Below are 40,785 nucleotides of genomic sequence, written 5' to 3'. Positions count from 1 at the left end.
CTGGCATTGACTACCCGATGGCGCGGCGCAGGTCTTGGCCAATAACGCCACCCAGCCCTGCCCGCGGACAGGCCGTAGCCCGCCGACAGGCTGTCGCCGAACACTAGGATGGTGGCGGCGCCGGCTGGCAGCTGCCACAGCAGCAATAAGGGGAACAGTATCTTGCAGACGATAGAGCGCATGAGCAATCCAGAGAAAAAGGCGGTACTGGCCGCCAAAGAGTTGGCCAAGCAGGTTCATTTCCGCGGCGACGTGCTGCACATCCTGCGCAGCGCCTCGCTCACGCTGTATCCCGGCGAAAGCGTGGCCATCGTCGGCACTTCTGGCTCGGGCAAATCCACGCTGTTGTCGCTGCTGGCCGGGTTGGACCACCCCAGCGATGGTGAGGTGGCGCTGTTCGGCAAGCCGCTGTCGCGCTTGAGCGAAGACGCGCGCGCGCTGCTGCGGCGCGACAAGGTGGGCTTCGTGTTCCAGAACTTCCAGTTGCTGCCGCAGCTGACCGCGCTGGAAAACGTCATGCTGCCACTGGAGCTGGCCGGACGCAACGACGCGCGCGAGGCGGCGCGGCAGATGCTGGAACGGGTGGGGCTGGCCGCGCGGCTGAGCCACTACCCGCGCCACCTGTCCGGCGGCGAGCAGCAGCGGGTGGCTTTGGCGCGCGCCTTCGTCATCCATCCCGGCCTCTTGTTCGCCGACGAGCCCACCGGCAACCTCGATCCGCATACCGGCCGCCAGATCATAGACCTGTTGTTCCAGCTCAACGCCGAACAGGGCACCGCGCTGGTGCTTGTCACTCACGACAATGAGCTGGCCAGCCGTTGCGACGCCATCTACCGGCTGGTGGACGGCAAGCTCAACGGAGCGCGCGCCGGATGACAGTGCGAGGACGGCTTACCCTGGTGCTGCGCTTCATCCGCCGCGAACTGGTGTCCGGCGAGTTGACCATCCTGGCGCTGGCGCTGTTGGTGGCGGTGGCGGCGATGAGCAGCGTCGCTTTCTTCTCCGACCGGGTGGAGAAGGCGCTGACCACCCAGGCAACCCAGCTGCTGGCGGCGGACTTGGTGCTGAGCGGCAATGCGCCGGCGCCCGACGCCATCCGCGCCGAAGCGCGCAAACGCGGTCTGGGGATGGCCGACAACATCGTGTTTCCATCGATGGTGTTCGCCGGCGGCCAGGCCGCGCTGGCGCAGTACAAGGCCGTCAGCGGCAACTATCCGTTGCGCGGCGAAACCACGGTGCAACTGGCCGACGGCAGCGAACAGAGCGGCCGTCTGCAACCGGCGCCGGGCAGCGCCTGGATGGACGCCAGGCTGATGAGCCGGCTCAAGCTGAAGCTGGGCGACGAGATCGGCGTCGGCAACCGCCAGTTGAAGCTGACCGGCCTGATCGTGCGCGAGCCGGACGGCAGCATGGACGTGTACAACTTCATCCCGCGGCTGATGTTCAACAGCGCCGATCTGACCGCCACCGGCCTGGTGCAGGAGGGCAGCCGCATCCGCTGGCGGCTGTTGTTTGCCGGCGAAGACCGCAAGGTGGCGGACTTCCGCAGTTGGCTGCGCGGACACAAGCCGGCGGGCTCGCGGCTGGAGGACGTGGAGGAGATGCGGCCGGAAATCCGCACCGGATTGGAGCGGGCGCGGCGTTTCCTCGGCCTGACCGCGATGCTGACGGTGGCGCTGGCGGCATCGGCGGTGGCGCTGGTGGTGCGCCGCTACCTGCAGCGCCACTGGCAGCAGGTGGCGGTGCTGCGCTGCCTGGGCCTGGGCTCGGGCGAGGTGTGGGGTCTGTTCGTCAGCCTGTTCCTGCTGCTGGGTCTGCTGGCCGGCGCCTTGGGCACCTTGGCGGGTTTCCTGATCCAGCTGGGCCTGATGCAGCTGTTCAGCGGCTACGTCGGCGAGATGTTGCCGGACCCCGGCTGGCTGCCTTGGCTGATCGGTCCGCTGGCGGCCTTGCTGCTGCTCTCCGGCCTGGCTTTGCCGCCGTTGATGGGAATACAGGACATATCGCCGGCGGCGGTGCTGCGCAATGAACTGCCGCCGACGCGGCAGGGAGTGATCGCCCCGGTGCTGGCCTTGGCCACGCTGCTGGCTTTGGCCTCGTGGCAGGTAGGAGAGTTCGCGCTGGCCGGTTGGTTGCTGGCGGCGATGCTGGGTTTCCTTGGCGTATCCGGCCTGCTTGCGCTGGGCATGGTGATGCTGCTGCGGCGGCTGCCGCGTGGCGGCAAGGTGGGCTGGCGTTTCGGCATCGCCAATCTGGCGCGCCGGCGCTGGCTGGCGGTGCTGCAGGTGGCTTCGCTGTCGGTGGGGCTGATGGCGCTGCTGACGCTGACCGTGGTGCGCGACGATCTGATAGGCGCTTGGCAGCGCAGCGTGCCGGCGGACGCGCCCAACAAGTTCGTGATCAATATCCAGCCCGGCCAGTTGGACGCCATGCGCGACGCCTTCGCCGCGGCGGGGCGGCCGCAGCCGGAGCTGTCGCCGATGGCGCGGGCGCGGCTGATCGCCATCAACGAGCAGCCGGTGCGGCCCGCCGCCTACGACAGCGAACAGGCGCGGCGGCTGGCGGAGCGCGAGTTCAACCTGTCCTGGCGCCAGGATCTGCCGCCCGGCAATCAGGTGGTGTCCGGCAAATGGTGGCCGGATGAGAAGCGGGTGAAGCCGCAGTTCTCGGTGGAGCGCGGCCTGGCCGATAAGCTGGGCATCCGTCTGGGCGACACGCTGGCGTTCGACCTGGCCGGCACCACTTACCGCGCCAGAGTGAGCAGCCTGCGCGAGGTGCCGTGGGACAGCTTCCGGGTGAACTTCTTCGTCATCGGCACGCCGGGGCAGTTCCGCCAGCAGCCGGCCAGCTGGATCACCAGCTTCCGGCTGGAGGCGGCTGACGAAGGCTTCGCCAGCCAGTTGGTGGAGCGTTTCCCCAATATCACGGTGATAGACGTAGGCAGCATACTGGCCGAGGTGAGGGCGATGGTGGACAAACTGACGCGCGGCATCGAGGCGATGTTCCTGTTGGCGCTGGCCGCCGGCGTGCTGGTGCTGTGGGCGTCGCTGACCGCCACCCGCGACGAGCGTTTATCGGATATCGGCCTGATGCGGGCGCTGGGGGCTTCGCGCCGCCAGTTGCGCAGCGTGGTGCTGGCCGAATTGGTGTGGCTGGGCGCGGTGTCCGGGCTGCTGGCGGCGCTGGGGGCGATGGGAATAGGCGTGCTGGCGGCGGTGAAGCTGTTTTCGCTGCCGGTGCTGCTCAACTGGTGGCTGCTGCCGCTGGGCATGGGCGGCGGCGTGTTGGTGGTGACGCTGGCAGGCTGGCCGCTGGTGGGCAAGGTGACGCGCACTCCGCCGTCGACTGTGTTGCGCACAGTGGCTTGAGCGGCTGAAAAAAACGAAATGAGCGGGCTTGGCCCGCGGGAGACGCAGGATGGACGCAATGGTATTGGCCGCAATGGCCAAATGGCCGAATGTGCCGGCGGTATTCGGCTGGCTGCGGCTGGACGCGCGCGGCCAATGGTGGATCAAGGACGAGCGCCTGCAGCACGAGGCGATGGTGGACTTCTTCAACCGCAACTATGGCCGCGACGGGCAGGGCCGCTGTTATGTACAGAACGGGCCGCAGAAAGTCTACGTGATGCTCGACGCGGCGCCGCTGGTGGCCAGGCGCACGCCCATGGGCTGGAGCACGCTGCCGTACGACGACGACGTGGCCCCGCGCACCGCCTGGCTGACGCCGGATGGCATGCTGCTGTTGGAGATCGGCGGCGAGCTGGCGGTGGTGGACGACCGCGACCTGCCGGCGCTGCTGGACGAGGCGTTGCCGGCCTGGGACGGAACGATGGACGGCCTGCCCGCTGGCTTGCGCCTGGGCGGGACCGAGGTGCCGCTGGCGCGCGAGGAGCTGGCCGCACTGTGGCGGCGTTACGGCATCGTGGCCAAACCCAGATAGCCAGGCCCGGCCTGAAATGGGAAAAGCCCGCTGGCAAGCGGGCTTTTCCCATTCAGATGGGGGGAGTTAGATGGCTACCGCCTTCACCGCCACCAGCCGCTTGCGGCCGGCCAGCATGCCAACCGTGAACGCGGCGGCGGAGATCAGGCAGAACAGCACGGCCAGCGGCCAGGCCGCATGGCTATGGCCGCGGATCAGGCCCACGGCGAAGGGGCCGAGCGAGGCCAGCATATAGCCTATGCCCTGCGCCATGCCGGACAGGTGCGCGGCCACGTGCTGGTCAGGCGAGCGGTGCGCCAGCAGGCTCAACGCGGTGCTGAACAGCCCGCCCTGGCCGAATCCCAGCAGCATCGCCCACAGCAGCAGGCTGTCGGTCGGCGCGTACAGCATGCCCAGCAGGCCGGCGATCACCGCGAACAGCGTGATGGCGATCGGCGGCTGCTGGTTGCGACAGCGGTGCGCCAGCATCGGCACCAGCAAAGATGCCGGTACCTGTACCATGGTGGACAGCGACAGCATCAGTCCGCCCTGCATGGCGGTGAGGCCGCGGTCTATCAGGATGGACGGCAGCCAGCCGAACACGATGTAGGCCAGCGACGATTGCAAGCCCATGAACAGCGTCACCTGCCAGGCCAGCGGATCACGCAGCAGGCCGCGCACCTGCCAATGGCCGGCGGCGGCGGCGTGGCGGGTTTTCAGCTGCGGCCACCACACGGCGATGGCCAGCAGCGCCGGCAATGCCCACAGCGCCAGCGCCGGGCGCCAGTCGTGCTGGAAGTATTCCGCCACCGGCACGGTGAAACCGGCCGCCAGCGCCGCGCCCAGGCACAGCGCCATGGTGTAGACGCCGGTCATCAGGCCGGCGCGGCTGGCGAAGTCGCGCTTGACGATGCCGGGCAGCAGCACGCCGATCACGCCGATGCCGGCGCCGGCCAGCGCCGAGCCGGCGAACAGGCCGAACAGGCCCAGCTGAGTGCGCAGCAGGATGCCGGCGGCCAGCGCCACCAGCACTACGGCGATGGTCTTCTCGCTGCCCAGGCGGCGCGCCAGGTGCGGCGCCAGCGGGCCGAAGATGCCGAGGCAGGCCACCGGCAAGGTGGTGAGCAGGCCGGCCAGCGCCGGGGTGAGTCCGGTGTCCTGGCTGACCATGCCCAGCACTGGAGCCAGGCTGGACAGCGCCGGACGCAGGTTGAGGCCCACCAGCACCAGTCCCAGCAACAACAGCAGGGTGCGGCCGCGGCTGGCGGGCGGATGGGTCGCCGGCGGGGCGTCGTCGTCGATCAATAGCTCATCGGCGATCAGTTGATTTTGAGTATCGCGGTCGAACATGGTGCTTCCTTTTATTTTTGCGCCGCCAGCAGTTGGTCCAGGGTGGCCAAGAGCGGGCGGGTGATGGCGGCGGCGGCATTTCCGGCAGCGTCGGGCTGTTGCCGGCGGATGGCGTCGAAGATGGCGGCGTGGGCGGCGAAGTCGGGGTCGGGCAGCGCTTCGTCGCGGATGGAGTCCTGCACGCTTTGTCGCACGGCGCGGGAAAAATAGCGGTACAGGCCGGCCAGAGCCTGGTTGCCGCTGGCGTCGGCGATCGCCAGATGGAAGGCGATGTCGCGCTCGGCGTAGCTCTCCGGGGTGTCATCGTCCTGGCGGGCCAGCGTGTCCAGCGTCGCCGCGATGCGGAGCAGGTCGTCCGCGCCGGCGCGCTGGGCGGCCAGACGCGCCGCGCTTTCCTCCAGCAGGCAGCGCACTTCCAGGTGTTCGCGCAGGCTGGCGCGGCTGATGGCGCGCATCGCCTCGCCGGGATTGACGATGGCGCGCACATAGGTGCCATCGCCCTGGCGCACTTCCAGCAGGCCGGCGTAGAGCAGCACGCGGATGGCTTCGCGCACGGTGTTGCGGCTGATGCCCAGTTGCTCGGCCAGTTCGGGCTCGGTGGGAATGCGGCTGCCCACCGGCCAGCGGCCGTCGGCCAGTTGCCGGCCCAGGCTGTCCAGCGCGATGTCCACCAGCGAGCGTTTGGCGGCGCGATTCATGCGGAGACTCCTAAACATCCAATCATCCGATGAATTTTACCCACAAAGCGCAAGCTGGGTCAAAGACGGGGGTCAGGCGGTGGCGGAGAAGGTGCCGGAGGAGGACAGGCCGAGGCCTTGGCCGACCAGCAGCGAGTCCAGCGCATAGGGCGCGCCCAGCGAGTACACCAGCGCGTACATCGCCAGGCCGCTGATCTGCTGCGCGGACAAGGCGGAGTTGCCGGACGGGTAGCTGAGCAGGTTCTGCAGGTTGTAGGGGAAGGTGTCGTTGAAAGGCACCGATTGCGAACTCAATTGGCTGGAAAACTCCTGGTTCTGCAAGGCGGTCATTTCCTGGGCGATGGTGCCGTTGCCATAGGAGGCGTAGCTGTCGGCCAGCGAGTTCAGCGACTGCTCCACCGTGTACAACAGGTTGGCGGTGCCGTTGGAGTCGCTGTTGTAGGCGGTCTGCAGCGAGCTGGTATTCAAGCTCAGCGTGCCGCCCAGGCCGTACTGGCTGGGGCTCTGGTAGCTCAGTCCGATCTGGCTGAGGCTGGTAAGCAGCGAGCTGCCGTTGCTGAAGCTGTTTTGCACTTCCTTGTTCAGCAACTGCGGCAACTGGTTGGCGATGGGATCGTTCTGCAGCGCGGCGCCGTTGCCCAGCAGGGTGTTGATGCTGTTTTGCACAGTGTTGAAGGCGTTGGCCAACGATTGCGCGTTGCTGTTGAGCTGGCCGAAGTCCACGTTGACCGCCACGGTACTGCTGCCGGTGGCCAGCAGATTGGCCGACACGCCGTTACCCAGCTGGATGCCCAGATTGCTGCTGCTGGCGCCGGAGGCACCGTTGATGGTGTAGCTGGCGTTGAGCGCGCTCTGGGTTTGCGCCAGGTTCTGGCCGCTGCCCGTCGCCAGGGTCTGGTCGAAAGCCAGACGCGACAGGCCGTTCTGATCGGTATTGTTGCCGTCGCTGTCGCTCACCGCGATGCGGAAGTTGTTGCTGCTGCCGGTGCTGGCGGCGCTGACCTGCAGCTGGTAGCTGCCTGACGCGTTCTGGATCACGTTGGCCACTACGCCTGCATTGGCTCCATTGATGGCGCTGGCGATGCCGGACAAGGTGCCGTTGGTGATGCTGACCGTCACCGGAGTGTCGTTGGCGGTGAAGCTGCTGGCCGAGGTGGAACTGGTGTAGGCGTAGCTGCCGGTGGTGATGGTCAGGCTGCCGGTGCCCACCGAGGTGGAGCTGGTGTCCGCCAGCGAAAAGCTGCTGGTGGCGCTTTGCGCCTGCGCCAGTTGCGATACCGTGAGCAGGTAGTTGGCATTCTGCGCGCCGTAGGAGGAGCTGACGCTGGCCACCGCCGGATTGCTGCTGCTGGCGCTGGCGTTGTTGAACTGAACGGACGGCGCATACAGCTGCTGCAGACTGCTTTGGAAGGTGTTGAGGTTGGACAGCAATTGGCCCAGGCCGGACAGCTCCACCTGCAGAGGATCGGTGGCGGCGGATGCGCTGGCGCTGCCGGCGCTGCCGCTTGAGCCCAGCAGCAGGCCGCTGGACAACAAACTGCTCAAGTTCGGCAGCAAACTGTCGAAAGACGAGAGAACCGAACTGTATCCAGACAAGGAGTTCATCACCAACACTCACAAGCCATACCTTGTTAAAGTGTAGACTATTGCGTCCAAGTCATTGTTGATTGGACGTTTTTCGGCGTCTGGATTGTTTATTTTTTGCGCCGCCGCATCAAACGGCAAAAACGGCATGGGGCCTGGCGCCATGCCGTTTCGCGCATCCGGGCGGCAGGCCGGGCTTACTTGGCCATCGCGTCCTTCACGCACTTCTTGGCGAAGCTTTGCTTGGCGGCGCCCGCCAGCTTCTTGTCGGCTGCCTTGGCGTCACAGCTGGCCTGGGCGGCGGCGGTATCCTTCTCGCATTTCCTCAGGAAGCTCTGCTTGGCGGCGCCCGCCAGTTTCTTGTTGGCGGCCTTGGCGTCGCAGGCGGCGTCGGCCAGTGCCAGATTGGCGCTGAACAGGGCAAACAGGGCGAGCAATAGCGATTTGCGCATGATGGGTAGTCTCCATGGCTGGGTTGTGGCCTGGGGCAGGCCGTTGAAAAGAGTTTATCCGTCTTTTTTCTGCCTGGCGTTCAGCCAGTAGACGGCGGTCAGCGCCGCCAGCGAAAACAGAAGCAGCATTAGCGCCAGCTGGTGTGCGGCGCCGTAATTGGCCTGTTCCACCTGATTGTACAGCGCGATCGAAATCACCCTGGTTTCGCCGTCGATATTGCCGCCTATCATCAGCACCACGCCGAACTCCCCCACGGTATGGGCGAAGCCCAGGCAGGAGGCGCTAAGTACGCCGCTGCGGCAGGACGGCAGGATCACGTGGCGCATCCGCTGCCAGCGGCCCGCTCCCAGCAGCCAGGCGCTTTCCAGCTCCTCCTGGCGCACCGCGCGGAAGCTGGCCAACAGCGGCTGCAGCACGAAGGGCAGCGAGTACAGCACCGAGGCGATGACCACGCCGTGAAAGGTGAAGGCCAGGCCGGGCAGGCCCAGGGAGGCGGTCAGCCTGCCCACCGGGCCGTGGGGACCAAAGGCCAGCAGCAGGTAGAAACCCAGCACTGTCGGCGGCAGCACCAGCGGCAGCATGGCGCCGGCTTCCAAGAACGGACGCAGCCGCGAACGGCTGCGCGCCAGCCACCAGGCGCAGGGGATGCACAGCGCCAGCAGCAGCAGGGTGCTGATGCACGCCAGCCTCAGGGTGAGGGCGATGGCGCTCCAGTCCTGTGGCGTCACGGCTTGAAGCGGTAGCCGGCCTGGGCCATCAGCGCGCGGGCCCGCTCCCCTTTGAGGAAGGCCATCAGCGCGTTGGCGGCCGGGCCGGCCTTGATCAGCAGCGCGTCCTGGCGTATCGGCTGATGCAGTTTTTCCGGCACCAGCCAATAATGATCGCGTATGCCTTGTTCCAGCAGTTGCGAATAGGCGACGAAGGCGAAGTCGGCGCCGCCGACCTCGGCGAACTGCATGGTCTGGCCGATATTGTCGCCGGTCAACAGCTTGGCTTGGACGGCGGCCTCCAGCTTCAGCGCCGCCAGGGTTTCCATCGCGGCGCGGCCGTAGGGCGCGGTGGCGGGATTGGCCACCGCCAGCTTGTTGAAGTTGCCCTGGCGCAGCGCGGCCTCGCCGGCGTCGCCGCGCTTCTTGCTCCACAGCGCCAACTGGCCATAGGCGTAGGTGAACTGGCTGGATGGCAGGCCGACGCCGGCGCGCGCCAGTTCGGTCGGGCGCTCGTTGTCGGCGGACAGGAACACGTCGAAGGGCGCGCCCTGGCGGATCTGCGCCGCCAGCTTGCCGGAGGCGCCAGCGCTGGCCTTGACCTCATGGCCGGTGGCGGCCTTGAACGCCGCGGCTATCTTGTCCAGCGTTTGCTGGAAATTGCTGGCCACCGCCACATTCACGGTGTCGGCGAGGGCCAGCGGGGACAGGCAGAGGCACAGCAGGGCAAGGCGCAGGCGCGGCATGGCGGTGGCTCCGGAAAGATGATCTTGCCGTCATTATGCGGCCAAAATCGCCATGCTAGCCAGCGGCGAGGGGAGGGTGGCCGAATTGCAGGATTTGCTGCCAGTTGCAGGCCAGCAGGTCCTGCCAGCCCTGGCCGCTGCGTCCCTGTTCGGCTTGCGGACCCTGCAGGTTGACGCCGCCTCCCAGCAGCCGGCCGTCCCGCGCGTCTTCCAGTTGCACGATGCTGGATATCTGTTCCAAATAGGGGGAGATGCCGCGCACCAATGGCGATTGGCCATCGGTCTGGCGCGCGACGGACAGAGATGGCGGCAGGCTGCCGATTTCGCCCTGGAAGCTGCGCAGCGCCAGACGCAGCCTGGCAACTTGCGGGCCGGCTTCCTCGGCCTGGGGAATAGCCGGCATCCAGGCGCGCAACAAGGCCTGCAGGCGCAGGTTCAGGCTGTTCCCCAGTGCGGTGGCCACCAGTTGCCAGCGGCCGTCCTGGCGCTGGTCCAGCAGCCACAGCGGCTCCAGCAGTATCGCCTGGTAGGGTTTGAGCAATTGCGCCGAGCTGGCGTAGACGAACTGGTGGTTGTGGCGGCCCTGGCAAAAAGCCTGCGGCGGCAGCGGATCGAGTCTGCCAGGATAATTGCGGGTCCGCGCCACCCGGCATAGCTCGCCCCAGGCGACCAGCGCGCAGCCAAAGTTGAAGAAAGGTTTCATCGCCGTCCGTAGTGTCGGTGGTTGATCCGCAGTGGCGGATTTCACTATGAAAATAGGCAAAAGCGCGAAGATCACTGTTGATGTGGGGCAAACTATCCTACGGAGGGACAGTCTGACCTGTCATGTCGTACAGGCCGGCTTGCTGGTATGATTCCGCCTTTGCCGCAGGAGCGGCCCAAGACACCGATTTTGCGACGCATTCAAATGAAAAAACTATCCGGCTTTCTGTTGCTGATCCTGCTGTGCGCGGCGGGCTGGCTGGGCTGGGCCGCGCTGCTGCCGGTCAAGCTGCCCGATGCGGGCTACAAGCTGCTGGTGGGGCCCAACCGCACCATGAAGCAGATTGCCCATACGCTGGAGCAGGACGGCGCCATCCGCAACCGCCAACTGATGGTGGCTTTGGCGCGGCTGTCCGGTTCCGACCGCAAGATCAAGGCCGGGCTGTACCGCTTCCAGGGATCGCAGAACATGCTGGATGTGCTGCAGCGGCTGGTGCAGGGCCACCCCGACGAGGCCAGCCTCACCGCGATAGAAGGCTGGACTTTCCGCCAGCTGCGCCAGGCGCTGGACCGCAACCCGGACGTGCGGCACGATGCGCAGAAGCTGGGCGACGCCGCGCTCATGCAGCGACTGGGCATGCCGGGGGCCAGCCCGGAGGGGTTGTTCTTCCCCAGCACCTATCTGTTCACGCCGGGCATGTCCGATCTGGACATCTACCACCAGGCGTTCGAGGTGATGCAGCAGCAGCTGAACGCGGCCTGGGCGGCCCGCAAGGCCGATCTGCCCTACAGTACGCCGTACGAGCTGCTGACCATGGCCAGCCTGATCGAGAAGGAAACCTCCAGCGATGCCGATCGCGCGATGGTGGCCTCGGTGTTCGTCAACCGGCTGAAGAAGGGAATGCGGCTGCAGACCGATCCCTCCGTCATCTACGGCATGGGCGAGCGCTACCGCGGCAATATCGGCAAGGCCGACCTGCGCCGCGACACGCCGTACAATACCTATACCCGCGCCGGCCTGACGCCGACGCCTATCGCGCTGCCGGGCAAGGCGGCGCTGTACGCCGCCGCCCAGCCGGACGATTCCGACGCGCTGTATTTCGTCGCCCGCGGCGACGGCAGCTCGCAGTTTTCCAGCACCCTGGAGCAGCACAACCAGGCGGTGCGCAAATACATCTTGAAGAAAGGCCAGTAATGCCGACCGAGCAGCCAGCCCGACGCGGCCGCTTCATCACCCTGGAGGGGATAGACGGCGCGGGCAAGAGCACGCATCTGACTTTCATTCGCGACTGGCTGGCCAGCCGCGGCGTGGACGCGGTGTTCACCCGCGAGCCGGGTGGCACGCCGCTGGGCGAGGACATTCGCAAACTGCTGCTGGCGGTGGACAGCCAGGTGTCGCTGAACGCCGAGGCGTTATTGGCGTTCGCCGCGCGCCAGCAGCACATCGACGGCGTGATCGCGCCGGCGCTGGCGGCCGGGCGTTATCTGGTGTCCGACCGTTTCACCGACTCCACCTACGCCTTCCAGGGCGGCGGCCGCGGCATTCCCTTCGAGCGCATCCGCGTGCTGGAGGATTGGGTGCAGCAGGGGCTGCAGCCGGATCTGACGCTGCTGTTCGACCTGCCGCTGGACGTGGCGGCGCAGCGCATGTCCTGCACCCGGACGCTTGACCGTTTCGAGCAGGAGGCCGCCGATTTCCATCAGCGCGTGCGCGAGGCCTACCTGGCCCGCGCGGCGGCGGAGCCGCATCGTTTCGCCATGCTGGACTCCAGCCGCGGCATCGCCGAAATCCAGGCCGACATCGCAATCCATCTGCAGAACCTGTTGGAGCGCGGCTGATGCTGTATCCATGGCAGAACGATGACTGGCGGCGGCTGAACGCCGAACGCCAGCGGATGCCGGGCGCCTGGCTGTTCACCGGCAGCGCCGGCATCGGCAAGCTGGCCTTTGCCCGGCACCTGGCGCAGTCGCTGCTGTGCGAGTCGCCGCAGGCCGACCATCAGCCTTGCGGCCAGTGTCAGGGTTGCCGCTGGTTCGCCAGCGGCACCCACCCCGATTTCCGCCTGCTGTCGCCGTTCGCCGACGAGGAGGAAGAGGGCAAGGAGGCCAAGGCGGTGCGCAAGCTGCCGCAGATCAAGATAGAGGCGGTGCGCGACGTGATCGATTTCGCCCACCTGTCCGCCCATCGCGCCGGCCGCCGGGTGATCCTGGTGGAGCCGGCGGAGAACCTGAATCTGGCCGCCGCCAACGCCTTGTTGAAAATCCTGGAGGAGCCGCCGGAGTCAGTGCTGTTCCTGCTGGTGGCGCATGCGCCGCAGCGGCTGCTGCCCACCATCCGCAGCCGTTGCCGCCAGTTTGCGCTGGACCGCCCCAGCGCGCAGGCGGCGCTGTCCTGGCTGACGCAGCAGGGCATCGCCGATCCCGAACTGGAACTGGCCCATCACGGCGGCGTGCCGCTGTTCGACCACGATCCCGAACTGGCCGCGCTGCGGCAGCAATTCGTCAAGGGCCTGGGCCTGCCCAACTTCGCCGGCATGCTGCAACTGGCGGAGATGGTGGACAAGAACAAGCAGCTGTCGCTGCTGCAGCCGCTGAACTGGTTGCAGAAATGGCTGCATGATCTGGCCTTGCTGGGCCTGGCGGGCCGGGTCCGCTATTATCCAGATCAGGAGCGCGCGTTGTCGGCCTTGTCGACGCGCTGCGACACCGTGCAGCTGATGGCCTGCCAGCAGGCGCTGACCGCGCTGGCGCCGTTCTCCCAGCACACGCTGAACACCCGCCTGCAACTTGAGGCGGTATTGATGGATTACCTGAAGATTTTCGCCGGCGGCAAGGCCGGCTGAGAGCGAGAAGGGGCCCGAACATGGATGCCGCCAATACCCGGCAGGACCTGAACAATCCCAACCGTCCCGGCGTGCTGTCGCTGCACATCAAGGAGCGCAGCGCGCTGTTCGCCGCCTATATGCCCTTTGCCCGCAACGGCGGCATCTTTATCCCCACCAACAAGGAGATGCAGTTGGGCGAGGAAGTGTTCCTGCTGTTGACCCTGATGGAAGACCCGCAGCGCATCGCGGTGCAGGCCAAGGTGGTGTGGATCACGCCGGCTGGCGCCAACAACAGCCGGGTGCAGGGGTGGGCGTGGAGTTCGTCTCCGGCGAGGCCGGCAAGCAGGCCAAGGACAAGATCGAGGCGCTGCTGGGCGGCGTGCTCAATTCCAGCCGGCCCACCCATACCATGTAGGCGGCGCGCCGCCGAATCCAACGCGGTAGGCGTGGTATCCTTGCAGGGTTCCCTTTAGAGTTTTGCGGCAGCCCCATCATGCTTATCGATTCCCATTGCCACATCAATTTCCCCGACCTGGCCGCACGGTTGCCCGAAGTGCTGGACAATATGCGCGAGAGCCGGGTGAGCCACGCGCTGGTGATAGGCGTCAGCCGCCCCAAATACCCCCAGGTGCTGGGATTGGCCGAAGCCCATCCCAACCTCTACGCCACGGTGGGCGTGCACCCGGACGATCCCGAAGCCGAGGAGTACAGCGAGGACGAGCTGGTGGAGCTGGCTGGCCATCCGCGGGTGGTGGGAATCGGCGAGACCGGCCTGGACTACCACTGGTGCAAGGGCGATCTGGAGTGGCAGCACCAGCGCTTCCGCACCCACATCCGCGCCGCCCGGCGCGTGAGTCTGCCGCTGGTGATCCACACCCGCGAATCCGCCGAGGACACCATACGCATCATGCGGGAAGAGCATGCCGACGAGTGCCGCGGCGTGATGCACTGCTTCACCGAGACCTGGGAGGTGGCGGAAGCGGCGCTGGCGTTGGGCTTCTACATCTCCTTCTCCGGGGTGGTGACCTTCAAGAACGCCAAGCAGGTGCAGGAAGTGGCACAGAAAGTGCCGCTGGAGCGGATGCTGATCGAGACCGATTCGCCGTATCTGGCGCCGGTGCCGCACCGCGGCAAGCAGAACGAGCCGGCCTATGTCCGCCATGTGGCCGAGTGTGTCGCCCGGCTGCGCGGCATATCGGTAGAGGAGGTGGCGGCCGCCACCACGGAAAACTTCTTCCGCCTGTTCGCCAAGGCGGCGCGCTGATCTGATAAGGAGACTGCCATGCGGCAGCGCCTGACGGGATGGTTCCTGCTGGCGGCATCGCTGAGCGCAGCCGCCAACTGCGTCACTCTCGGCGGCCGCAGCTACTGCGCGCAGCCGGGCGGCCAGGCGGTGCTGCATCACGGCAACGCCTATTGCAGCGCCGGCGCCTGCGTGGTGGACGAGTTCGGCAATCTGTTCTGCTCGCCCTATCCCGGCGGCGGCGCCATCCGCGCCAAGGGCGCTTTCTATGCCGGACCGGGCATGTGCCTGCTGGCTCCGGACGGCAGCGCGCAATGCGCGGCCCAGCCTGGCGGCAGCTGCCAGGTGGGTCCGGGTGCCCAGGTGCAATGCGATGGCGGCGTTGTGGCGGCGCCGGCGCCGGCGGTGCGACCGCCCCTGTGCCAATGATCATGCAAGGAGCGTTGTGAATACTTTGGAAGTCACCATCCTGGGCTGCGGTTCCAGTTCCGGCACGCCGGCGATAGGCTGTGCCTGCGCCACCTGTTTGTCGGACGAGCCGCGCAACCAGCGCACTCGCGCCAGCGCCTACGTCACGGCGGGCGAGCTGGGTTTCCTGATAGACACCGGCCCGGACCTGCGCCAGCAGGCGCTGCGCGAGGGCTTGTCCCGGCTGGATGCGGTGCTGTACACCCATCCGCACGCCGACCACCTGAACGGCATCGACGATCTGCGCGCCTTCTGCTACCTCAGGCAGGGACCGATCTCGTTGTACGGCAACGACTTCACCATTTCCAATATCCGCGAGCGCTTCGGCTACGCCTTGCTGGCGCCGTCCAAGATGTGGGACAAGCCGGTGCTGCAGCCGGAAATCGTCAGCGGACCCTTCCAGCATCAGGGCGTCACCCTGACGCCTGTTCCGCTGCAGCACGGCAGTTGGCCCTGCCTGGGCTGGCGCATCGGCAATATGGCCTGGCTGACCGACCTGTCGCATATTCCGGACGACAGCTTGCCGCTGCTGGAGGGGCTGGAGCTGCTGTTCCTGGATTGCCTGAACCACGATCCTTACCCATCGCATCTGGGAGTGGGGCAGGCTTTCGACTGGGCGGCGAAGATCGGCGCCCGCCGCACGGTGCTGATTCATATGACCCACAAGCTGGAATACCATGCCTTGAGCGCGCAGTGTCCGCCTGGCGTGGAGGTGGGATTCGATGGCTGGCAGGCCAAACTGTCGATGGTATGATATCCATCATCTTAAAAAGTTGATGGATATCAATGATTTGCGTTGATTATTTTTTCAGCGGAATTTTCTGTTCCAGCACCGCCACCGCGCTGATGGCGTTGTCCGGGCTGCCGTCCACTAGCTTGTCGGAGTAGGTGAGGTAGGTCAGCACATTGCGCTTGGCGTCGACTATGCGCACCACCCGCACATGCTTGAACACGAAGGACGCGCTCTCCTTGAACACCTGTTCCTGCTGCGGCAGCGGCTGGCCAAAGCGGATCGGCCCCACCTGGCGGCAGGCGACGGAGAAGCGCGACGGATCCTTGGCCAGGCCCACCGCCCCCTTGTAGCCTCCGGTCTTGGCGCGCGACACATAGCAAGCCACGCCCTGCACCGAAGGATCGTCGAAGGCCTCCACCACCACCTTGTCGTTGGGGCTGAGCAGTTTGAAGGTGGTGGACACTTCGCCCACTTCTTCGGCCAGCGCCGGAACGGACAGGCAGGCGAGCAGCAGCAGGATTGTCTTTTTCATCCGGGTTTTCTTCCGCGATAGATTGGGATGCGAACCGACTGCGCCCGAGCGCGGCGCGGCCCATTCCGCCGATTGTATGGAATGCCGGCGTCCGGCTCAAATCCGTCCGCTTGCGCCGTTGTGAAGCGCGTCCAACTCGTCGGCGACGAAGTGGCCGATCATGGCGCGGTAGACGGCGGCGGTCAGCGCGGGATCTGCCCCCAGTTCGCCGGCCAGCCGTTCCACCCGCCGCATCACCTGACCAGTCCGGCCTCCCGGCAGCCGTTCTTGTGCTGCGCGGCCTGGCGCACATAGATGCCGCGCTCGGCGATCAGGGTTGCCAGCGCACGGTCGATGCGGTTTATTTGTCCCCTGGCGTCATCCAGGTTCTGGCATCGGAAAATACTGTTCATAGGTTGATTCCCTAAATATGGCGAGGCTTGGGCGGCGCTAGGCCGCGCGGGTGGGGCGGGTGGACCGCCAGCACAGCAGCGAGCCGGCGGCGACCATCGCCGCGCCCTGCCAGAAGGCGAAGGACAGCGCGGTGCTGAGGATGGCCGAGGCCAGCGCCGAGGACAGCACCGGAGTGGAATAGGATGCGGCGACCAGTAGCATCATATTGCCCTCGGCGATGGCGATATTCCACGCCGCGTAGCCGGCGGCCATCACCACGGCGGCCAGCAGCAGGATGGCGATGGACGACAGCGCCGGCATGGCGAGGCTTTCCCGGCTGAGGCCGTATTGGAGCCACAATGCCAGCGCGGTCAGCGCGAAGAAGGGCGCAATGCCGTTCTTGCCCTGCGACAGCCGCTTGGTGAAGGTGCAGTAAGCCGCCCACAGCAGCGCGCCGGCGAGGGCCAGCGAATAGCTGAGCGGGTTCTGCAGCGCGTTGCGCAGAATGCCTGCCGGCGACAGCGCGCCGCCGCTCATGATCCAGGCTACGCCCAGCAGCGACAGGCAGAGGCCGGGCAGCAGCAATGGCCCGGCGCGCTGACGGTTGAACGCCACGGCCATCAGCACGGTGAAGCAGGGCCACAGATAGTTGACGATGCCCAGCTCTATCGCCTGCATCCGGTTCTGGGCAAAGCCCAGCGCCAGAGCCAGCGCGATTTCGTAACAGGCGAATAGTCCGCCGCCGAGCAGCAGGTAGCGCGGCGGAAAGTCGCGCAGGCGCGGCCAGCCCAGCACGGCTGCCAGCAGCGCGGCGCTGACGCTGTACATCAGCGCCGCGCCGCCTATCGGGCCGAAATTTTCGCTGAGCAGGCGGATCAGCGGCGGAACGGCGCTCCACAGGATGACGGCCAGCAGCCCGAGCCAGGTGCCGCGGTGCGATGAGGCATGGATTGGCATGGCGTTTCCATCGGATGGCGGCAAGGACGGCGGCGGCGCCGTCGTCCTTTGCGCCGTGTTGAATTAGTAGTAGTTCAGGCCCATCGCGGTTTTCACTTCGGCCAGCGTGGCGGCCGCCACGTCGCGGGCGCGGCGGGTGCCGGTCTTCAGCATTTCCAGCACCGCGGCCGGGTCGCGCGCGTATTGCTCGCGGCGCTCGCGTATCGGCGCCAGCAGGCTTTGCAGGCACTCTTCCAGATGCCGCTTGATCACCGTGTCGCCCAAGCCGCCGCGCTGGTAGTGGGCTTTCAGCTCCGCCACCAGCGCCTGGTCCGGATGGAACACATCCAGATAGCTGAACACCACATTGCCCTCCACCTGGCCGGGATCGGCCACCCGCAGGTGATTGGGGTCGGTGTACATCATTTTCACCGCCTGGCGGATTTCATCGGCGCTGGCGGACAGGGTGATGGTGTTGCCCAGCGATTTGGACATCTTGGCCTTGCCGTCTATGCCCGGCAGGCGCGCGCCGACTTCCGGCACCACCGCGCGGGCTTCCACCAGCACGGTCTGATCCACGCTCGCGTTGAAGCGGCGCACGATCTCGTTGGTCTGTTCTATCATCGGGATCTGGTCGTCGCCCACCGGCACGATGGTGGCCTTGAAGGCGGTGATGTCGGCGGCCTGGGCGGCCGGGTAGGTGAGGAAGCCGGCCGGAATGTCGCGTTCGTAGCCGCGCTGCTTGATCTCGTCCTTGATGGTGGGATTGCGCTCCAGACGCGCCACGGTCACCAGATTGAGGTAGTAGGACGCCAGCTCGGTCAGTTCCGGCACCAGGCTCTGGATGAAGATGGTGCTTTTGGCCGGGTCTATGCCCACTGCCAGATAGTCCAGCGCCACCTGCAGCACGTTGTCGCGCACCTTGAGGTAATTGCCCATATTGTCGGTCAGGGCCTGGGCGTCGGCCAGCAGCAGGAATTGCTTGCAGCGCTCCTGCAGGATCACGCGGTTCTTCAGCGAACCCACATAGTGGCCCAGATGCAGCTGGCCGGTGGTGCGGTCGCCGGTGAGGATGATGTCGCTGCTGCTGATGGCGTCTAGATTCATATCGGTCTCCGTTGGGGTTGGGAGAGGAGGCCGACAGGGGGAACTGGGGAGGGGACTGTCAAAAACAAACCCGGTGCGCCTTGTCGGCAGCCTCCGGGTTTTTGCGTGCGCGTTTCGCCGGTGCCGCCTAAGAGAGGCGCCACCACCAGAGCTGGATTGCGAATGCGGATGCGGTTTTCATGGCTTCATCAAAACATGAGGCGCGGGACGGCGTCAAGCCTCGGCTTGCAGCAGGAAGCCGGCGGCGGGGCGTTCGGAGGAATAGGCGCGGTTGGCGGAGCGCTGCCGGGCCGGCGAGGAAGGATGGCTGGCTTGCAGGCTGGCCGGAGCATTGGCGAGGGCGAACAGCGGCGCGCTGTGCGGCGGATTCTGCAGCACGGTGCGGAACAGCATCTCGGCGAACTCGTGTTGCTGCTCCGATGTGAGCTGCCGCCCCGCCTGCACGCCGGCCAGCTGTTGCGGCCAGACGCGCGCGACAGCGATGGGCGGTTGGTTGAAGTCGGGGATGTTCATCGTTGCTCTCGTTAGGTTTCGGCTGGGATGACGGCTCCTTATTTTTGAGAGTGTTTGGTTTTTATTGTTCCTGGAATGACGGGAAATTTACAAATAAACAAAGGGATAGCGTTTTATTCCTGTTTGCGCGAATGGCATGTCCGGCTTGCGGGGCTTGTCCGCGCACCGATTCGCCGCAACCATGGCGCCTGCGTACTGGAAATGGATGGAAGCTGAATGAAAGCGAAACGAAGCGAGGGCGGAGGGCTGGTGTACTCCACCGAGCATGGCCGCATGTGTCCGCAGTGCCGCCAGCCGCAACAGCAATGCGTTTGCGCGGCGGAGGCCGAGCCGGCGGGAGACGGCATCGCGCGGGTGGCGCGCGAGACCAAGGGCAGGGGCGGCAAGGAGGTGACGGTGGTCAGGGGCTTGCCGCTGGCTGCGGATGCGCTGGCTAAGCTGGGCAAGCAGCTGCGGACGCGCTGCGGCAGCGGCGGCACCGCCAAGGACGGCGTGCTGGAGATCCAGGGCGACCATGTGGAAACCGTGATGGCCGAGCTGGCCAAGCACGGTTTCAAGGTGAAGCGCGGCGGCGGTTAGCGCCGCCGCGCGGCTGGTTGGCGCAGACCACCTGGTTGCCGGGCGGACCCGGCCGGGATCAGAACTTACGTCCCAGCGCCGCTTTGTGCATGATGGTGGAGGCGATCTCTTCGATCGATTTGTGGGTGGTGCTGATGAAGGTCACGCCGTGGTGGCGGAACATCGATTCCGCTTCGTTCACCTCGCGCCGGCAGTTGTCCATGCTGGCGTATTTGGAGTCCGGCCGGCGTTCCGAGCGAATATTGTGCAGCCGGGCCGGGTCGATGGTGAGGCCGAAGATCTTGTCCTTGAACGGCAGCAGCAGCTTGGGCAGCGTCGGGCTGCCCAAGTCTTCCGGCGTCAGCGGATAGTTGGCGGCGCGTATGCCGTACTGCAGCGCCAGGTACAGGCAGGTAGGGGTTTTGCCGGAGCGCGACACCCCCACCAGAATCACGTCCGCCTCGTCCAGATCCTTCAGTTTGACGCCGTCGTCGTGGTTCAGCGAGAAGTTGACCGCCTCCATGCGGTGGTCGTACTTTTCCTCGTTGACCATGCCGTGGGCCTTGCCCACCGACAGCGACGCCTTCTGGCCGATTTCGGCCTCCAGCTGGCCGATGAAGGTTTCGAAGAAGTCTATCAGCACCACATTGTTCAAGCGCAGCGCCTCGCGCACCTCCGGATTGACTATGCTGGTGAACACCAGCGGGCGCAGATGGTCGCGCTCGGCGATGTCGCTGATGCGCTGCGCCAGCGCCTTGGCCTTGTCCACGGTATCGACGAAGGGCACGGTATCGCGCTTGAAGTCCAAGGTGTCGAACTGGGTCAGCAGCGTGTGGCCCAGCGACTCGGCGGTGATGCCGGTGCGGTCGGAGATGAAGAAGGCGGAGCGGCGATGGGACATGATGCACCTTGGCAAAGTGTATTTGGTTGCGGCAAAGTGTATACCGATGCAAGCCTTGACGATACCTGCGGACATGCGCGGCTTTTCGCGTGTAATCAACGCGCTACATGACATTTGAGTTGAGTGCCGGATGGTTTGCGGATCAACCATTTGATTGTATTGGATTAAACAATTTTCTTGTCGCATAAAATCTTGTGCAGTGCAAAAGTTGCTACGCAATTGGCACGTAATTCGGCTAGAATGCGGCCCTATCGTCCCAATCCAACACAGGAAGTGAAGTGATGGCAGAGAACTACGTCATCTGGTTCGAGAAGCTGCGCATGACCGACGTGGAAGAGGTAGGCGGCAAGAACGCCTCTCTCGGTGAAATGATCAGTCAGCTGGCCGGTTCCGGCGTGCGGGTACCGGGTGGCTTCGCCACCACCGCTCAGGCTTATCGCGATTTTCTTCAGCATAACGGCCTGGCGGACAAGATCAGCGCCGCGCTGGCCAAGCTGGATATCGACGATGTCAGCGAACTTGCCCGCATCGGCAAGGAAATCCGCCAGTGGATCATCGATACCCCGTTCCCTGCCAAGCTGGACGCGGACATCAAGGAGGCCTGGGACCAGATGGTGGCCGATGCCGGAGGCGCCGACATTTCGGTGGCCGTCCGCTCTTCCGCCACCGCCGAAGACCTCCCCGACGCCTCGTTCGCAGGCCAGCAAGAAACCTTCCTGAATATCCGCGGCCTTGACAACGTCAAGGACGCGATGAAGCACGTCTTCGCCTCTTTGTACAACGACCGCGCCATCTCCTACCGCGTGCACAAAGGCTTCGCCCACGACGTGGTGGCCCTGTCCGCCGGCGTGCAGCGCATGGTGCGCTCGGATACCGGCGCCGCCGGCGTGATGTTCACCATCGACACCGAATCCGGCTTCGAGGACGTGGTGTTCATCACCGCTTCCTACGGCCTGGGCGAAACCGTGGTGCAAGGCGCGGTGAACCCGGACGAGTTCTATGTGCACAAGCCGACGCTGCAGGCCGGACGGCCGGCGGTGCTGCGCAAGACCATGGGCTCCAAGCTGATCAAGATGGAGTTCACCGACGCCTCCCAGGCTGGCCGCTCGGTCAAGACCGTGGATGTGGCGCCGGAGTTGCGCAAGCAGTTCTCGATCAGCGACGACGAAGTGGCCGAACTGGCCCGCTACGCGCTGATCATCGAGAAGCACTACGGCCGCCCGATGGACATCGAGTGGGGCCGCGACGGCGTGGACGGCAAGCTGTACATCCTGCAGGCGCGTCCGGAAACGGTTAAGTCGCAGGAAGACCGCAAGGACACGCTGCGCCGCTACCGTCTGAACGGCAAGTCCGAGATCCTGTGCGAAGGCCGCGCCATCGGCCAGAAGATAGGCCAGGGCACCGTGCGCACCATCCGCGACGCGTCGGAGATGGATCAGGTCAAGCCGGGCGACGTGCTGGTGACCGACATGACCGATCCCGACTGGGAGCCGGTGATGAAGCGCGCCGCCGCCATCGTCACCAACCGCGGCGGCCGCACCTGCCACGCCGCCATCATCGCGCGCGAGCTGGGCATCCCGGCCGTGGTCGGTTGCGGCGACGCCACCCGCGTGCTGAAGGCTGGCATGCAAGTGACGGTGTCCTGCGCCGAAGGCGACACCGGCAACATCTACGACGGCCTGCTGGACGTGGAAATCATCGATCTGGAACTGGACAAGATGCCCAAGGCGCCGGTAAAGATCATGATGAACGTCGGCAACCCGGAACTGGCGTTCGACTTCGCCCAGCTGCCCAACGAAGGCGTCGGCCTGGCGCGGATGGAATTCGTCATCAACCGCCAGATCGGCATCCACCCCAAAGCGCTGCTGGAGTTCGACAAGCAGGCCCCGGAACTGAAGGCCGTGATCGCCGACCGCATCGCCGGCTACGCCAGCCCGGTGGACTTCTACGTCGACAAGATCGCCGAAGGCGTGTCCACGCTGGCCGCGGCGTTCTGGCCGAAGAAGGTCATCGTGCGCATGTCGGACTTCAAGTCCAACGAGTACGCCAACCTGATCGGCGGCCAGTTGTACGAACCGCACGAGGAAAACCCGATGATCGGCTTTCGCGGCGCGGCGCGCTACGTGGCCGAGTCGTTCCGCGACTGTTTCGAGCTTGAATGCCGCGCCATCAAGAAGGTGCGCGACGTGATGCGCCTGACCAACGTGGAAGTGATGATCCCGTTTGTCCGCACCCTGGCCGAAGCCGGGAAAGTGGTGGAAATCCTGGCGGAAAACGGCCTCAAGCGCGGCGACAACGGCCTGCGCTTGATCATGATGTGCGAGTTGCCGGCCAACGCGGTGTTGGCCGAGCAATTCCTGCAGCACTTCGACGGCTTCTCGATCGGCTCCAACGACATGACCCAGCTGACGCTGGGCGTCGACCGCGACTCCGGCGGCCCGATCGCCAGCACTTTCGACGAGCGCAACGAGGCGGTCAAGGCGATGCTGCACATGTCGATCCAGGCTTGCCGCAAGCTGGGCAAGTACGTGGGCATCTGCGGCCAGGGCCCGTCCGACCATCCGGACTTCGCCAAGTGGCTGGTGGAAGAGGGCATCGAAACCGTGTCCCTCAACCCCGACACCGTGGTGGAAACCTGGTTGTACCTGGCAAAGGAACTGAACAGCTGATTCGTCGGCCGTCGGTCCATCAGTGAAAAACCGCCCGGCGACGGGCGGTTTTGTTTTGCCTGGACTGGCGCGGGATCAGTTGGGCTCCCTGCCATCGGGCGGAGCGGGCTGTATCTGTTTGACCTTCTCGATCAGCCGCTCGGTTCCTCGCTCCCGCTCCGCCTCCAGTATCAGCCGGCTTTCCTCGGCCTCCCTTTCCGCTTCCAGCGCTTTCTGTTCGGCATCCTGCAGCAGCGTGTTGACGGTGTCGAAATCGAAGAAGTCGCGGGTATTGATCAGGCGTTCGGCGTAGTAGACCACATTGTCGCCATCGGCCAGCAGCAGCGCCGGCGCGGTGTAGCCGCTGAGCGGGAATTCGGCAATCAGCACGCCGTAGCGCTTGTGGAAGTCGCGCCCGCGCAGCGTGGACAGCAGCGCCACCTGTGGCAGGCCGTGTTCCTGGCGCGCCCGCGCCAGCGACGATGGCGAGTCCACCGTGATCACGATCAGCTTCAGGTGCGGCCAACGTTCGGTGAAGCGCCGGGTTTCGCGCAGCAGGAACAGCCCGGCATGTTCGTCTTCGTCCACCGACAGCAGGGTCAGGATCAGCTTGGGCGCATTGGCGAAGCTCTCCAGCGCCACGTCGCGCTTATGATCGTCCACCAGCATGAAACTGGGCAGATAGTCGCCGACTCGCGGAAAATCGCCGATGACCGGCAACATTTCGTCGCCGTATTGCAGCCAAAAATCGCTCATATAGGCCTCCTCCATATTTTTCATCGTGGACGAGAGCAAGGCAAAATCAAGCGATTGCTTCTAGATGCAACAAAAAAACCGCCTGGCGGCGGGTGTGGCTTCAGCGCGTCTGCGGCAGCGGCTCGGGCAGCGGGATCGGGGGCGAGGCTGCGGCGCTTGCCGGCGGCGTCTCGCCGTTCAGCACTTGCTGCATCCGCGGCACGTCCAGCGCCTTTTCCCACTTGGCGATCACCACGGTGGCCACGCCGTTGCCGATCAGGTTGGTGATGGCGCGCGCTTCCGACATGAAGCGGTCTATGCCGATCAGCAGCGCCAGGCCTTCCACCGGCAGCTTGCCGCCCAGCGTCGCCAGCGTGGCCGCCAGGGTGATGAAGCCGCCGCCGGTCACCGCCGCCGCGCCTTTGGAGGTCAGCAGCAGCACGCCGATGATGGCCAGCTCTTCTCCCAGGCTTAGGTTCACATTGGTGGCCTGGGCGATGAAGATCGCCGCCATGGTCAGATAAATGGAGGTGCCGTCCAGATTGAACGAGTAGCCGGTGGGCACCACCATGCCGACCACCGGCTTGGCGCAGCCCAGGTTTTCCAGCTTCTTCATGATGCCGGGCAGCGCCGATTCCGACGACGAGGTGCCCAGCACCAGCAGGATTTCTTCCTTGATGTAGACCAGGAAGCGCCACAGGCTGAAGCCGGAGAGGCGGGCGATGGCGCCGAGCACGATGAAGACGAAGGCGAAGCAGGTCAGGTAGACGCAGGCCATCAGGAAGCCCAGCTGCTTCAGCGAGCCGATGCCGTACTTGCCTATGGTGAAGGCCATCGCGCCGAAGGCGCCGATCGGCGCCAGCTTCATCAGCATATTGATCACGCCGAACAGCGCGTGCGAGAACTCGTCCAGGATGTGGACGATGTTCTTGCCGTTGTCGCCCATCTTGGTCAGCGCCAGGCCCAGCAGTACCGAGAAAGTCAGCACTTGCAGGATCTCGCCGCTGGCGAACGCGCCCACCACGCTGTCCGGAATGATGTGCAGCAGGAAGTCCACCGTGTTCATGTCCTTGGCGCCGGCGGTGTACTTGGCGATGTCCTTGGCGTGCAGCGTGTGCGGGTCGATGTTGAGACCGGCGCCGGGCTGCAGCAGGTTGACCACCACCAGGCCGATCACCAGAGCCAGCGTGGTCACCGCTTCGAAATACAGCAGCGATTTGACGCCGACGCGGCCGACTTCCTTCATATCGCCCATTTTGGCGATGCCCACCACCACGGTGGTGAAGATGATGGGGGCGATCAGCATCTTGATCAGCTTGATGAAGGCGTCGCCCAGCGGTTTCATCTTGGCGGCGAAATCAGGCATGAAGCTGCCCAGCAGCACGCCCAGCGCGATGGCGATCAGCACCTGCACGTAGAGGCGCGAATAGAACGGAGTCTTGGTTTGCATGGTTGTCCCGACTGGCGTTGATGGCATGGAATGCGGACTCTTGTTGGCCCATTTGCATCCGATGCTAACAACTGACTCAAGCCGGGAGCATTGTCGATATCCCTATCCGGGATAACCCTGACGGCGTATCCGCTATGAATAGGCTCAGTGCAGCTGCTTCAGATAGGAGGCGAAGCCGCTGAGCAGCATCTCCACCGAGATGGCGGTCAGCACCAGGCCCATCAGCCGCTCCAGCGCGGTGATCGCCTGTTCGCCCAGCAGTTTTTGCAGCCGGCTGGAAAACAGGAAGGTGACGGTGGTGACCAGCATGCAGATGGTCAGCGCGCCCATCCACTCCAGCATGCGGCCCGGCTCGCGGGTGGACAGCAGCAGCACGGTGGCCATCGCCGACGGTCCGGCGATCAGCGGAATGGCGATGGGCACGATGAAGGGTTCGCCGTGCAGTTTGTCGCCGCCGAACACGCTGCCTTCGCCGGGGAAGATCATCTTGATGGCGATCAGGAACAGGATCACGCCGCCAGCGATGCGCATCGATTCGTCGGTCAGGTGCATCAATTCCAGGAAATTACGCCCGAACAGCATGAAGATGGTCAGCACCAGGAAGGCGATCAGGCATTCGCGATAGACCACCCGCTTGCGGCGTTCGGGCTTCACCTGCTTTAGCGCGGAGATGAACAGCGGGATATTGCCCAGCGGATCGGTGATCAGGATCAGCAGGATGGTGGCGGATAGAAAAGAGGTTTGCATGGCGGCGCGCTTGAAGGTGGTTTCGGCCGTGATTATCTCATGCCGCTGGAGTGGCCGCGAGCGCGGATGCGACTGAAAATTAGCTGTTTTTATGGTTTCTTTAACCAGCGGCGGCCAAGAAAAATGCCGCCCGGCCCTGAGGGCGGAGCGGCATGGGCCTAGGCGGGCGGCGCTTACAGCTCTTCGCCGGGCAATTCGGCGCCGGCCGCTTCTGCGTCGTCGTTCTTCTGCTTGCGGGCGCTGCCTTCCACCATATTGATCACGAACAGGCGGCAGGCCAGCGAGCCGTTGTACAGCGGGGTACGGCGCTTGGGCGACAGATGGATCAGCTTGCCAAGGCGCAGGTCGCCGCTGAATAGGCAGGCGGTCCAGCCGGCGAAATGAGCCTTCAGCCAATCGCCCAGCAGCGGATACCACTCGGCCAGCTGGTCCAGTTCGTCCAGGCGCACGCCGTAGGGCGGGTTGCTGACGATCAGGCCGGCCTCTGCGCCCGGACGCACGTCCAGGATGTCGTCGGGTTTGGCTTCCACCAGGCCGGACAGGCCGGCGCGCTCCAGGTTGGCGCGGGCGATGGCGATCATCTTCTTGTCGCGGTCGGAGCCGCGGATGTCCAGCGCGGCCGGCGCTTTTTCCGCCTGGCGGGCGGCCAGTTGCAGCGACTCCCAGCCCACCTGGTCGAAACTGGCCAGCGCTTCGAAGCCGAAGCGGCGGTTGCGGCCCGGCGCGCGGTTGAGCGCGATGTCGGCAGCCTCCACCAGGAAGGTGCCGCTGCCGCACATCGGGTCGATCAGCGGTTTGTCGCCGTCGTATCCGGCCAGCATCAGGATGCCGGCGGCCAGGTTTTCGCGCAGCGGCGCTTCGCCGGCCTCTTCGCGCCAGCCGCGCTTGAACAGCGGCTCGCCGCTGGTGTCGAGGTAAACGGTGGCGGTGTCGGCGGTGAGGAACACGTTGACGCGCACGTCCGGTGCGCGGGTGTCGACATTGGGGCGGCCCAGCTGCGCCTGGCGGAAGCGGTCGCAGATCGCGTCCTTAACCGTCAGCGCGATGTAATCCAGGCTCTTGACCTGGGCAGCAATGCCGTCGGCCTTCAGCTTGATGGTGCGCGATACGTCGAACCAGCGCGGCCAGTCCACGCTCAGCGCCAGGCGGTAGATGTCTTGCTCGGCGTGATAGGGGCCGTGCGCCAGGCGCAGCAGCACGCGGCTGGCGGTGCGCGAGTGCAGGTTGACCGCCATCATCAGGCGCGCGTCGCCGCCGAAGGCCACGCCGCCGTCGGCCGGCGCGATGTCGCCTGCGCCCAGCGCCAGCAGTTCGTCGGCCAGCAGCTGCTCCAGGCCGCGCGGGCAGGGCGCGAACAGCGCCAGCTTGCTGTCCAGCCGGCCGGTGACGGTGATTTCCGGCTTGTTGCCGGTGGTCTGCCATTGCGGCTTGTCGTGGCGGCGCTGGTCAAACTGCTGACGGCGCTCCGGACTGTCTACGCGGTGGCTGTCGCCGAACGGTTGCAGGCCTTGCGACGGGTGCTGGCGCGGGCGCTCGTCGTGATGGTCCTCGCGGCGGAAGCGGTTGTCGCGCTCGACACTGTCGCGTTCGGCGGATGGTTTGCTGAACAGCGGCTTGCGCGGCGCGTTCTCGTCGCGCGGCGCGCGCTCGGCGCGGGCGTCGTGCTGACGGTCCTCGCGCGGCTGCCATTGCGGTTTGTCGTCGCGGCGGAAACGGTTGTCGCGGTCGGCGTAGGACTGGCGCGGGACGTTTTCATTGCGCGGCGCGCGCTCATGGCGGTCTTCGCGCGGCTGCCATTGCGGCTTGTCTTCGCGCGGCGGGCGGGTGTCGCTGCTGCCCTCGGCCTTGCCGAACAGCTTGCGCGGGGCGTTTTCGTCGCGCGGGGCGCGCTCGGCGCGGGCGTCGAGCTGACGGTCCTCGCGCGGCTGCCATTGCGGCTTGTCGTCGCGGCGGAAGCGGTTGTCGCGCTCGCCTTCGGGCTTGCCGAAGGGTTTGCGCGGACCATTGTCGTCGCGGTTTTGCCATTGCGGCTTGTCGTCGCGGCGGAAGCGGCTGTCGCGCTCGCCTTCGGGCTTGCCGAAGGGTTTGCGCGGACCATTGTCGTCGCGTTGGGGGCGGTCGTTGCGCGGCGCGCGGTCGTCGCGGTTTTGCCATTGCGGCTTGTCGTCGCGGCGGAAACGGCTGTCGCGCTCGCCCTCGGGCTTGCCGAAAGATTGGCGCGGGCTGTTGTCGTCGCGGCGCTGCCACTGCGCCTTGTCGCTTTCGGCGCGCGGCTTGAACTGTCGCGGCGCGTCGTCGGTATGCAGCGGCTTGCGGCCGGATGGGCCGCGGTCGCGGCTGTAGCGCTTGTCCTGCGACGGGTCTTCGCGGCGGAAGGCCGGCGCGCGTTCGGCTCCGTTATCCGCCGGCATCGGCTTGCGGCCGGAAGGACCGCGGTCGCGGTCGTAGCGCTTGTCCTGGAAGCCGCCCTCTTGCGGTGGCCGTTGGTCCGGGCCGCGCTTGTCGAAACTGCGCTCGCCCTGGCGCGGCTGCTGCTTCCAGTCGGGCTTGCCCGGTCCCGGCCGCTGGCCGGAGTAGGGCGCGCGCGGATTGCTGGCGTCGTGGCGTTTTTCGAAACGCGGCGGCTTGTCGCCGGCGGAGGGCGGGTTCTGGTTTCCGCCAGCCGGCGAGTTGGCCGAGCGTTCACGGCTGGTTAAATCGCGGCGCTGGTTGGCGCGCTGGCGGGAACGGAAACTGGACATTGAAACGACCTCGAAATGATCAAACTTGTAAGTAATCCTTTAATTTTAACGTATTTAGCCGCCGCCTGCTTGGTGATGCTCGGGCTTTCCGCTAACATGATCGGTTCGATTGGATAATGGATTGCAATGCTGCACAGCAATTTTGCCACCCGCCTGGTGGACTGGCAGCGGCTGCACGGCCGCCATGACTTGCCCTGGCAGGTCAGCGACCCTTACCGGGTATGGCTGTCCGAGATCATGCTGCAGCAGACTCAGGTGAAGAGCGTGCTGGATTACTACCCGCGCTTCCTGGCCCGCTTTCCCGATGTGGCGAGCCTGGCCGCCGCGCCGGTGGACGACGTGCTGGCGCAATGGAGCGGCCTGGGCTACTACAGCAGGGCGCGCAATCTGCACAAGGCGGCGCAGATGGTGATGGCCGAGTTCGGCGGCAGCTTCCCGCCCGAGCGCGAACAGCTGGAGCGGCTGCCCGGCGTCGGACGCTCCACTGCGGCTGCGATTTCCGCCTTTGCCTTCGGCCGCCGGGAAACCATTCTGGACGGCAATGTCAAACGGGTGCTGGCGCGCTGCTTCGGCGTGGAAGGCTTCCCCGGCGACAAGGCGGTGGAAAAGCGGATGTGGACGCTGGCCGAAGGCCTGCTGCCCGAGCGCGACGGCGACATTGGCCCCTATGTGCAGGGCTTGATGGACCTGGGCGCCACCGTGTGCGGCCGCGGCAAGCCGGTCTGCGGCGTCTGTCCGATGGCGGACGGCTGCGTGGCGGCGCGCGAGGGGCGCACCGGCGAATTGCCTGTGCCACGGCCGAAAAAGATTCAGCCGGTGCGGCAGACGGTGATGCTGCTGGCGCGCCATGGCGACAAGGTGTGGCTGCAGCGCAGGCCGCCCACCGGGATCTGGGGCGGTTTGCTGTCGCTGCCGGAGTTCGACACCACCTTCGCGGCGGAAGACTGGCTGCAGCGCCGGGGCGCAGGCGATCTGCTGCCGGCCTGGCCGGAGCTGGAGCATGTATTCACCCATTTTCGCCTGATCATCACGCCCCAGCCGGCAAGGCTGGACGCGTTGCGGGCCGCGGGAGCCTCCGAGCCGGACGGCCAGTGGCTGCAGATTGATCAGGCTGTCGATGCCGGCGTGCCGGCGCCGGTGAGGCGCTTGCTGCTGAGGCTAGCGTCGGCCGATTGACGAGGGCGGGCTAGACCCTGCCCGTGTGGCAAACCCGATGGCCGGACGGATGCGTCCGCCCAGCCATGGTTAAGACGGCAGGTCCGTCCAGATAGACAGATATGGTTTCCGTAGTCCGCACCGTTGCCGATACTCTGGCCGACGCCGCCGATCCGGCGCGTTGGCTGGAACATATGTCCGCCGCCTTCCCCGCCGAGGATGGCGCGCTGCTGGCGCGCGCCTTCGACGCCGCGCGGGAGCTGTACGCGGGCAAGACCGTCCCCGCCACCGGCGAGGATTTGTTCACCCACGCGGTGGCCGCCGCGGCGGTCGTCGCCGACCTCAATCTGCTGCCCGACGCCATCGTGGCCACCTTGATGTTCGCCGTGCCGGACCTCAAACCGGACTGGCAGCAGTGGCTGAGCGACGCCTTCAATCCCACGGTGGCGATGCTGGTGGATGGCGTCGGCGGTGTGCGCCGCATCACCGAGCTGGCGCGCATCGACAAGATGGCCACGCCGGAAGACTGCGCGCGCCAGGCCGAGACCATGCGCAAGATGCTGCTGGCGATGGTGGCCGACATCCGGGTGGTGCTGATCAAGCTGGCCTGGCGCACCCAGACCATGCACTACCTGGCCCAGGTGCCGGACGAGGCGCTGCGCCGCCGCATCGGCACCGAGACGCTGGAGCTGTTCGCGCCGCTGGCCAACCGGCTGGGAGTATGGCAGATCAAGTGGGAGCTGGAGGACCTGGGTCTCAGACACACCGAGCCGGACACCTACAAGAAGATAGCCAAGTTGCTGGACGAGCGGCGGCTGGAGCGCATCGACTACATCGAGCGGGTGCTGGACATCCTGCGCGAAGAGTTGAAGAAGGCCGGCGTCAAGGCCGAGGTGGCCGGCCGGCCCAAACACATCTATTCCATTTGGAAGAAGATGAAGAAGAAAAAGCTCGATTTCACCGAGCTTTACGACATCCGCGCGGTGCGCATCCTGGTGGACAAGCTGCCGGATTGCTACACCGCGCTGGGCATCATCCACGGCATGTGGCAGCCGATACGCGGCGAGTTCGACGACTACATCTCCCATCCCAAGGCTAACAACTACCGCAGCCTGCATACCGCGGTGATCGGCCCGGAAGAGAAGGCGCTGGAAGTGCAGATCCGCACCTTCGAGATGCACGAGCACGCCGAGTTCGGCGTGGCCGCGCACTGGCGCTACAAGGAAGGCGGCAAGGGCGACGCCGCCTACGAGGAAAAGATCTCCTGGCTGCGCCAGCTGTTGGACTGGCGCGAGGAGATGTCCGACCGCGAAGGACTGGCCGAGGCGTTCAAGACCGAGCTGTTCGCCGACACCATCTACGTGCTGACGCCGCAGGGCCGGGTACTGGCGCTGCCGCAAGGCGCCACGCCGATCGACTTCGCCTACGCCATCCATTCCGGCCTAGGCAACCGCTGCCGCGGCGCCAAGGTTGAGGGCCAGATCGTGCCCTTGTCGACGCCGCTGCAAAACGGCCAGCGGGTGGAAATCCTGACGGCGAAAGAAGGCGGGCCGTCGGTGAACTGGCTGCACGACGGCTGGGTGAAGAGCCATCGCGCCATCTCACGCATCCGCCAGTACATCCGCCTGCAGAACGCCGACACCGTGCGCGAAACCGGCAAGGCGCTGTTCGAGCGCGAGCTTTCGCGCCGGCCGCACATCCAGCCCAGCCTGCAGCAGCTGGCGGAAAAGCTGGGCTACGACAAGTTGGAGGAGGTGTACGGCGCGCTGGGCCACGGCGAGCTGACTACCCGCGCGGTGGCCAACGCCATCAGCAGCTTCGCGCCGCCGCCCTCGGTGGAGGTGCTGCCGGAAAGCCTGGTCAAGGCCAGCAAGGGTGGGCCGGATACGGGCGGCGTGCTGATCGAGGGGGTGGACAATCTGATGACGGTGCTGGCCAAGTGCTGCAAGCCGGCGCCGCCGGACCAGGTGATGGGTTTCGTCACCAAGGGGCGCGGCATCTCCATCCACCGCAGCAGCTGCATCACGCTGAAGAAGCTGTCGCAGGAAGTGCCGGAGCGCTTGATCGCGGCGGAGTGGGGCAAGCTGAAGAACAGTGTGTTCCCGATAGACATCGAAGTGATCTCGCAGGACCGGCCGGGCCTGCTGCGCGACTTGTCCGACACCCTGTCGCGCGAAAAGCTCAATCTGATAGGCGTGAACACCTTGTCGCGCGATTTGCGAAGCAAGCTGCGCCTGACGGTTGAGGTGCGCAATGTACAGGACATCAGCCGGGTGCTGTCGCGGCTGATGGAACTGTCCGGCGTGCAGGAAGCGCGCCGGGTTTGACGTTCTGTGCCGCCAAGCCGGCTGCGATGCCCATCTGTCGGGCGTTTCGGCCGGTTTGGCTTTTCCGGGGCCGTGATGGCGATGCCGGGTGGTTTGCGTTTAAGCAAGTCCCGCTTGTTTGCGATTTGCTTTCATGTGAAGAAATTTTCATAATCCATGTCATTGCCTTTGGCAAACCGCTGTCATGCCGGCGGCGGTTTTTATCCATTGGCCGCATTTCGAGAAAGATAGACCATGTCTGCATTGATTGAAGCCGCACGCCGCGCCCTGTCGCTGATGGACCTGACCACCCTCAACGACGACGATACCGACGAAAAAGTGATCGCCTTGTGCCGCAAGGCCAACAGCCCGGACGGCACCGTCGCCGCCGTCTGCGTCTACCCGCGCTTCGTGCCCATCGCCAAGAAGACGCTGCGTGAAGCCGGCTGCCCGCAAGTGCAGGTGGCCACCGTCACCAACTTCCCGCACGGCAATGACGACATCGCCATCGCGGTGGCCGAGACCCGCGCCGCCATCGCCTACGGCGCCGACGAGGTGGACGTGGTGTTCCCCTATCGCGCGCTGATGGCTGGCAACCGCGACATCGGCTTCGAGCTGGTGCGGGCCTGCAAGGAGGCCTGTGGCGGCAAGCTGCTGAAAGTCATCATCGAGAGCGGCGAACTGAAGGACGCGGCGCTGATCCGCGCGGCCAGCGAAATCTCCATCCGCGCCGGCGCCGACTTCATCAAGACCTCCACCGGCAAGGTGCCGGTCAACGCCACGCTTGAGGCCGCCGAGACCATGCTGACGGTGATCAAGGAAACCGGCGGGGCCTGCGGCTTCAAGGCCGCCGGCGGGGTGAAGAGCGCGGCCGAGGCCTCAAACTACCTGGCGTTGGCCGAGCGCCTGCTGGGCGATGGCTGGGTCAGCGCCCGCCATTTCCGCTTCGGCGCCTCCAGCCTGCTGGCCAATCTGCAGATCGAGATCGCCGGCGGCGTGGCCAAGCAGACCAGCGGCTACTGATCCGCACCTCATACGCGGGCTGACCGCACTCTGGCCGGGCGATTTCCCGGCCGCATCGCCCATTGCCGTTTGCTTCCGCGACGGCGAGGGGATTCAGACAGGGAAATTGCCATGTTTTTGCCGCAAGAAATCATTCGTAAAAAACGCGACGGCCTGATGTTGTCGCAGCAGGACATCCAGCAGTTCGTCGCCGGCATCACTGACAACAGCGTCGCCGACAGCCAGATCGCCGCGCTGGCGATGGCCATCTACTTCAACGGCATGGAGCTGGACGAGAACGTCCACCTGGCGCTGGCGATGCGCGACTCCGGCCGCCGCATGCAGTGGCAGGACCTGGGCCTGCCCGGCCCCATCGTGGACAAACACTCCACCGGCGGCGTTGGCGACGTGGTGTCGTTGATGCTGGGGCCGATGGTGGCCGCCTGCGGCGGCTTCGTGCCGATGATTTCCGGCCGCGGCCTGGGCCACACCGGCGGCACGCTGGACAAGCTGTCGGCGGTTCCGGGCTACAACCCGTTTCCGGAGCCGGAGCGGTTCCGCCAGGTGGTGAAAGAGATCGGCGTGGCCATCATCGGCCAGACTTCCGACCTGGCGCCGGCCGACCGCCGCTTCTACGCCACCCGCGACGTCACCGCCACGGTCGAGTCCATCGCGCTGATCACCGCCTCCATCCTGTCGAAGAAACTGGCGGCCGGCCTGGATGTGCTGGTGATGGACGTCAAGGCCGGCAGCGGCGCCTTCATGCCGACGATGGAGAAGTCCATCGAGCTGGCCAGCCGCATCGTCAAGGTGGGCAACGGCGCCGGCGTGGCCACCACCGCGCTGATCACCGAAATGAGCCAGCCGTTGGCCTCCACCGCCGGCAACAGCATCGAAACCCGCGAGGCGGTGCGCTACCTGAAGGGCGACGAGCGCAACCCGCGCCTGCACGAGGTGACGATGGCGCTGTGCAGCCAGATGCTGATCGGCGGCAAGCTGGCGCAGGACGACGCCGACGCCCGCGCCAAGCTGCAGGCTGCGCTGGATTCCGGCCGCGCCGCCGAGATCTTCGGCCGCATGGTGACCGCGCTGGGCGGCCCGGTGGATTTCATGGAAAACTACGACCGCCATCTGGCGCCCGCGCCCATCGTGCGCCCGGTATACGCCGACAAGGCAGGCTTCGTGGGTGCGATGGACACCCGCGGCATCGGCATGGCGGTGTGTGCGCTGGGCGGCGGCCGCCGTCTGGCCAGCGACGTGCTGGATTTCCGCGTGGGACTGTCGCAGTTCGTCGAACTGGGTCAGAATATCGCCAGGGACACCCCGCTGATGATGATCCACGCCGCCGACGAGGCGAGCTTCGAAGACGCGGCGCGCCGGGTCAAGGCCGCCATCCGCATCGATGAAATCGCGCCGGCGACCCTGCCGCAGGTTTACCAGATCATCCGTGGCGAATAAGGCCCGGGAGGCAGCATGAAACGCGCAATCATATTAATCCTCGACTCGCTGGGCATAGGCGCGGCGGCCGACGCGCCCAAGTTCGGGGACACCGGCAGCAACACGTTGGGCCATATCGCGATGGAGGCGGCCGCAGGGCGCGCCGATATCGGCCGCAATGGCCCGCTCAAGCTGCCGAACCTGTCGCGGATGGGCCTGGCTCACGCCTGCCGGCTGTCGTCGGGCTATTTCCCGGAAGGAATGGACGCGGCGGCGCCGGAAGCGGCCTACGGTTACGCGCGGGAGATTTCCAGCGGCAAGGACACCCCATCCGGCCACTGGGAGATCGCCGGCGTGCCGGTGCTGTTCGACTGGGGCTACTTCAGCGACCACGACGACAGTTTCCCGCAGGAGCTGCTGGACGCCATCGTCGAGCAGGCCGGGCTACCGGGCTATCTGGGCAACTGCCACGCCTCCGGCACCGAGATACTCGACCGTCTGGGCGAGGAGCATATGAAGAGCGGCAAGCCCATCTTCTACACCTCGGCCGATTCGGTGTTCCAGATCGCCTGCCACGAAGAGACCTTCGGGCTGGAACGGCTGTACCAGCTGTGCAAGATCACCCGCGAGCTGCTGGAGCCTTACAATATAGGCCGCGTGATCGCCCGGCCCTTCGTCGGCGAGGGCGCGGGCAAGTTCGCCCGTACCGGCAACCGCAAGGATCTGGCGGTGGAGCCGCCGGCGCCTACGGTGTTGAAGAAGCTGGCCGACGCCGGCGGCGACGTGGTGTCGATAGGCAAGATCGCCGACATCTACGCTCATGTCGGCATCACCCACAAGCACAAGGCCACCGGCTTCGACCAATTGTGGGACGCCACGCTGACCGCCATGCATCAGCATCAGGACAAGCCGGCCATCATCATGGCCAACTTCGTCGATTTCGACTCCAGCTACGGCCATCGCCGCAATACCGCGGGCTACGCCGCCGCTTTGGAGGAGTTCGACGCGCGCCTGCCCGAGGTGATGGCGGCGCTTGGCGACGACGATATCCTGATCTTGTCCGCCGATCACGGCTGCGATCCCACCTGGCCCGGTTCCGACCACACCCGCGAGCATATCCCGGTGCTGTGTTACGGCAGGAGGGTGAAGCCGGGCGCCATCGGCGAACGCGCCACCTTCGCCGATATCGGCCAGAGCGTCGCCAGCCACCTGGGCCTGCCGGCGATGGATTACGGCACGTCCTTCCTGGACTGATCCAGGCAATGACGGGCCGCTTAGGCGGCCCGTTCCCATTTTCACGGTCCGCGCCGCGGACCGTGGCCAGACCGATTTCTAGAGGAGACCTTGAATGGCAACCCCGCATATCAACGCCAAGGATGGCGCCTTCGCCGAAACCATACTGATGCCGGGCGACCCGCTGCGCGCGCAGCTGATCGCCGAAACCTTCCTGGAGGGCGCCGAGCAGGTCACCAACGTGCGCAACATCTTCGGCTACACCGGCAGCTACAAGGGCAAGCGACTGTCTGTGATGGCGCATGGCATGGGCATTCCGTCCGCCAGCATCTACACCACCGAGCTGGTCAAGGACTACGGCGTCAAGAACATCATCCGCATCGGCTCCTGCGGCGCGGTGACACCCGACATCAAGCTGCGCGAGCTGTTCGTCGCGATGGGCGCGTCGACCGACAGCAAGGTCAACCGCATGCGCTTCCACGACCACGATTACGCCGCTATCGCCGATTACACCCTGCTGCGCACGGTGGTGGACACCGCCGCCGAGCAGGGCAAGAAGATCACCGTCGGCAATGTGTTCTCCGCCGACCTGTTCTACGGCGTGCAGCCGAACATGCTGGAGGTGCTGGCCAGGATGCAGGTCAACGTGATCGAAATGGAGCTGGCCGGCATCTACAGCGTGGCCGCCCAGTACGGCGCGCGCGCGGTGGGCATTCTGACCGTGTCGGACATTATTCCGACCGGCGAGGCCACCAGCGCCGAGGAGCGCCAGACCTCCTTCCGCGACATGATGGAAGTGGCGCTGGACGCGGCAGTGAAGCTGTAAGGCGCTGATTTTGCGGAAAAACTGGCGCGGCGGGAGGGTTCCGTCGCGCCGGTTCATGCTTTGCGCAACATGGTGTGTCATTGGCGCACCGCATTTATCGTGCACTGCACAAAAAGTGCTTGCCTAATCCCGATGGGATACCGATAATTGGTATTGCATCAGGGCGTTACGCACTGTGGCGTTCCTGGTGTTGTCTCCTCCATCCTCCTTCTAAGGTGGAACTTGGCGCAACACGCCTCAGCGTTGCGCTTTTTTTTTGTCTGTTTTTCCGCCCGGATTCCGTCGTTTGCCGCCTTGCGGAAATCTGTTGTGTCACAAGGGTTTGACAGCTACCCAGCCACTGCACTAGAATCCGTAACTTTCAAGAATTACGATGGAAGAGTTCCATGAAGACCTTTTCTGCCAAGCCGCATGAGGTAAAGCGCGAATGGTACGTGGTCGACGCCGCCGATAAGGTGCTGGGTCGCCTTGCTGCCGAAATCGCCCGCCGCCTGCGTGGCAAACACAAGCCGGAATTCACTCCTCACGTTGACACTGGCGATTTCATCGTCGTGGTGAATGTTGAGAAGCTGCGTGTTACCGGTACCAAAGCTCTGGACAAAAAGTACTACCGTCACTCCGGTTACCCGGGCGGCATCTACGAGCGCAACTTCACCGAACTGCAAAACCAGTTCCCGGAGCGCGTTCTGGAAAAGGCCGTAAAAGGCATGCTGCCGAAGGGTCCGCTGGGTTACGCCATGATCAAGAAGCTCAAGGTGTACTCTGGTTCCGAGCATCCGCACTCCGCCCAACAGCCCAAAGTGCTGGAAATCTGATTTTAAGGCATAACAATGAACGGTAAATACTACTACGGCACCGGCCGTCGCAAGAGCTCCGTTGCTCGCGTGTTCATGCAAAAGGGTTCCGGCCAGATCATCGTTAACGGCAAGCCGGTTGACGAGTATTTTGCCCGTGAAACCGGTCGCATGGTTATCCGCCAGCCGCTGGTCCTGACCGAAAACCTCGAATCCTTTGACATCAAAGTAAACGTGGTTGGCGGCGGCGAAACCGGCCAAGCCGGCGCGATCCGTCATGGCATCACCCGTGCCCTGATCGACTTCGACGCAGTTCTGAAGCCGGCTCTGTCGGCTGCAGGCTACGTGACCCGCGACGCTCGTGAAGTTGAGCGTAAAAAGGTTGGCCTGCGCAAAGCACGTCGCGCCAAGCAGTTCTCCAAGCGTTAATTCGCCGGATACTGTTTTCGCAAAAAACCGCTTGGCTTCGGCCCGGCGGTTTTTTTGTTTTTTGTGCCGCTGTGCACTTGCCGCCACAGCCTACGCTGCCTAAACTGTCGCCTTTGCGACATTTTTTTATGTAAAGGGCTGGCCATGATCAAGGTTGGGATCGTCGGAGGAACCGGATACACCGGTGTGGAATTGCTGCGCTTGCTGGCCAAGCATCCGCAGGCCAGGGTGACGGCGGTGACCTCGCGCAAGGATGCGGGCATCCGCGTCGACGACATGTTTCCCAGCTTGCGCGGCCGCATCGATCTGGCGTTCACCACGCCGGACGAGGCCCGTTTGCAGAAATGCGATGTGGTGTTCTTCGCCACGCCCAACGGCATCGCGATGCAGGAGGCAAGCGCGCTTCTGGATGCCGGCGTGCGGGTGATAGACCTGGCGGCCGACTTCCGCATCCAGGATGTGCAGGAATGGGAGCAATGGTACGGCGTCAAGCATGCCGCTCCGCAACTGATTGCCGACGCGGTCTACGGTTTGCCGGAAGTCAACCGCGAAGCCATACGCCGCGCGCGGCTGGTGGCCAATCCAGGCTGCTATCCGACCGCGGTGCAACTGGGCTTCCTGCCCTTGCTGGAAGCCGGCGCGATTGATCCGTCCAGCCTGATCGCCGACTGCAAGTCCGGCGTGTCCGGGGCGGGGCGCAAGGGTGAAATCGGCGCTTTGCTGGCCGAGGCCGGCGATTCCTTCAAGGCTTACGGCGTGGCCGGCCACCGCCATCTGCCGGAAATCCGCCAAGGCCTGTCCCGGGCGACGGGCAACGCGGTGGGGCTGACCTTCGTGCCGCACCTGACGCCGATGATACGCGGCATTCACGCTACCCTGTACGGCCGCCTGTCCAGGGAGATCGATCTGCAGCAGCTGTTCGAGCGGCGCTACGCCGGCGAAGCCTTTGTCGATGTGCTGCCGGCCGGCAGTCACCCGGAGACGCGCTCGGTGCGTGGCGCCAATCTGTGCCGCATCGCGGTCCATCGGCCGCAGGGGGGCGACACTGTGGTGGTATTGTCGGTGATAGACAATCTGGTCAAAGGCGCGGCCGGCCAGGCGGTGCAGAACATGAACCTGATGTTCGGTCTGCCGGAGCAGGATGGGCTGGATGTGGTGCCGCTGTTGCCTTGATGGCGCGCAGGGGCTTGAATGCTCGCCATCCGCCCCGATATCCGACTAAAATAGTGGGTGAATGGCCGCATACCGGCCTGATTGAATTGCGAGGTTACACATGACAGAAGCTGCTACCGAAATGCCGTGCCCGATCAACTTCACCGACAGCGCCTGCACCAAGGTGCAGGATCTGATCGCGGAAGAGGGCAATCCCGACCTGAAGCTGCGCGTCTTCGTCTCCGGCGGCGGCTGTTCCGGTTTCCAATACGGTTTCACCTTCGATGAGATCGCCAACGAGGACGACACCGCCATCGAGCGCCAGGGTGTGACTTTCCTAGTGGATCCGATGAGCTACCAGTACCTGGTCGGCGCCGAAATCGACTATCAGGAAAGCCTGGAAGGTTCGCAGTTTGTGATCCGCAACCCGAACGCCACCACCACTTGTGGTTGTGGTTCTTCGTTCTCGGTGTGATACTGGACCATGGTAAGAACCAGGCCCGGGCACTTGCCCGGGCCTTTTTGCTGGAATCCCGTACATGAACAAGCTGCCGCCGGTGGTATTGCCCAAGATTGAATTCAACCGCGAGTTCGCCTTCAGCGACGCCGACTTCGAACGCATACGCAAGCTGATTTACAAAGAAGCGGGCATCGCCCTCAATCCGTCCAAGAAGGACATGGTTTACGGCCGGCTGGTGCGCCGCATCCGCGAATTGAAGCTGCCGGGTTTCGCCGCCTATGTCGATTTCCTGGAGTCCATCGGCGGCAAGCGCGAATTCGAGCAGTTCGTCAACGCGCTGACCACCAACCTGACTTTCTTCTTCCGCGAAGAGCACCATTTCCCCATCCTGTCCGAGCATCTGAAGAAAAAGGCAGCGGCCAGCGGCGAGTTGGCGATCTGGTGCGCGGCGGCTTCTACCGGCGAGGAGCCTTACTCGCTGGCCATCACCGCGCTGGAGGCTTTCCCCGGCATGTCCAAGCCGAATATCAGCGTGTTCGCCACCGATCTGGACACCAGTGTGCTGGAAACCGGCCGCAAGGGCATCTATCCGGCCGACAAGATCGCCAGGCTGCCGGCCGGCCACGCGGTCAAATACTTCGACAAGCTGGCGGACGGCAGTTACCAGGCCAAGGCGGCGCTGCGCAATATGATCACTTTCCAGCGGCTGAATCTGGTGGAAAGCAACTGGGCGGTGAAGAAACAATTCGACGCCATCTTCTGCCGCAACGTGATGATCTATTTCGACCGTGACACCCAGTTCGGAGTGCTCAAGCGCTTCGCGCCGCTGCTCAAGTCCGACGGCCTGCTGTTTGTCGGCCATTCGGAAAACTTCTACTTCGCCTCGGACTACTTTCATCTGCGTGGCAAGACGGTTTATGAACACGCCAAAAAATAGACTGTTTGTCTGACAAAACAGTCGCCGCGGCGGGCGATTGCCATTAACATCACGTCTTGAACGGGCAAGCCAGTCTTGCCCGTTGTCTTGTCGGATGGAGGCAAAATGCGAGTGGCGGTACTCGGCGCCGGGGTGGTGGGCGTGTCCACCGCCTGGTTCCTGGCCAGGATGGGGCATGAGGTGGTGGTGGTGGAGCGCGCCTGCGGCGCGGCGCGGGAAACCAGTTTTGCCAATGGCGGCCAGCTGTCGGTCAGCCAGTCGGAGCCTTGGGCAAATCCGCGCGCGCCGTGGCAGGTGTTGCGCTGGCTGTGGCGCGACGACGCTCCGCTGCTGTTCCGGCCGCGGCTGGAGCCGGCGCAGTGGCGCTGGGTGGCCGGCTTCCTGCGC

42 protein-coding genes and 1 pseudogene are annotated in these 40,785 nt (G+C 65.1%); 24 read left to right on the top strand and 19 right to left on the bottom strand.

The genetic code is table 11. From position 1 onward, the window contains the following. Positions 1 to 182, bottom strand: a pseudogene (locus BI344_RS24615) (arylesterase); the annotation flags it as partial. Between BI344_RS24615 and BI344_RS17720 the strand changes: the two are divergent. Genes BI344_RS17720 through BI344_RS17710 form a run of 3 tightly spaced genes read left to right on the top strand, consistent with a single transcriptional unit; the run spans position 181 to position 3,939 of the window. After that, positions 181 to 876, top strand: a complete 696-nt coding sequence (locus tag BI344_RS17720; RefSeq protein ID WP_071114170.1) for an ABC transporter ATP-binding protein — start codon at positions 181 to 183, stop codon at positions 874 to 876. The pseudogene BI344_RS24615 and the gene BI344_RS17720 overlap by 2 nt on opposite strands. Then, positions 873 to 3,368 (top strand): ABC transporter permease, encoded by a 2,496-nt coding sequence (locus BI344_RS17715; RefSeq protein ID WP_071114168.1) that lies wholly within the window; start codon positions 873 to 875, stop codon positions 3,366 to 3,368. Before BI344_RS17720 ends, BI344_RS17715 begins: the two co-directional genes overlap by 4 nt. Before the next feature lie 58 nt (positions 3,369 to 3,426). Beyond that, positions 3,427 to 3,939 (top strand): DUF2946 family protein, encoded by a 513-nt coding sequence (locus BI344_RS17710; RefSeq protein WP_239690824.1) that lies wholly within the window; start codon positions 3,427 to 3,429, stop codon positions 3,937 to 3,939. Positions 3,940 to 4,005: 66 nt separating this feature from the next. Here BI344_RS17710 and BI344_RS17705 read toward each other — a convergent pair whose 3' ends face one another. The 7 genes from BI344_RS17705 to BI344_RS17675 all read right to left on the bottom strand — a co-directional run bounded on the left by BI344_RS17705 (position 4,006) and on the right by BI344_RS17675 (position 10,159). Then, positions 4,006 to 5,268: a CynX/NimT family MFS transporter gene (locus tag BI344_RS17705; protein WP_071114166.1), complete on the bottom strand. Its 1,263-nt coding sequence runs from the start codon at positions 5,266 to 5,268 to the stop codon at positions 4,006 to 4,008. A gap of 11 nt (positions 5,269 to 5,279) precedes the next feature. Beyond that, positions 5,280 to 5,966: a FadR/GntR family transcriptional regulator gene (locus BI344_RS17700; protein ID WP_083338708.1), complete on the bottom strand. Its 687-nt coding sequence runs from the start codon at positions 5,964 to 5,966 to the stop codon at positions 5,280 to 5,282. A 72-nt stretch (positions 5,967 to 6,038) separates the two neighbouring features. After that, positions 6,039 to 7,511, bottom strand: a complete 1,473-nt coding sequence (gene fliD / locus BI344_RS17695) for a flagellar filament capping protein FliD (protein ID WP_158020738.1) — start codon at positions 7,509 to 7,511, stop codon at positions 6,039 to 6,041. A 236-nt stretch (positions 7,512 to 7,747) separates the two neighbouring features. Continuing rightward, positions 7,748 to 8,002: a hypothetical protein gene (locus BI344_RS17690; RefSeq protein ID WP_071114163.1), complete on the bottom strand. Its 255-nt coding sequence runs from the start codon at positions 8,000 to 8,002 to the stop codon at positions 7,748 to 7,750. Positions 8,003 to 8,056: 54 nt separating this feature from the next. Further along, positions 8,057 to 8,731, bottom strand: coding sequence for a molybdate ABC transporter permease subunit (gene modB / locus BI344_RS17685; RefSeq protein ID WP_071114162.1), 675 nt, complete (start codon positions 8,729 to 8,731; stop codon positions 8,057 to 8,059). Then, on the bottom strand, positions 8,728 to 9,456 hold the full coding sequence (modA, locus tag BI344_RS17680) for a molybdate ABC transporter substrate-binding protein (protein WP_071114161.1): 729 nt from the start codon (positions 9,454 to 9,456) through the stop codon (positions 8,728 to 8,730). Before modA ends, modB begins: the two co-directional genes overlap by 4 nt. A gap of 55 nt (positions 9,457 to 9,511) precedes the next feature. Then, entirely contained in the window at positions 9,512 to 10,159 is a 648-nt protein-coding gene (locus tag BI344_RS17675) for a DUF3313 domain-containing protein (RefSeq protein WP_071114160.1), read from the bottom strand. Between the two features lie 204 nt (positions 10,160 to 10,363). On the opposite strand from BI344_RS17675, the gene mltG reads away from it, so the two are divergent. The 7 genes from mltG to BI344_RS17640 are packed head-to-tail and all read left to right on the top strand — an operon-like array spanning position 10,364 to position 15,448. Next, positions 10,364 to 11,353 carry an endolytic transglycosylase MltG gene (gene mltG, locus BI344_RS17670; RefSeq protein WP_071114159.1) on the top strand — a complete coding sequence of 330 codons (990 nt, stop codon included), beginning with the start codon at positions 10,364 to 10,366 and terminating at the stop codon, positions 11,351 to 11,353. After that, a complete protein-coding gene (tmk, locus tag BI344_RS17665; RefSeq protein WP_071114158.1) occupies positions 11,353 to 11,997 on the top strand; it encodes a dTMP kinase in 645 nt (214 codons plus the stop codon). Before mltG ends, tmk begins: the two co-directional genes overlap by 1 nt. After that, entirely contained in the window at positions 11,997 to 13,001 is a 1,005-nt protein-coding gene (locus tag BI344_RS17660) for a DNA polymerase III subunit delta' (RefSeq protein WP_071114157.1), read from the top strand. The genes tmk and BI344_RS17660 overlap by 1 nt, the downstream gene beginning before the upstream one ends. 20 nt (positions 13,002 to 13,021) lie before the next feature. Further along, positions 13,022 to 13,456 carry a PilZ domain-containing protein gene (locus BI344_RS17655; RefSeq protein WP_139167071.1) on the top strand — a complete coding sequence of 145 codons (435 nt, stop codon included), beginning with the start codon at positions 13,022 to 13,024 and terminating at the stop codon, positions 13,454 to 13,456. Positions 13,457 to 13,476: 20 nt separating this feature from the next. Continuing rightward, on the top strand, positions 13,477 to 14,247 hold the full coding sequence (locus BI344_RS17650; protein ID WP_071114156.1) for a TatD family hydrolase: 771 nt from the start codon (positions 13,477 to 13,479) through the stop codon (positions 14,245 to 14,247). A gap of 18 nt (positions 14,248 to 14,265) precedes the next feature. Then, positions 14,266 to 14,655 carry a hypothetical protein gene (locus BI344_RS17645; protein ID WP_071114155.1) on the top strand — a complete coding sequence of 130 codons (390 nt, stop codon included), beginning with the start codon at positions 14,266 to 14,268 and terminating at the stop codon, positions 14,653 to 14,655. Positions 14,656 to 14,671: 16 nt separating this feature from the next. Beyond that, entirely contained in the window at positions 14,672 to 15,448 is a 777-nt protein-coding gene (locus tag BI344_RS17640) for an MBL fold metallo-hydrolase (protein WP_071114154.1), read from the top strand. Between the two features lie 46 nt (positions 15,449 to 15,494). Here BI344_RS17640 and BI344_RS17635 read toward each other — a convergent pair whose 3' ends face one another. From BI344_RS17635 to BI344_RS17615, 6 genes are all read right to left on the bottom strand, one after another. Beyond that, positions 15,495 to 15,959 (bottom strand): CreA family protein, encoded by a 465-nt coding sequence (locus tag BI344_RS17635; protein ID WP_071114153.1) that lies wholly within the window; start codon positions 15,957 to 15,959, stop codon positions 15,495 to 15,497. 96 nt (positions 15,960 to 16,055) lie between these two features. After that, complete coding sequence (locus BI344_RS25495) at positions 16,056 to 16,193, bottom strand: hypothetical protein (RefSeq protein WP_241499397.1); 138 nt, start codon at positions 16,191 to 16,193, stop codon at positions 16,056 to 16,058. Continuing rightward, positions 16,193 to 16,351 (bottom strand): chorismate mutase, encoded by a 159-nt coding sequence (locus tag BI344_RS25490; RefSeq protein WP_241499396.1) that lies wholly within the window; start codon positions 16,349 to 16,351, stop codon positions 16,193 to 16,195. Before BI344_RS25490 ends, BI344_RS25495 begins: the two co-directional genes overlap by 1 nt. A gap of 37 nt (positions 16,352 to 16,388) precedes the next feature. After that, on the bottom strand, positions 16,389 to 17,288 hold the full coding sequence (gene yddG, locus BI344_RS17625; protein ID WP_071114152.1) for an aromatic amino acid DMT transporter YddG: 900 nt from the start codon (positions 17,286 to 17,288) through the stop codon (positions 16,389 to 16,391). A 63-nt stretch (positions 17,289 to 17,351) separates the two neighbouring features. Continuing rightward, a complete protein-coding gene (gene trpS / locus BI344_RS17620) occupies positions 17,352 to 18,374 on the bottom strand; it encodes a tryptophan--tRNA ligase (RefSeq protein ID WP_071114151.1) in 1,023 nt (340 codons plus the stop codon). Between the two features lie 213 nt (positions 18,375 to 18,587). Then, complete coding sequence (locus BI344_RS17615; protein ID WP_071114150.1) at positions 18,588 to 18,887, bottom strand: hypothetical protein; 300 nt, start codon at positions 18,885 to 18,887, stop codon at positions 18,588 to 18,590. A gap of 216 nt (positions 18,888 to 19,103) precedes the next feature. Here BI344_RS17615 and BI344_RS17610 point away from each other — a divergent pair, with 216 nt between their 5' ends. Continuing rightward, positions 19,104 to 19,466 carry a translation initiation factor Sui1 gene (locus tag BI344_RS17610; RefSeq protein WP_071114149.1) on the top strand — a complete coding sequence of 121 codons (363 nt, stop codon included), beginning with the start codon at positions 19,104 to 19,106 and terminating at the stop codon, positions 19,464 to 19,466. Between the two features lie 58 nt (positions 19,467 to 19,524). Here BI344_RS17610 and ppsR read toward each other — a convergent pair whose 3' ends face one another. Then, positions 19,525 to 20,346 carry a posphoenolpyruvate synthetase regulatory kinase/phosphorylase PpsR gene (ppsR, locus tag BI344_RS17605; protein ID WP_071114148.1) on the bottom strand — a complete coding sequence of 274 codons (822 nt, stop codon included), beginning with the start codon at positions 20,344 to 20,346 and terminating at the stop codon, positions 19,525 to 19,527. Positions 20,347 to 20,627: 281 nt separating this feature from the next. Between ppsR and ppsA the strand changes: the two genes are divergently transcribed. Further along, the gene (gene ppsA, locus BI344_RS17600) at positions 20,628 to 23,015 is read left to right on the top strand and encodes a phosphoenolpyruvate synthase (RefSeq protein WP_071114147.1); all 2,388 of its coding nucleotides are present in this window, start codon (positions 20,628 to 20,630) and stop codon (positions 23,013 to 23,015) included. A 75-nt stretch (positions 23,016 to 23,090) separates the two neighbouring features. Here ppsA and BI344_RS17595 read toward each other — a convergent pair whose 3' ends face one another. The 4 genes from BI344_RS17595 to BI344_RS25995 all read right to left on the bottom strand — a co-directional run bounded on the left by BI344_RS17595 (position 23,091) and on the right by BI344_RS25995 (position 28,667). Then, entirely contained in the window at positions 23,091 to 23,750 is a 660-nt protein-coding gene (locus BI344_RS17595; RefSeq protein ID WP_071114169.1) for a redoxin family protein, read from the bottom strand. Between the two features lie 100 nt (positions 23,751 to 23,850). Beyond that, complete coding sequence (locus BI344_RS17590; RefSeq protein ID WP_071114146.1) at positions 23,851 to 25,179, bottom strand: dicarboxylate/amino acid:cation symporter; 1,329 nt, start codon at positions 25,177 to 25,179, stop codon at positions 23,851 to 23,853. A gap of 144 nt (positions 25,180 to 25,323) precedes the next feature. Further along, on the bottom strand, positions 25,324 to 25,926 hold the full coding sequence (locus tag BI344_RS17585; RefSeq protein ID WP_071114145.1) for a MarC family protein: 603 nt from the start codon (positions 25,924 to 25,926) through the stop codon (positions 25,324 to 25,326). Positions 25,927 to 26,099: 173 nt separating this feature from the next. Continuing rightward, entirely contained in the window at positions 26,100 to 28,667 is a 2,568-nt protein-coding gene (locus BI344_RS25995) for a THUMP domain-containing protein (RefSeq protein ID WP_071114144.1), read from the bottom strand. Between the two features lie 129 nt (positions 28,668 to 28,796). Between BI344_RS25995 and mutY the strand changes: the two genes are divergently transcribed. From mutY to BI344_RS17520, 12 genes are all read left to right on the top strand, one after another. Then, complete coding sequence (mutY, locus tag BI344_RS17575; RefSeq protein ID WP_083338942.1) at positions 28,797 to 29,843, top strand: A/G-specific adenine glycosylase; 1,047 nt, start codon at positions 28,797 to 28,799, stop codon at positions 29,841 to 29,843. A 101-nt stretch (positions 29,844 to 29,944) separates the two neighbouring features. Next, the gene (locus BI344_RS17570; RefSeq protein WP_071114142.1) at positions 29,945 to 32,149 is read left to right on the top strand and encodes a RelA/SpoT family protein; all 2,205 of its coding nucleotides are present in this window, start codon (positions 29,945 to 29,947) and stop codon (positions 32,147 to 32,149) included. Positions 32,150 to 32,383: 234 nt separating this feature from the next. Beyond that, positions 32,384 to 33,151 (top strand): deoxyribose-phosphate aldolase, encoded by a 768-nt coding sequence (gene deoC, locus BI344_RS17565; protein ID WP_071114141.1) that lies wholly within the window; start codon positions 32,384 to 32,386, stop codon positions 33,149 to 33,151. 111 nt (positions 33,152 to 33,262) lie between these two features. Continuing rightward, complete coding sequence (gene deoA / locus BI344_RS17560; RefSeq protein WP_071114140.1) at positions 33,263 to 34,588, top strand: thymidine phosphorylase; 1,326 nt, start codon at positions 33,263 to 33,265, stop codon at positions 34,586 to 34,588. A gap of 15 nt (positions 34,589 to 34,603) precedes the next feature. Beyond that, on the top strand, positions 34,604 to 35,821 hold the full coding sequence (locus tag BI344_RS17555; RefSeq protein ID WP_071114139.1) for a phosphopentomutase: 1,218 nt from the start codon (positions 34,604 to 34,606) through the stop codon (positions 35,819 to 35,821). 94 nt (positions 35,822 to 35,915) lie between these two features. Beyond that, positions 35,916 to 36,626: a purine-nucleoside phosphorylase gene (gene deoD, locus BI344_RS17550; RefSeq protein ID WP_071114138.1), complete on the top strand. Its 711-nt coding sequence runs from the start codon at positions 35,916 to 35,918 to the stop codon at positions 36,624 to 36,626. Positions 36,627 to 37,012: 386 nt separating this feature from the next. After that, positions 37,013 to 37,441 carry a 50S ribosomal protein L13 gene (rplM, locus tag BI344_RS17545; protein WP_071114137.1) on the top strand — a complete coding sequence of 143 codons (429 nt, stop codon included), beginning with the start codon at positions 37,013 to 37,015 and terminating at the stop codon, positions 37,439 to 37,441. 15 nt (positions 37,442 to 37,456) lie between these two features. Beyond that, on the top strand, positions 37,457 to 37,849 hold the full coding sequence (rpsI, locus tag BI344_RS17540; protein WP_043576582.1) for a 30S ribosomal protein S9: 393 nt from the start codon (positions 37,457 to 37,459) through the stop codon (positions 37,847 to 37,849). 144 nt (positions 37,850 to 37,993) lie between these two features. After that, on the top strand, positions 37,994 to 39,022 hold the full coding sequence (argC, locus tag BI344_RS17535; protein WP_071114136.1) for an N-acetyl-gamma-glutamyl-phosphate reductase: 1,029 nt from the start codon (positions 37,994 to 37,996) through the stop codon (positions 39,020 to 39,022). A 121-nt stretch (positions 39,023 to 39,143) separates the two neighbouring features. Further along, positions 39,144 to 39,476: an iron-sulfur cluster insertion protein ErpA gene (erpA, locus tag BI344_RS17530; RefSeq protein ID WP_420837174.1), complete on the top strand. Its 333-nt coding sequence runs from the start codon at positions 39,144 to 39,146 to the stop codon at positions 39,474 to 39,476. Between the two features lie 64 nt (positions 39,477 to 39,540). After that, positions 39,541 to 40,398: a CheR family methyltransferase gene (locus tag BI344_RS17525; RefSeq protein WP_071114134.1), complete on the top strand. Its 858-nt coding sequence runs from the start codon at positions 39,541 to 39,543 to the stop codon at positions 40,396 to 40,398. Between the two features lie 105 nt (positions 40,399 to 40,503). Beyond that, on the top strand, positions 40,504 to 40,785 hold a 282-nt coding region (locus BI344_RS17520), incomplete at its 3' end, for an FAD-dependent oxidoreductase (RefSeq protein ID WP_139167070.1).

The sequence above is a fragment of the Chromobacterium sphagni genome (assembly GCF_001855555.1).
Taxonomy (GTDB): domain Bacteria; phylum Pseudomonadota; class Gammaproteobacteria; order Burkholderiales; family Chromobacteriaceae; genus Chromobacterium; species Chromobacterium sphagni.
This window is presented reverse-complemented; position numbering and strand designations above follow the sequence as displayed.

Excerpts from the sequence above, each read along its gene's own strand:
- BI344_RS17720 (WP_071114170.1), top strand. The coding sequence starts at position 181 with ATGAGCAATCCAGAGAAAAAGGCGGTACTGGCCGCCAAAGAGTTGGCC.
- BI344_RS17715 (WP_071114168.1), top strand. The coding sequence starts at position 873 with ATGACAGTGCGAGGACGGCTTACCCTGGTGCTGCGCTTCATCCGCCGC.
- BI344_RS17710 (WP_239690824.1), top strand. The coding sequence starts at position 3,427 with ATGGTATTGGCCGCAATGGCCAAATGGCCGAATGTGCCGGCGGTATTC.
- BI344_RS17705 (WP_071114166.1), bottom strand. The coding sequence starts at position 5,268 with ATGTTCGACCGCGATACTCAAAATCAACTGATCGCCGATGAGCTATTG.
- BI344_RS17700 (WP_083338708.1), bottom strand. The coding sequence starts at position 5,966 with ATGAATCGCGCCGCCAAACGCTCGCTGGTGGACATCGCGCTGGACAGC.
- BI344_RS17690 (WP_071114163.1), bottom strand. The coding sequence starts at position 8,002 with ATGCGCAAATCGCTATTGCTCGCCCTGTTTGCCCTGTTCAGCGCCAAT.
- modA (WP_071114161.1), bottom strand. The coding sequence starts at position 9,456 with ATGCCGCGCCTGCGCCTTGCCCTGCTGTGCCTCTGCCTGTCCCCGCTG.
- BI344_RS17675 (WP_071114160.1), bottom strand. The coding sequence starts at position 10,159 with ATGAAACCTTTCTTCAACTTTGGCTGCGCGCTGGTCGCCTGGGGCGAG.
- mltG (WP_071114159.1), top strand. The coding sequence starts at position 10,364 with ATGAAAAAACTATCCGGCTTTCTGTTGCTGATCCTGCTGTGCGCGGCG.
- tmk (WP_071114158.1), top strand. The coding sequence starts at position 11,353 with ATGCCGACCGAGCAGCCAGCCCGACGCGGCCGCTTCATCACCCTGGAG.
- BI344_RS17660 (WP_071114157.1), top strand. The coding sequence starts at position 11,997 with ATGCTGTATCCATGGCAGAACGATGACTGGCGGCGGCTGAACGCCGAA.
- BI344_RS17655 (WP_139167071.1), top strand. The coding sequence starts at position 13,022 with ATGGATGCCGCCAATACCCGGCAGGACCTGAACAATCCCAACCGTCCC.
- BI344_RS17650 (WP_071114156.1), top strand. The coding sequence starts at position 13,477 with ATGCTTATCGATTCCCATTGCCACATCAATTTCCCCGACCTGGCCGCA.
- BI344_RS17645 (WP_071114155.1), top strand. The coding sequence starts at position 14,266 with ATGCGGCAGCGCCTGACGGGATGGTTCCTGCTGGCGGCATCGCTGAGC.
- BI344_RS17635 (WP_071114153.1), bottom strand. The coding sequence starts at position 15,959 with ATGAAAAAGACAATCCTGCTGCTGCTCGCCTGCCTGTCCGTTCCGGCG.
- BI344_RS25495 (WP_241499397.1), bottom strand. The coding sequence starts at position 16,193 with ATGCGGCGGGTGGAACGGCTGGCCGGCGAACTGGGGGCAGATCCCGCG.
- BI344_RS25490 (WP_241499396.1), bottom strand. The coding sequence starts at position 16,351 with ATGAACAGTATTTTCCGATGCCAGAACCTGGATGACGCCAGGGGACAA.
- yddG (WP_071114152.1), bottom strand. The coding sequence starts at position 17,288 with ATGCCAATCCATGCCTCATCGCACCGCGGCACCTGGCTCGGGCTGCTG.
- trpS (WP_071114151.1), bottom strand. The coding sequence starts at position 18,374 with ATGAATCTAGACGCCATCAGCAGCAGCGACATCATCCTCACCGGCGAC.
- BI344_RS17615 (WP_071114150.1), bottom strand. The coding sequence starts at position 18,887 with ATGAACATCCCCGACTTCAACCAACCGCCCATCGCTGTCGCGCGCGTC.
- BI344_RS17610 (WP_071114149.1), top strand. The coding sequence starts at position 19,104 with ATGAAAGCGAAACGAAGCGAGGGCGGAGGGCTGGTGTACTCCACCGAG.
- ppsR (WP_071114148.1), bottom strand. The coding sequence starts at position 20,346 with ATGTCCCATCGCCGCTCCGCCTTCTTCATCTCCGACCGCACCGGCATC.
- ppsA (WP_071114147.1), top strand. The coding sequence starts at position 20,628 with ATGGCAGAGAACTACGTCATCTGGTTCGAGAAGCTGCGCATGACCGAC.
- BI344_RS17595 (WP_071114169.1), bottom strand. The coding sequence starts at position 23,750 with ATGAGCGATTTTTGGCTGCAATACGGCGACGAAATGTTGCCGGTCATC.
- BI344_RS17590 (WP_071114146.1), bottom strand. The coding sequence starts at position 25,179 with ATGCAAACCAAGACTCCGTTCTATTCGCGCCTCTACGTGCAGGTGCTG.
- BI344_RS17585 (WP_071114145.1), bottom strand. The coding sequence starts at position 25,926 with ATGCAAACCTCTTTTCTATCCGCCACCATCCTGCTGATCCTGATCACC.
- BI344_RS25995 (WP_071114144.1), bottom strand. The coding sequence starts at position 28,667 with ATGTCCAGTTTCCGTTCCCGCCAGCGCGCCAACCAGCGCCGCGATTTA.
- BI344_RS17570 (WP_071114142.1), top strand. The coding sequence starts at position 29,945 with ATGGTTTCCGTAGTCCGCACCGTTGCCGATACTCTGGCCGACGCCGCC.
- deoC (WP_071114141.1), top strand. The coding sequence starts at position 32,384 with ATGTCTGCATTGATTGAAGCCGCACGCCGCGCCCTGTCGCTGATGGAC.
- deoA (WP_071114140.1), top strand. The coding sequence starts at position 33,263 with ATGTTTTTGCCGCAAGAAATCATTCGTAAAAAACGCGACGGCCTGATG.
- BI344_RS17555 (WP_071114139.1), top strand. The coding sequence starts at position 34,604 with ATGAAACGCGCAATCATATTAATCCTCGACTCGCTGGGCATAGGCGCG.
- deoD (WP_071114138.1), top strand. The coding sequence starts at position 35,916 with ATGGCAACCCCGCATATCAACGCCAAGGATGGCGCCTTCGCCGAAACC.
- rplM (WP_071114137.1), top strand. The coding sequence starts at position 37,013 with ATGAAGACCTTTTCTGCCAAGCCGCATGAGGTAAAGCGCGAATGGTAC.
- rpsI (WP_043576582.1), top strand. The coding sequence starts at position 37,457 with ATGAACGGTAAATACTACTACGGCACCGGCCGTCGCAAGAGCTCCGTT.
- argC (WP_071114136.1), top strand. The coding sequence starts at position 37,994 with ATGATCAAGGTTGGGATCGTCGGAGGAACCGGATACACCGGTGTGGAA.
- erpA (WP_420837174.1), top strand. The coding sequence starts at position 39,144 with ATGCCGTGCCCGATCAACTTCACCGACAGCGCCTGCACCAAGGTGCAG.
- BI344_RS17525 (WP_071114134.1), top strand. The coding sequence starts at position 39,541 with ATGAACAAGCTGCCGCCGGTGGTATTGCCCAAGATTGAATTCAACCGC.